Genomic DNA, 55,084 nt, shown 5'->3' on the forward strand with positions numbered 1-55,084 from the left:
CGCTCCGGCGTCGGCCTGAGCCGGAACTGTCACATGATGAGCGGCCCGAGACGCTTCGCTGGCCGCTCAAGCCGCCACCTCCGCTGCGCTCCGGCGTCGGCCTGAGCCGGAACTGTCACATGATGAGCGGCCCGAGACGCTTCGCTGGCCGCTCAAGCCGCCACCTCCGCTGCGCTCCGGCGGCGGGCCCTTTAGACCGCCGCTCGTTCGCGGCCCGAGGGGAACCGGTCCAGGACGCCGGTCGTCGCCAGGGAACGCTGCAGCGCCCACGAGCCGGCGCCGGCGATCACCGCGCCGCTGACCATGACGATCGCCGCGTACAGGGCCTTGTCCGAGTTGCTGAACGCGCCGTAGTACACGTTGAGGTCCAGCAGTGCCGCGCCGCCGCCCGCGAGCGCTCCCGCGACGACGGCGTTGCCGAGCTTGAAGCTGCGGTAGCCGGTGAACGCGAAGCCGAACTCGCCGCCGACGCCCTGCACCAGGCCGGACAGCAGCACGCCGAGGCCCCAGGTCGAGCCGAACAGCGCCGAGACGAGGGCCGCGACGAACTCGGTGTAGAGCCCGGCGCCCGGCTTGCGGATGACCAGCGGGCCGAGCACGCCCGGGATCAGCCACACGCCGTAGATGAAGGCCCGCCACGGCAGCGCGACGCTGTCCATGGCGTTCCACAGGTTGTTCCACGCGTAGAACACGGCGGCGAACGCCACCGCGATGACCGACGCGACGATGATGTCGACGGTCCGCCAACGGGTTTCCATTTCGGTGCCTCCTGGTTCGGGGGTGAGCCAGAAGGAGACGCGACACCACGACCAGATCGCCTGGACGTGGTGTGTTGCGTGAGGTGACCGAGCTTCCTGCGCTGGCATTACCCAGATCAGGTTCAAGGGTCTGCGGCTTTCGGCCGCACTCTCAGCGCTGTGCGCTCCCCTGTCGGATGTGGAGTTGTTTCCCGACGGTAACAGTGAACGAACTTCACACGAAGGTTCAGGTCGCGAAAATCACGGCGCTTGATCCTTCCCGGCGAGGCATGGCCTTGGCTACTCGCGGGTAATAGCCTGGCTGGTACAGGACTTGACACCTGGGGGTGCCGCAATGACGCAGGTCGCTTCTGACTCGACCGCCACCAGCGCTCAGACTGCTCAAACCGCTCAGACCGCCCAGACCACTCAGACCGCCCACACGGAGAAGCAGGCGCGGAAGGTCATCGAGGCCAGCCGCGAGGCGGAATGGCGCAAGCCGAGCTTCGGCAAGGAGCTGTTCCTGGGCCGGTTCCGCCTCGACCTGATCGACCCTCCGCCCGCCGACAAGCACGCGGAGGCGGGCCGGGAGTTTCTCGCCAGGCTGCGCTCGTACATCAGCGGCGTCGACGGCCAGCAGATCGAACGCGACGCGAAGATCCCCGACGAGGTCCTCCGGGAGCTCGGCTCGCTCGGCGCGTTCGGGATGAAGATCGACCCCGACTACGGCGGCGTCGGCCTGTCCAACCTCGACTACTGCCGGGCGCTCGCCCTCGTCGGCTCCGTCAACCCGTCGATCGGCGCGCTGCTGTCCGCGCACCAGTCGATCGGCGTGCCGCAGCCGTTGAAGCTCGTCGGCACCGACGAGCAGAAGCGGAAGTTCCTGCCCCGGCTCGCCGGCGGTGAGGTGTCCGCGTTCCTGCTGACCGAGCCCGAGGTCGGCTCCTACCCGGCGAACCTGCGCACCTCCGCCGTGCCCACCGGGGACGGCGACTACCTGCTCAACGGCGTGAAGCTGTGGGCCACCAACGGCACCCTCGCCACCCTGTTCGTCGTCATGGCGCTGGTACCGAAGAGCGAAGGCCACCGCGGCGGCATCACCGCGTTCGTGGTCGAGGGCGACGCGCCCGGCGTGACGATCGAGCGGCGCAACGAGTTCATGGGCCTGCGCGGCCTGGAGAACAGCGTGACCCGCTTCCATGACGTACGGGTGCCGGCCGCCAACATCATCGGCGGCGAGGGCCAGGGCCTGCGGATCGCGCTGAGCACCCTGAACACCGGCCGGCTGTCGCTGCCCGCGATGTGCGTCGGCGCCGGCAAGTGGTGCCTCAACGTCGCCCGTGAATGGGCCGCCGAACGCGTCCAGATGGGCCGCCCGATCGGCACGTACGAGGCGATCGCCAAGAAGATCGCGTTCATCGCCGGCTCCACGTACGGGATGGAGGCGATGCTGGAGATCTCCTGCCGCCTCGCCGACGACGACCAGAACGACATCCGCATCGAGGCCGCCCTGGTCAAGCTGTACGCCAGCGAACTGGCGTGGAAGGTCGCCGACGAGCTCATCCAGATCCGCGGCGGCCGCGGCTACGAGACCGCCGACTCCCTCGCCGCCCGCGGCGAACGCCCGATCCCGGCCGAGCAGATCCTGCGTGACCTGCGCATCAACCGCATCTTCGAGGGCTCGACCGAGATCATGCACCTCGCGATCGCCCGGGAGGCCGTCGACGCCCACCTGTCCGTCGCCGGCGACATCATCGACCCCGACGCGGGCCTCGGCGCGAAAGCGAAGGCGGCCGGCAAGGCGGGCGGCTTCTACGCCAGGTGGCTGCCGACCCTGGTCGCCGGCAAGGGGCAGCTGCCGTCGGGCTTCAACGAGTTCGGGCCCCTCGCGCAGCACCTGCGCTACGTCGAGCGCGCCTCCCGCCGCCTGGCCCGCGAGACCTTCTACGGCATGGCCCGCTGGCAGGGCAAACTCGAACACAAGCAGGGCTTCCTCGGCCGGGTCGTCGACATCGGCGCGGAGCTGTTCGCGATGTCGGCCGCCTGCGTCAAGGCCCGCGGCGAGCGGTCCGACCGGCCCGAAGGGATCGAGCTCGCGGACCTCTTCTGCCGCCAGGCCACCCTGCGTGCCGAGGCCCTCTTCCGTGACCTGTGGGACAACGCCGACGCGATCGAGTCGGCCGCCGCGAAGCGGGTCATCGCCGGCCGATACCTGTCGCTCGAGGAGGGCATCATCCCGCCCGCCGCGTCGGGGCCGTGGCTGGCGACCTGGGAGCCCGGCGAATCGACTGCCGAGGACGTCCGCCGGCGCTTCTGACCCGCTGCCGGGAGACGCATCGCGGCCCGGCTGGGGTGGCGTTCCTCTTGCTTTTCCATCCTAGCGAGCGGATCCTAATTGATCTTCGAGTCCGCTACCGCCCGTAGTTTACGCTGACGGCGGTGGCCCCCGGCGGGGGCCACCGCCGTTTTCAGCGCAGGCCGAGGCTGCGCAGCTCCAGGCTGGCGAGGGCCTCGACCGCCTGCTTGTCGCCCTTGCGCCACAGCGCGGCGATCTCGGGGTCGATCCTCACCAGCTTGCCCAGCGGCTGGGTGGCCAGGGCCCGCAGGGCCAGCAGGTCACGCCCGGCGGTGGCGTTGCGCAGCCGGGCCGCCGACCCGGCCCGGCGCATCCACCGGATCCGCAGCGGCAGCCACAGCAGGACCAGCATCGCGACCGGCACCGCGACCACCAGCACCGACAGGATCCAGGCCAGGTCGTTGACGATGTCCTGCTGCTGGCGGCCGGCGTCGGCGAGGGAGCGGGCCGCGTTCGCCGCGTTGGTGAACGGTGCCGCCACCGAGTCGGGTACGCCCGGCACGCCGTTGATCTTGTCGCCGGCGCCCTGCAGGTTGTCGGCGAGACCGGTCCCGGCGCCTTCGAGCTTCTGCCCCGGCACCGCCAGCTTCTGAATGAGGTCGAACAGCATCATCCCCAGCCTGACCCAGACATAGACCCAAACGACCACGAACACGTCGGTGAGGAACTGCCGCAGGGCGGTGGGGGCACGGTCGGCATAGAGCTTCACCGCTCAAGCCTGACCTACCGGCGCTGTGGCCGCACTGTGTGCGCCGGCCCGCGCCGGGCGCCGCCGGGATCGCGGGACGTCAGTGGGAGTTCTCCCGCGCGTGGGAGACGGCGTCGGCGACGATGTGGGCGATGTGGTCGTCGGTCAGGGCGTACGCGATCTCGCGGCCGCGGCGCGAGCCCCGCACGACGCCCGCCCCGCGCAGGACGCGCAGGTGCTGCGACACGAGCGGCTGCGGCGCGCCGAGCGTGTCGACGAGCTCGTGGACGCAGCGGGGACCGCCGGCGAGTTCGGTGACGATGCGGATGCGCAGGGGGGCGGCGAGGGCACGCAACAGCTCGCCGGCCGCCTCGTAACCCTCAATGCTCGACATGTGCGCAACGGTAACCGTTGTCGTTAACCATGGTCCACACGGTCGAGCACCACCTCGGGTCGGGTGCGTTCCTCGGTCGCGGGTCTTGCGCCGGTACGGCGCCGCACCGCCCGCACCGCCGCGGCGCCGACGGTGACGGTGAAGAAGCCGGCGATGGCGAGCAGGACGACCGTGGCGCCCGGACCGGTGTCGGCGGCGGTGGAGACCCAGATGCCGCCGCCGGACACGACGAGGCCGAGGACCACCGCGACGAGCATCGTCGCCCTGAAACCGCGGGTGATCTGCTGCGCGGTCGCCACCGGCACCACCATCAGGGCGCTGACCAGCAGCAGGCCGACGGCGCGCATGGCGACGGTGACGGTGACGGCCGTCGTCACGGCGAGGACGAGGTTGAGGGCGCGCACCGGCAGGCCGGAGACCCGCGCGTACTCCTCGTCGTGGCAGACCGCGAACAGCCACGGGCGGAGCAGGACGGCCACCGCGAGGACCGCGCAGCCGAGGATGAGCATCACCGCCAGGTCCTGCCGGCTGGTCGTCAGCGGCGAACCGAACAGGTACGTGACGAGGCTGCGGCTGCTCTGCTCGTCCGACAGGTTGACCAGCACGACGCCGCCGGAGATGCCGCCGTAGAACAGCATGGCCAGGGCGACGTCGCCGGAGGTCTTGCCGCGTTCGCGGACCAGCTCGATGACGACGGCGCCGAGCGCCGCGGCGATCACGGCCATGAGCACGGGGGACTGGTGCAGCAGCAGGCCGAACCCGACACCGGTGAGCGCCACGTGGCCGAGGCCGTCGCCGATCAGCGACAGCCGCCGCTGCACGAGATAGATCCCGATGGCGGGCGCGGCGGCACCCGTGATCAGGGCGCCGACCAGGGCGCGGATCATGAAGTCGTACTGAAGGATGCTCATGCCGATCCCAGCAGGCCAGGCGCCTCGACGGCGGCGTGCGGGTGGACGTGGTCGTGGCCGGGCTCGGCGTGGTGGTCCGCGGGCTCCGGGGGCGTGCCGTCGTGGATGATCTCGCCGTGGTGCACGACGACCGCGCGGGTGATCAGCGGTCGCAGCGGGCCGAGCTCGTGCGCCACGAAGACCACGGTGCCGCCCTGGTCGACGAAGCGGTGCAGGCACGCGGCGAACGCCTCCTGGCTGGCCGCGTCCACGCCGGCCGTCGGCTCGTCGAGGACCAGCAGCTCGGGTGCGCCGGCGAGGGCCCGGGCGATGAGGACCCGCTGCTGCTGACCGCCGGACAGCACGGACACGGGCTCGCGGGCGCGGTCGGCGAGACCGACGGCGGTGAGCGCCTCCTCGACGGCCCGCCGGTCGGCACGCGACGGTGGGCGCAGGAACCCGCGCCGGGCCAGGCGGCCCTCGGCGACGACCTCGCCCACCGTGGCGGGGACGCCGCTGCCGGCGCCGACGCGCTGCGGGACATACCCGAGCCGGTGCCACGCCCGGAAGCGCTTCAGCGCGGTGCCGAACAGGCGGACCTCGCCGCTCGCCAGGGGTACCAGACCCAGGGCCGACTTCACCAGGGTCGACTTGCCGGAACCGTTGGCCCCGAGGATCGCCACGACCTCGGCGGGGGCGACGCTCAGCGACACCCCGTCGAGCACAGGTCGGCCGTCATACGCGACGACGGCCCGGTCCACCTCAAGTACCACGCCGCCGAGCGTGCCTGATAATGGGAATCGTTGTCAACTTCAGGTGAGCTTCGCGACGGCGATGAACACGATCAGCCCCAGGATCATCACCCGCATCACCCGCGCCCGCGGCTGGTGCAGCGACCACGTCTGGGCGAGCAGCCACCCGGCGCCGGCCGCCAGGGCGAGCAGCAGCACGGCACCCACCGCGCCCGGCAGGACCAGGGCGACGAACACGAGCACGCCGACGCCGAGGAACGCCGCGGTCGGTTTGATCCGGCCCAGCCGGGTCAGCACTCGCTGGGTCATCTCGGGCAGGCTCCTCATGTCCGGCCGCGGGCGTCCGTATGCTCGCGGCATGCTGGTGGTGACAAGATTCGTGCTGGACGGCGACGACGAAGGCTTCGTCGAGCGTGCCCACACCGCGCTCGGCGCCCTCGCGGCCTGCCCAGGGTATCTCCGCGGGCGCCTGGCCCGCGCGTTCGACGACCCGGCGCACTGGAGCATCGTCACCGAGTGGCAGTCCGTCGGCGCCTACCGGCGGGCACTGTCGGCCTTCGACGTGAAGATGTACGCCACACCGCTGCTCGCCCAGTCCCTCGACGAGCCGTCGGCGTACGAGGAACTCGCCGAGGTCGCTCCCGGCGGTGCGCTCACGGTCACCGCGAGCGACCGCGCGTAGCCTTCCGCGGAGTTGGCTAATGTTGGGGGCATGATGCCCCCGCCGACCGAGGTGCCGGCACCGCCACCCGGCCCAGGCGTGGTGACGCCGTTCGCGTCGCCGCCCCGCGACCGGGACATGCGCGGCCTGTGGATCGGCCTCGGCGTCGGCGGGCTCGTCCTCGTGCTGTGCTGCGTCGGCGGGGTCCTCGGCGGCGGGTTCCTGTTCACCGGGCTCGAAGGCGTCGCCCGCTCCCAGATGGCCAGCGTCGTCAACGACTACCTGACCGCGGTGCGGGCCACGGACTACGAGACCGCCCGCGGGCAGCTGTGCCCCGAGCAGCAGCGCACCCACCCCGTCACGTGGTATGAGGCCGAGTATGAGCGCTCGGAGGTCACCGCCTTCACCGTCCACGAGGACGACGTCGACGTGAACCTCCTGCAGGTCCCGGCGACCGTGCAGCGCCGCGGCCAGGGCGAGACGCTCATGACCTTCACCATGCTGCAGCAGACGACCCGGTGGGTGATCTGCGGAGGGGTCGACTGATCCCGTCCCGCGGCACTGCGGTTAATCTGGTGCGGCCCGCCCGGGCGTAACCGTACCGTCGATGTGGACGTTGACGGTTTGCCCGTCCTGACCGACATTTCAGCACCGCCTTGCCGACAGCCAGTCGCCGCAAGGCCGAGGAGGAACCATGGCCGCCGATCGCATCGATTCCGTCGTCAGCCTCGCGAAGCGCCGCGGCTTTGTCTTCCCGTCCAGCGAGATCTACGGGGGCACCCGCTCCGCCTGGGACTACGGTCCCCTCGGCGTCGAGCTCAAGGACAACGTCCGCCGGCAGTGGTGGCGCACCATGGTCCAGCAGCGCGACGACATCGTCGGCCTGGACTCCGCGGTCATCCTCTCCCGCGACGTGTGGGTCGCCTCCGGCCACGTCGACGCGTTCGTCGACCCGCTGACCGAGTGCGCGTCGTGCCACAAGCGGTTCCGCGCCGACCACCTCGAAGAGGCGTTCGTCGAGAAGCACGGCGCCGACAAGCCCTTCGCCCTCGGCGAGATCAACTGCCCCAACTGCGGCAACAAGGGCACGTTCAGCGAGCCGCGCATGTTCAACGGCCTGATGAAGACTTACCTCGGCGCGGTCGAGAACGACGAGGGCCTGCACTACCTGCGGCCCGAGACCGCCCAGGGCATCTTCATCAACTACAAGAACATCGAGGGCGCCGCCCGTAAGAAGCCGCCGTTCGGCATCGCGCAGGTCGGCAAGAGCTTCCGCAACGAGATCACCCCCGGCAACTTCATCTTCCGCACGCGCGAGTTCGAGCAGATGGAGATGGAGTACTTCGTCGAGCCCGGCAAGGACGAGGAGGCCCACGAGTACTGGCTCCAGGAGCGCTGGAACTGGTATCTCGACCTCGGCCTCTCCGCCGACAACCTGCGCTTCTACGAGCACCCGAAGGAGAAGCTGTCGCACTACTCGAAGCGCACCGTCGACATCGAGTACCGCTTCCGCTTCGGCGGCCAGGAGTTCTCCGAGCTCGAAGGCATCGCCAACCGCACCGACTTCGACCTGACGACGCACTCCAAGCACTCCGGTGTCGACCTGTCCTACTTCGACCAGGAGAAGAAGGAGCGCTGGGTCCCCTACGTCATCGAGCCCGCCGCCGGCCTCACCCGCGCGGTCCTCGCGTTCCTGCTCGAGGCGTATGACGAGGACGAGGCGCCGAACACCAGCGGCAGCGTCGACAAGCGCACGGTCATGCGCTTCGACAAGCGGCTCGCCCCGGTCAAGGCCGCCGTCCTGCCGCTGTCGCGCAACGCGGACCTGTCGCCGAAGGCCCGTGACCTGGCCAAGCAGCTGCGCAAGCGGTGGACCGTCGACTTCGACGACGCGCAGGGCATCGGCCGGCGGTACCGTCGCCAGGACGAGATCGGCACGCCGTACTGCCTCACGGTCGACTTCGAGACGCTCAACGACAACGCCGTCACGGTCCGCGACCGGGACACGATGACGCAGGAGCGGGTGTCCCTCGACCAGGTCGAGACCTACCTGATCGAGCGGCTGCCGGGCTGCTAGAAGACGGTTCCGCCCGGTCGGCCGTTGCGGTCGGCGACGAGGCCGGCGAGGGTCGCGAGCGCGATCTCCGCCGGCGTCCTCGAGCCGATGTTCAGGCCGATCGGGCGGTGCACCCTGGCGATCTCCCCGTCCGGGACACCGAGGTCGCGCAGCGCCCGCACGTGCGGGCCCTCGTGTCGCGGGTTGCCCATGACCCCGATCCAGCGGGCCGGTGTGGCGAGGGCGTCCCTCAGCACGGCACCCAGCTCCGGACGGTCGTGATCGGTGACGACGATGTCGGTGCCGCCGTCGATGTCCGTGCCCGCGAGGTCCGGGTCCGCCAGGGCGACCCGGAAGCCCAGCGTCGTCGCGAAGTCGAGCAGGTGCGCGGCGACCGGCGTGTCGAACACGGCGACGATCGCCTTTTCAGGGCCTGTGCTCATGCGCTTCGTCTTTGCGTCATACCTGGACGGTAGCCTCCATGCGTGACTGTCACTCAGCAGACTTCCCCGGCGTCCGGCACTGACCGGCCGCGGCGGCGGATCGGCTCGGTCGAGGTGCTCGCCGCGCTGCTCGTCGTGGTGGTGCTGTTCCGCGGGCCGCTCACGAAGTCGCTGTCGGCGCCCGCGCTGCAGACCTGGCTGACCGTGTTCGTGTCGGTCATGACCCAGGCGATCCCGTTCCTGGTGTTCGGGGTCGTGCTGTCGGGGATCATCGCGGTCTTCGTGCCGCCGTCGTTCTTCGCCAAGGCCCTGCCGAAGCACCCCGCGCTCGCCGTGCCGACCGCGAGCGTCGCCGGTGTCGTCCTGCCCGGCTGCGAATGCGCGTCCGTGCCCGTCGCCGGCGCCCTCGTCCGCCGCGGCGTGACCCCCGCCGCCGCGTTCGCGTTCCTGCTCGCCTCGCCGGCGGTCAACCCGATCGTCCTCGTCTCGACCGCGGTCGCGTTCCCCGGCCAGCCCCGCGTCGTCGTCGCCCGCGCCCTCGCCAGCCTCGTCGTCGCGTGCGCGATGGGCTGGCTGTGGCAGTCGTTCGGCAAGGGCAGCTGGCTGCGCATGCCGTCCCGTGCCCACCTCGACGGCATGGACAAGTGGCCGGCGTTCTGGGCCAGCATCCGGCACGACGTGCTGCACGCCGGCGGGTTCCTCGTCATCGGCGCCGCGTCGGCGGCCGTCATCGCCGTCGTCGTGCCCAAGTCCTGGCTCGCGCACCTCGCCGCCGACCCGTTCGTCGCGATCCTCGTGCTGGGCCTGCTCGCCGTCCTGCTGTCCATCTGCTCGGAGGCCGACGCGTTCGTCGCCGCCTCCCTGACCCAGTTCTCCATGACCGCCCGCCTGGCGTTCATGGTCGTCGGCCCGATGATCGACCTGAAGCTCTTCGCCATGCAGGCGGGCATCTTCGGCCGCGCCTTCGCCCTGCGCTTCGCCCCGGCGACGTTCGTGCTGGCCATCGCGGTCTCCGCGGTCGTGGGGACGATCCTGCTGTGACCCACCGCCCCGATCTCACCTCTGGCCGTGCCGCTCCGCCCGGGCGCGCGGCCGTCGCCCCTGGCGCGGGCGCGCGGTGTGGCTTGGTGCTGGTCGGTCGCGGTGTCGGCTGTTGTGGGGACGATCCTGGCGTGGCTCGCCGACCCGACCCTGCTCCCGGCCGTGCCGCTTCGACCGGGCGATCAGCCGTCGCTCCTGGCGCTGGTGCGGGTGCGCGGCGCGGCTCAATGCGGGGCGGTCATGGTCTCGGCCGTCGTGGGGACGATCCTGGCGTGGCTCGCCGACCCGACCCTGCTCCCGGCCGTGCCGCTTCGACCGGGCGATCAGCCATTGCTCCTGGCGCTGGCGCTGGCGCTGGCGCTGGTGTGGGTGTGCGGTTCGGCTCGGTTCGGCTCGGTCGTGGTCTCGGCCGGCGTCGGGACGGTCCTGTCTCGGCTCACCGACCTGGTCCCACCTCTGGTCGTGGCGTTTCGGCGGGGCGCGCGGCCGTCGTTCCTGGCGCGGGCGCGCGGTGTGGCTTGGTGCGGGCCGGTCGCGGTGTCGGCCGTCGTGGGGACGATCCTGTCGTGGCTCGCCGACCCGACCCTGCCCCTTCGACCGGGCCAGCGGCCGCCGCTCCTGGGGGCGTCGGTTGTGCCTCGGCCCGGGGCGGTTCGGGTTGTGGCGGGCGTCGCCGTGGCGGTGGTGTCGTGAACGGTCGGCTGAGTGGTGCCGGGTGCGGGTCGCGGGTGCGCCTTTCGTCGGTGCGGGGTGCGGCTCGGCTTGGGGTGCTTCGGGTCGGAGCGGGAGTCGTCGTAGCGGTGGTGGTGCCGTGAACGGGCCGGTGATCGGTGCAGGGTGCGGGTCGCCGGGCGGTGGTGTGCCGGTGGTGGGTGTGAGTGCGGTCGGAATGTCCACGGCAGGTGGGATGGTGTCGATGTGAACAGGCAGGCGCAGGCCGTCATTCTGCTGCTGATCGGGGGTGCGGTGCTGCGGGCCAGCCTCACCGACCAGTACCTGAACTACGTCAAGCCCGGGCTTCAGCCGTATCTGGTCCTGTCCGGGGTGATCCTGGTGGTCGCCGGGGTCTTCTCGCTCTGGTATGAGCTGCGCCCCGCCCGGGCCGTCGCCACCGCCGGGCCCGTTGCCGGCAGCGGCGAGCACGACCAAGACCAAGAGCACGGGCACGGACACGGCGACGGGCACTCGGATGACGACGGGCACGGGCACGGGGCGGGCGGGCCGAAGGTGGCCTGGCTGCTGCTGGCGCCGGTGTTCGGGCTGCTGCTGGTCGCGCCGCCGGCGCTCGGGTCGTATGCGGCGAACCGGTCCGGGTCGGCGCTGGTGGAGAAGTCCGACTTCGCGCCGCTGCCCGCCGGTGACCCGGTCAAGCTGACGATGCTCGACTACGCGTCCAGGGCGGTGTTCGACAAGGGGGTGTCGCTCGGGGAGCGGCGGGTCGAGCTGACCGGGTTCGCGATGCGCGGGCCGGAGGGCACCTGGCTGCTGGCGCGGATGATGGTCAGCTGCTGCGCCGCCGACGCCCGGCCGGTGAAGGTGGCGCTGGCGGGGGAGCTGCCCGGCGGGCTCGGCGAGGAGCAGTGGCTGCGGGTGACCGGCAGGTACACGGGCCGGCAGGTGAAGGACACCGTCAACGGGGAGACGATCCCGTTCATCGAGGTGGCGGAGGTCACGTTGATCGCGGCGCCCGCTGAGCAGTACGAGTCGTAGATGGAGTTCAGACGTCCGACCCTGCTGGTGCTCGTCCGGCACGCCGAGTCGGCCCGCAACCAGGCGAAAAAGGGCAGCGTGTATTTCGCCGACGCCGCGGCGCGGCAGGTGGTGCGCGGCGTGCCCGACCATCTCATCGATCTGACGGCCGACGGGCACAAGCAGGCGGCGCAGACCGGGCACGCGATCCGGGACCGGTTCGGGGTGTTCGACTACGTGTACACGAGCGGCTATGCGAGGACGGTGCAGACCGCCGAGGGGATTCTCGGTGCGTACACGGCGCAGGAGCGCGACCGGATGCGGGTGCGCACCAACCTCTTCATCCGTGAGCGCGACCCCGGCTTCGCCTACGACATGACGACCGCCGAGGCGGAAGCGGCGTTCCCGTGGCTGAACGAGTACTGGCAGACGTTCGGCGGGTTCATGGCGCGCCCGCCGGGCGGGGAGAGCCTCGCTGACGTGACGGGGCGGGTCCACACGTTCCTGGACACGCTGTTCCGCGACCGGGCCGGCCAGAAGATCATGGTCGTGACGCACGGCGGGACGTTGCGGTGTTTCAGGTTCCTGCTGGAGCGGTGGGACTACCAGCGGGCCCAGCGCTGGCCCGACGGGGAGAGCCCCGCCAACTGCGGCGTGACGACGTATCGGCTCGCCGGGTCGGGCGAGCAGCTGGAGCTGGAGGACTACAACCGCGTGTACTGGACGGTGGGCTCGGCGACCGACGGCATCTGACACCCGCCCGGATCGGGACGGCCGGCCGGCCGTCCTGAGTCCATGGGTCGAAAAGCCGTCGAGCGAGACGGCGGGCGAGCGGGTCCGGGGAAGGGGCGACCGTGCCCCATCGGGCCGATCAAGCGGGTGTACGGTGTGCGCGTCGATGGGGGAGAGCGATGCACATCAGCTTCACGGTCGAGCCGGATCAGGCCCGGGCTCGTCGTGCGATCCAGACCACCATGGGTGGGAAGCTGATGCGGATGTACGTGTTCGGCGGGGTGCTCGCCGTGGCCGGGATCGCGATGTTCGTCAACGACATCCCGTCCGGGGCGGCGCCGACGGTGCTCGGGGCGGGGCTGCTGTGCTTCCCGTGGCTGGTGTCGCGGGCGGCGGCGCAGGCGAGGACCGGCCTGCTCGGCGAGACGGTGACGTACGAGCTGACGGACACCGACATCCAGGCGCACACCAAGAGCCTCAACATGGGGTATCGCTGGGAGTCGGTGCAGACGGTCCGGGAGACGCCCGAGTTCTGGGTCGTGACGGTCGCCGGGATCAACCCGCTCGTGCTGCCGTGGACGAAGCTGCCGCCCGCCGACGCGGCGACGGTGCGGGCGTTCCTGGTGTCGCGCGGGCTGCTCGGGCACAAGCACGCCACGACCTGAAAGCAGGCCGCGACGTGACGGCTCAGGCGCGGCGGTCGGCGAGCGCCAGGAAACGGGACTCGCCGTCGTCGTAGGTGGTGAGGTGCCAGCCCGCCGCGGCGGCCGCCGCGGTCAGCGGGACCTCGGCGAGCGGGTCGTCGGGGCGCAGGACCCGGCCGTGGCGGGCGGCGAGCGCGGCCCGGCCCGTCGGGTGGAAGAGGACGAGACGCCCGCCGGGTTTCGTGACGCGGGCGAGCTCGCGCAGGCCGTCGACCGGGTCCGGCAGGTGCATGACGAGGCCCGCGGCGAAGACGGCGTCGACGCTGCCCGAGGCGAACGGCAGCCGCCCCGCGTCGGCGAGGACCAGCCCGCCGTTGCCCTTCCCGCGGGCCACGGCCAGCATCTGCGGGGTGTGGTCGAGACCGACGGCGAGTCCGGCGGGGCCGACCGCGGCGCGCAGCGCGGGCAGGGCGCGGCCGGTGCCGCAGCCGGCGTCGACGACGATCCCGCCCGGCGGCAGCGCGGCGGCGGCGACCGCGGCGGCGTAGGCGGGCAGGTCGTCGCCGAACTTCGCGTCCCACGTGCCCGCGCGGACACCGAAGAAGGCACGGGACTCCACGAGGTACCAGCGGCGCCGGTCGAGCAGGCGCGCGGCGACGTGCCGGATCACCGGCCAGCCGGGGTCGTGCAGGTCGACGACGACGTCGGCGGTGTCGCCCCTGGCGCCGTCGGCGGTGTGCTCCCGGCGCGACGTGCGCAGCCACACCACGACGTCCCAGCCGCCGTCCGGCGGGCAGCCCCGCGCCGCGGCGCCGTCGGCCAGGCGCACGGACCCGGCGGGAGCGGCGGACGGCAGGCGGGTGCAGGGACGGCCGGCGGCCAGCAACGCCGCGGCGAGCCGGTCGGCCGTGGGGCCCGTGGCGGCGTCGGTGCCGTCGACGACCACCGAGACGCCGCCCGCCGGCACCGCCTCGACGAGCAGGGCCATGACCTCGTCCCACCGGTCCTGTGTCATGGGTCCATCATGCAGAACGGGCCGCCTGACATCATGGGCCGGTGCGAAAGGTACTGATCATCGGAATCGGCGCGGGCGACCCGGACCACGTCACCGTGCAGGCGGTCAACGCCATGAACGCCGTCGACGTGTTCTTCGTGCTCGACAAGGGTGACACGACCGCGGACCTGACCGGGGCGCGGCGGGAGATCTGCGACCGGTTCGCCACGGAGCGGCCGTTCCGGACGGTGGTCATCGCCGACCCGCCCCGCGACAGGGTCGCCGCCGACTACGAGGGCGCGGTGCGGGACTGGCGCGACGAGCGGGCGCGGCTGATCGAGGAGGCGCTGCTGACCCACCTCGGGGACGGCGCCGTCGGCGGCATCCTCGCCTGGGGGGACCCGGCGTTGTACGACGGCACGATCCGCATCCTCGACACGATCGCCGCGCGGGGCAACGTCGCCGTCGACTACGAGGTCATCCCCGGTATCACCAGCGTGCAGGCGCTGACCGCCCGGCACCGGATCATGCTGAACCGGGTCGCCGGACCCGTCCACATCACCACGGGCCGCCGGCTCGCCGCGGGCTGGCCCGAGGGCTGCGACGACGTCGTCGTCATGCTCGACGCCGACCTCGCCTGCCGCCGGTACCGCGACGAGGACGTCGACATCTACTGGGGCGCGTACCTCGGCACCCCGGACGAGCTGCTGGTCGCCGGGCGGCTCGGCAAGGTCCTCGACGAGATCGAGACGGTCCGCCGGGAGGCCCGCGCCCGCAAGGGCTGGATCATGGACACCTACCTGCTCCGCCGGGTCTAGGCGGCCCGCTCGGCGACCGCCGCGGCCGAGGCGTGGCCCTGGACGGCGTGGCCCTGGATGACGGCGTGGCCCTGGATGAGGCGCAGCCGCGCGGGGGCCGGCGGCGCGTCGGGGACGGCGTCGAGGCCCGGCGGCCGCCCGAACCGGCGCGGCGGGCGCCGCCGGTCGGCGGGTGGCCCGCCCGGGTCGAGCGCCGGCCGGGACAGCGCCACGACGATCGCGTACCCGGCGAGGACGAACCCGTGGCTGACCAGCCGCGCCGTCTCCACCGCCCCGGCCAGGAGGTCGTTGGCGGACAGCAGCGCGAGCAGGGCCACGAACGCGGTCAGCATCGGCAGCGCGCCCGAGGGCGTCGCCCGCCGGGTCGCGATCCAGGCGAACCCGGCGCCGATCGCCACGTTCCAGGCCGCCGACTCGTGGAACACGTGCCCGGCCTGGTGCACGTGCGCGGTCGCCGCGTTCGCCGCCTGGGCGATCCCCAGCACGAACTGCGCCGCGCCGAAGACCCCGAGCAGGACGCGCAGCCCGTACCCCAGCCGCCGCCGCGACCGCGAAGGAGCCGGGGAGAACCCGGCCAGCAGGCGTTCCGCCGGGGCCGGCACGGCGGGCAGGGGGCGCAGCCGGGCGAGCCGCGTCGCCGCGAACGCGTCCTGCTGCCACTGCCGGCACGCACCGCACTGCGCCAGGTGCGCGTCGACCAGCGCCGGCGCGACCGGCTCGTCCTCGCCGTCCATCCGCGCGGACAGCGCCTCCCGGAACCGCATGCACGTCACGGACAGGTAGTCGCCGTCACAGGCGGAGAAGTTCCCCGCGTGGCTAACATTGCCCCCGGAATCGACGAAGATCACGGGGGTTGGGATGCGGTACCGCACATTCGGGCACACCGGGCTGCGCGTCTCGGAGCTGTTCCTGGGCGCGATGACGTTCGGTGAGCAGGGCGGCGTCGGCGCGCCGATCGAGGAGTGCCGCAAGATCCTCGACGCGTACGCCGACGCGGGCGGCAACGTCGTCGACACCGCCATCAACTACCGCGGCGGCGCCAGCGAGGAGTTCCTCGGCGAGCTCCTCGACGGCCGCCGGGACCGGTTCGTGCTGGCCACGAAGTACAGCGTCACCCGCGACGCGGCCGACCCCAACGGCGGCGGCAACCACCGCAAGAACCTGCGCCTGTCGCTGGAGACGAGCCTGCGCCGGCTGCGCACCGACCACGTCGACGTCTACTGGGTGCACATGTGGGACCGGCACACGCCGGTCGAGGAGACGATGCGCGCCCTCGACGACGCCGTACGCGCCGGGAAGGTCCTGCACGTCGGCATCTCCGACGCGCCCGCCTGGGTCGTCGCGCGGGCCAACACGCTCGCGCAGTGGCGCGGCTGGACCCCGTTCGCCGGCCTCCAGGTGCCGTACAGCCTGCTGAACCGCGACATCGAGCGGGAGCTGCTGCCGATGGCGGAGTCGTTCGGGATGACCGTCGCCGCGTGGAGCCCGCTCGGCGGCGGGGTGCTCAGCGGCAAGTACACCGGCGGCAGCTCCCCGACGAAGCGCCTCGACCCGGACTCGATCTCCGCGCACGACCTGGGCGTCGCGCGGGCCGTGCAGGCCGCGGCGGACGAGCTCGGCGTCACCCCGTCGCAGGTCGCGCTCGCCTGGACCCGGGTACGCTCGCGGGCCGTGCACCCGATCGTCGGCGCCCGGTCCCTCGAGCAGCTCACCGACAACCTCGGCGCCCTGGACGTCGAGCTGCCGCCCGAGGTCGTCGCCGGGCTCGAAACGGCGACGGGGTTCAGGCCCGGCTTCCCCACGGACTTCATCGAGCAGAACACCCGGTGGGTGTTCGGGGCGGCCGCGGTCGTCGATCAGCCGGCGGATCCGATCGGCTAGCCTGGCATCGTCGTTCGTGAACGCGAGGGGAGTCGGCCGTGGCCGGACAGGACCGCATCGACACGTCGGTGCCGCACCCGGCCCGCCGGTACAACTACTGGCTCGGCGGCAAGGACCACTTCGCCGCCGACCGGGCCTCCGGCGACGAGATCGCCGCCGCGTTCCCGACCGTCCGCACGGCGGTGCTCGCCAACCGGGCGTTCCTGCGTTCCTCCGTGCGGTTCCTGGCGGAGGAGGCGGGCGTCCGGCAGTTCCTCGACATCGGCACCGGCCTGCCGGTCCCCGACAACACGCACGAGCTCGCGCAGCGCGCCGACCCGACGTCCCGCGTCGTCTACGTCGACAACGACCCGATCGTGCTGACCCACGCGCGGGCGCTGCTCACCGGGACACCGGAAGGCCGCACCGCATACCTGGAAGCGGACCTGCGCGACCCGGACGCGATCCTCTCGCACCCGGACCTGCGGGCGACCCTCGACCTGGACCGGCCGGTCGGCCTGCTGCTCGTGGCGATCCTGCACTTCATCCACACCGACGAGGTGGCCCTGCCGATCGTGCGGACCCTGCTGGACGCGCTGCCGTCCGGCAGCTACCTGGCCGCCACGAACGCGACCGTCGACTTCGCCGACGAGGCGGGCGCCGCGGCGTACCGGGCGATGTTCGCCGCCGGGCGCACCGACGGGTACGCGCGCACGGCGGAGCAGTTCGGCGCCTTCTTCGAGGGCCTGGACCTGGTCTCGCCGGGCATCGTCCCCGTCTGCGACTGGCGCGGCGCCTACCCGGACGCCACCCCCGCCGACGTCGCCATCTACGCCGCGGTGGGCCGCAAACCCTGACAAAGGGTTTCCCGGCGCGGGGTGACCGGGTAGAGGTCCGGTCATGAAGGCGAACCCGGTCCCGCCCGTCCTTGCCGCCGCTGCCGCATTGACCCTGCTCACCGCGTGCGGCTCGACGGATCCGTCCACAACGCCGTCCGCCGCCGGCTCCACCGCCGCTTCCGCCACCGGTTCGGCCGCCGCTTCCGCTTCCGCGGCGGCTTCCGGTGTACCGGCGCCGAGCGGGACCGACCCGGTCCTGGCCGGGCGGCGGAAGGTCGTCATCGTGCCGGTCGGGTCGTTCGAGTCGATCCTCGCCGTCGACGCCACGGGCCGGCTGACGCTCACCGACGGCGACACCGACAAGGGCCTGTTCGTGCTGACCCCGGACGGCACCGGCAAGCACCGGATCACGACGCCGGCCCCGCCGTCCTGCATGGGCGTCAAGAACAACGGCGCCGCCCCGCTGACGGTCGTCGCGGCCACCTGCGACCCCGCGGCGACGGGGCAGCTGTTCGCCCTCGAACAGCGCAAGGAGAAGGACGGTCAGGGCCGTCCCACGTACGCGATCAGCTCCGCCGGCGGCGTCTACCTGCGCACCGGCCGCGACGGGCTGATCGCCGAGGAGCTCGGCGACGCGGGCCCGCCGACCACGTTCGCGTTCGTCGACAACGGCCCGGCCACGTAGTCGCGGACCGTGGTGGGCGGCCGGCCGAGGAGCTGCTCGACGTCGTGGGTGAGCCGGTCGTACCGGCCCTCGCGATGCAACCGGACCATCGTGAGCAGGTGGTCGCGCAGGTGCTCCGGCAGGTGCAGCGGCGTCAGCACCTCGTCGACCCACTCCTGGAGCGGGACGTCGACGTAGGTGATCGTCCGCCCCAGCGCGGCCGAACACTCCGCCGCCATCGCCGTCATGTCCTCCGAGCGCGCGCCGGTCAGCTCGTACACCTTCCCGATGTGCGGCCCGGGCGCCGTGAGGACCGCGGCGACGACCCCGGCGACGTCCCGCGCCGCGACCGGCGACGTGCGCGCCGCCCCGAACGGCAGCCGCAGCTCGCCGCCCCTGAGCCCGGCGAAGATCGGGTTCTCCAGGAAGACGGTCGGCCGCACGTGCACGACCGGCAGCCCCGACCAGTCCAGGACCCGCTCACCGAGCCACTGCAACCGGTGCTGCGCCGACTCCCCGGTGCTGGTCAGCGTCATCTCCGACACCGTCATCTGCGACATGTTCACCAGCGCCACGAGGTCCTGCCGCCGCTCACCCGCCGCCGCGGCGACGGTGACGGTGGCCCTCAGGTAGCTCGCCGCCACACTCATGCCGAAGTACACCCGCCCGCACCCGTCCAGCGCCCGCACGACGTCACCCGCGTCGGTGAGATCCCCGGCGACGACCTCGGCCCCGGTCGCCCGCAACGCCTCGGCCCGCTCGTCCTCCCGGTGCACGAACGCCCGCACCGGCACGTCCCGCTCGCGCAGCAGCTCCACGACGGTCCGGCCGACCGACCCCACCCCGCCGGCCGCCCCGGTGACGAGCACCATGTCCATGCCCCCATGCTCGGCGGCCGCCGCCCGTGCGGCACCACCCCGCGGGGTCAATGCCGGCCCTGCACCTCGCGTGCCCCGGCGGGGGTCTCGCGTGCCCCGGCGGGGGTCTCGCGCGCCCCGGCACGGGTCTCGCGTGCCCCGGCACGGATGACGAGCAGGTTGAGCAGTCCGATGACCAGGAACAACCCGACCGGTCCGACCACCCCGACGCCGTTGCCCAGCACCGCCAGCACCACGATCGTGGCGAGGGCGGCGACGGTCTCGCCGTACGCGAGGGCGACGCTGACGGTCGTGAGCTTCCGGCTCCACGCCCGGTGCCGCCCGAACGCGGCCACGCCGAGACCCAGGTAGACGACCCCGAGGACCGCGGCGAGGACCGGCATCATGACGAGCGCCCGGTCCCCGGTCTCCGCGGCGAAGACCCCCACGACCCAGGTGAACGGAATCATCAGCAGCCCGGCCGCCACCAGCGCCGCCGGGCCGAACGCCCCTGCCTGCCCACGCCCAGTCATCGAATCCCCCTGATCGGTGCCCGACACGGTACTGCCCGATCCGCGCCGGTACGTGGATGTGTCGCCGATCGGTCGGCCCGCTGTTCGGCCGACCACGGATGTCTGGTCGGCCAACTGGGCGCTCTATGCGGTTGTCAGGTTGAACGCGAAGTATGAGTACTTTTGTCTGCTTCAAGCCGGAAATTTACCTACCGTAGTCGCATCGTCACAAACAAGGGGGATCGTGATGCGCAACATGCAGCGAATGACGGCGATGGCCGGGATGGTGCTGGCCGCCGGCGCGGTGATCGGGATGGGCGCCTCAGCGGCGTCGGCCGCCACCGTCCAGGACGGTAAGAGCACGGTCGCGCAGCCCCGCCCGGGCGGCAACGACCACCCGGGCGACGGGCGCGGCGGCGACGGCCGGGGCGGCGACGGCCGGGGCGGCGACGGCCGGGGCGGCGACGGCCGCTGGCACGGCAGCTGGGACGGCCACCGCCACGGCGGCTGGGTCCAGTCCTGGACCGTGCGCACGTTCCAGAACAAGCGCGCGTGCAACTTCGCCGGCTGGATCGGCGAGCAGCGCGGCCTCTGGGACGACTCCGACTGCTACCGGGTCGGCCGGGGCAACAAGTACATCCTCGTCGCCCACGAGTACGGCGGCCGTCGGCACCGCTGACCCGCCCCACCGGGCGCCGTGAGGGCCCGGGCCGCGCGGTCGAGGCCCGTCGACGGGTGCGGCAACCACAGGCGGCCGGGATGCGACTTCCGCATCCCGGCCGCTGCCGTTTCCGGCCGGCGTGCCCCGGCGAGCCGAACTTTGCGATCTGGCGACTACTGATCGTAGTATCTGGTCGATACAACACTCATGACATATGATGTCAGGGACATGTTCGGAGGCGCGACGTGGCGTGGACGATCGTGGTGGTCGAGCCAGTGCGCTCATGGCTTCATGATCTGCGACATTCCGATCGGCGGACCTTGACGCTGATCAGCGCGGCGGTCGATGCGCTCGCGGTGGAAGGTCCCGCGTTGGGTCGGCCGCTGGTGGACACGGTTCGAGGCTCCAGGCTTGCGAACTTGAAGGAGTTGCGACCCGGTTCGGCCGGCGCGAGCGAGGTCCGGTTGTTGTTCGTCTTTGATCCGGTACGGCAGGCAGTGCTGCTCGTCGGTGGGGACAAGGCGGGCAACTGGCAGGGTTGGTACAGAACAGCGATACCGATTGCCGAAGCGGCGTAAGCCGAGCATCTGCAGCGGTTGCACGAGAAAGACGGTGAGCAGTGATGGACCACCTCAAGGATCCGCAGGCCATCTCCTGGGACGACATGAAGGCCGAGCTCGGCTTCACCGAGGCTGAGCGCGAGGAGATCCAAGCTGGCGCTCAAGAGCTGATCGCGCAGGCGCGCGCCTACCGGCTGGCCGAGGTCCGCCGCCGGCAGCACGCGACACAGACGGACATCGCGAAGGTGATGGGCGTGACGCAGGCCCGGGTGTCCCGGATCGAGAAGGGCGAGATCTCGCGCAGCGAGGTCGACACGCTCGCCGCCTACGTCCAGGCCCTCGGCGGCAAGTTGAAGATAATCGCCGATTTCGGCGACGAGTCGTACGTGCTCGGCTGAGACCTGCCTGACGTTCTGGACCGTCGGAGTCGGTACTGCCCTTCAAGGCGGGAGGCTGCTGCCGAAGCGTCAGCCGCCGCTGTCGTCGAGTTCTGCGCCCTCGGGGATGGTCTCGTCGTCGCGGTCGGCCAGCCAGTCCTGGGGGAGGACCACCTTTGCCGGGGTGCCGGTGCGGCCCCTGGGCTGGCCGAGGATCTCGCGGGGGAACGGCACGTCCGGGTCGAGTTGTGCCAGCAGGGCGCCGAGTTCGGCCAGGGACGACGAGGTGGCCATGGCGGCGCGGAGTTCGCCGCCGGCGGGGAAGCCCTTCAGGTACCAGGCGACGTGCTTGCGGAAGTCGGTCACGCCTTCCTTCTCCCGGCCCCACCATTCGACGAGCAGCGTCGCGTGGCGGAGCATCAAGGCGGCGACCTCGCCCTGGGTGGGGAAGGCGCGGTCGGTGCGGCCGGCGAAGGCGGCGGCGAGGTCGGCGAAGAGCCAGGGGCGGCCGAGGCAGCCGCGGCCGATCACGACGCCGTCGCAACCCGTCCGGGACATCATCTCCAGCGCGTCTGACGCCTCCCAGATGTCGCCGTTGCCGAGGACGGGGATGTCCAAAGTGGACTTCAACGCGGCGATGGCGTCCCAGTTGGCCGTACCTGAGTAGCGCTGGGCGGCGGTGCGGGCGTGCAGGGCGACCCACGCGACACCGGCGTCCTGGGCGATGCGGCCCGCGTCGAGCATCGTGACGTGGTCGTCGTCGATGCCGATGCGCATCTTGACGGTGACCGGGACGTCGCCCGCGGCGGCGACGGCGGAGCGGACGATGTCGCCGAACAGCTTGCGTTTCCAGGGGAGGGCGGAGCCGCCGCCGCGGCGGGTGACCTTCGGGACGGAGCAGCCGAAGTTCATGTCGATGTGGTCGGCCAGGTCCTGCTCGACGACCATCTCGACGGCCTTGCGGATGGTGGCGGGGTCCACGCCGTACAGCTGGAGGCTCCGCGGCTTCTCGGCCGCGCCGAACTGGATCATGCTCATGGTCTTGGGGTTGCGTTCGACCAGAGCGCGGGTGGTGATCATCTCGCAGACGTAGAGGCCGGCGCCCTGTTCGCGGCACAGTTGCCGGAAGGCCACGTTGGTGATGCCCGCCATCGGGGCGAGGACCACCGGCGGGTCGATGACATAGGGACCGAGCTTCAGCGTCACGTGTCCGAGCATGCCATGCCGCGCCGCTCGACGGTGTGCTGGCCGCGCGCAGGAACGATGCTCGGTCGTGCGCGAAAACGGGCCGCATGTAGCAGCAGTACGCATCTCGACGTGCGGCAACGCGGAAAGCCGTAAACCGGACATGACCATGAACGATGCGCGAAGCTGCTTGATGGAGCGCTCCCAGATGCACCCGTAAGAGGCACTTGTGCCGTTCCTTGTGCGACTTGTCTCAAGGCGATGCCAAAGCTCCGGAGGCCGCTTTACGGTGTCCGGCACATGGGAACCCTAACGATGGCTCAGTGCTCACCATGGAGGCTTCAGTGGAGAAGTTCGTCTATGACTTCGAAGAGGGTAACCGCGATCTCAAGGACCTGCTCGGCGGCAAAGGGGCGAACCTCGCCGAGATGACCAACCTCGGCCTGCCCGTGCCGCCGGGGTTCACCATCACCACCGACGCCTGCCGCGCGTACCTCAGGACGGGTGACCTGCCCGAGGGGATGGACCGGCAGGTCGGTGAGCACCTGGCCGCGCTCGAGGCGAAGATGGGCCGCAAGCTCGGCGACCGGCACGACCCGCTGCTCGTCTCGGTGCGCTCGGGCGCGAAGTTCTCGATGCCCGGCATGATGGAGACGGTGCTCAACGTCGGGCTCACCGACAGCAGCGTCGACGGGCTCGCCGCGCAGGCCGGCGGCGACGAGCGCTTCGCCTGGGACTCCTACCGGCGACTGATCCAGATGTTCGGCAAGACCGTGTGCGAGGTGCCCGGCGAGGAGTTCGAGCACGCCCTCGACGACGCGAAGCACGCCGCGAGGACGAAGGACGACCTGGGCCTCGACGCCGCCGCGCTGAAGACGCTCGTCGAGAAGTACAAGGAGATCTTCCGCGCGCACACCGGCCGCGACTTCCCGCAGGACCCGCGTGAGCAGCTCGACCTCGCCGTCGGCGCCGTCTTCGGCTCGTGGAACGCCGACCGCGCCGTGCTGTACCGGCGGCAGGAGCGGATCCCGACCGACCTCGGCACGGCCGTCAACGTCGTCGCGATGGTCTTCGGCAACCTGGGCGCCGACTCCGGCACCGGCGTCGCCTTCACCCGTGACCCCGCGACCGGTGAACCCGGCGTCTACGGCGACTACCTCGCCAACGCCCAGGGCGAGGACGTCGTCGCCGGCATCCGCAACACCACGCCGCTGGAAGGCCTCGCGACGAAGAACAAGCAGGCCTACGACGAGCTGATGGCCATCATGGCGAAGCTCGAGGAGCACTACCGGGACCTGTGCGACATCGAGTTCACGATCGAGCGCGGCAAGCTGTGGATGCTGCAGACCCGGGTCGGCAAGCGGACCGCGGCGGCGGCGTTCGTCATCGCCACGCACCTCGTCGACGAGGGTGTCATCGACATGGACGAGGCGCTGCGCCGGGTCAACGGCGCCCAGCTCGCGCAGCTGATGTTCCCGACGTTCGACCTGTCACAAGAGCCGGCGCAGCTCACCCGGGGCGTCGGCGCGTCACCGGGCGCGGCCGTCGGCAAGGCCGTGTTCGACGCCAAGCACGCCGTCGCCATGGCCAAGGAGGGGGAGCAGGTCATCCTGGTGCGCCGGGAGACCAACCCCGACGACCTGCCCGGCATGATCGCCGCCCAGGGCATCCTGACCAGCCGCGGCGGCAAGACCTCGCACGCCGCCGTGGTCGCCCGCGGCATGGGCAAGACGTGCGTATGCGGCGCCGACGACCTCGACGTCAACCTCCACAAGGGACAGTTCACGGTGGACGGTCACGTCGTCTCCGAGGGCGACGTCATCTCCGTCGACGGCACCACCGGCCGGGTCTACCTAGGCGAGGTGCCCGTCCAGCCGTCGCCGGTCGTGCAGTACTTCGAAGGCACCCTCGACGCGGAGGCCGACCCCCTGGTCAGCGCGGTGCACCGGATCCTCACCCACGCCGACGGCAGCCGGCGGCTGAAGGTGCGCACCAACGCCGACACCGGCGAGGACGCGGCGCGGGCCCGCCGCTTCGGCGCGCAGGGCGTCGGGCTGTGCCGCACCGAGCACATGTTCCTCGGCGAGCGCCGCGCCCTCGTCGAGCGGCTGATCCTGGCCCGCGACCCGCAGGCGCGCGACGCGGCCCTGGCCGAGCTGCTGCCGCTGCAACGGGACGACTTCGTCGAGCTGTTCCGGGAGATGAAGGACCTGCCGGTCACCGTGCGGCTGATCGACCCGCCGCTGCACGAGTTCCTGCCGCCCCTGGAAGACCTGGCCGTCAAGGTCGCCGTCGCCGAGGAGCGCGGGCAGGATCCCGGCCACGACAAGGACCTCCTGGACGCCGTACGCCGGATGCACGAGGAGAACCCGATGCTGGGGCTGCGCGGCGTGCGCCTCGGCCTGGTCATCCCCGGGCTGTTCGCGATGCAGGTCCGGGCGATCGTCGAGGCCGCCGCGCAGGTCGACGGCGCCCGCCCGGAGATCATGGTGCCGCTCGTCGGTGCCGTGCAGGAGCTGGAGACGATCCGCGCCGAGGCGGAGAAGATCATCGGCGAGCACGACGTCGAGGTGAAGATCGGCACGATGATCGAGGTGCCGAGGGCCGCGCTGACCGCGGGCGACATCGCCCAGGCCGCCGACTTCTTCTCGTTCGGGACCAACGACCTGACCCAGATGGGCTGGGGCTTCTCCCGCGACGACGTCGAGGGCGCGTTCTTCTGGCGGTACCTCGAGCTCGGCATCTTCGGGGTGTCGCCGTTCGAGTCCATCGACCGCGACGGCGTCGGGCGGCTCGTGCGCATCGCCGTCGACGAGGGCCGGGCGGCCCGGCCGGAGCTGCACTTCGGGGTCTGCGGCGAGCACGGCGGCGACCCCGAGTCGGTGCACTTCTTCCACGAGGTCGGCCTCGACTACGTGTCGTGCTCACCGTTCCGGGTGCCCGTGGCACGGTTGGAGGCCGGCCGCGCGGCCGTGACCGAGCAGTCGACCTCCGACACCCGTTGACAGCGGACGATCAGACGTCGAGCTCCTCTTCGATGCGGGCGAGGTGGTGCCGGGCCAGCGCGAGGTTGGCCCGGGACCGCAGCAGGGCGAGGTAGAGGAACAGCCCCTTGCCCGAGCGGCCGGTGACCGGCCTGATCAGGTGGTACTGGTTGTTCAGCGTGATCAGGATGTCCTCGATGCCGTCCTTGAGGTTGAGCATCTCGATGGTGCGCATCTTGGCCCGGACCACGTCGGTGTTGCCGGCCGCCGCCACGGTCAGGTCCAGGTCCTTCGAACCGCCGAGCACGCCGAGCGCCATGCCGCTGTTGTAGTCCACCAGGGCGACGCCGACAGCGCCGTCGATGGTCATGAGTTCCTTGAGCGCAGTTTCCATGTCCGCCATGGCTACCTCCGTGAGCTTGGTGGTGGGGGGAGTGTCGCTTGGTATGGGGTTCTGTTCGTTCGTTCGTCTCGGTCGCCGGTGGACCCCGCCGCCGCGGCCTACCATCGGGCCGGCTCCGGGATCGCCTGGGCGAAGCTGAGCGCGGCGGTGGCCACCACGTGCGACACCACGCCGATCGACCGCCGTGCCTCGTGGTGCAGCCGCCCGACGTTCGCGTCGGCGTCGGCGAGCAGGACCAGCACGGCGCCGTGACCGGCCATGTACATGGCGACGTGCCCGCCCATGCTGCTGATCAGTACCTCCTGGAAGTTGTCGTGGCCGGCGCTGTCGGCGATGCGCTGGCTGACGCCGAGGCACGCCGCCGCGAGCGCGGCGACCCCCTCGGCGACCACCGTCTCGGCCTCGTCGACGATGAGCAGGCCGTCGGTGCTGGCGACCAGGCATCCGGTGAGCTCCGGCACGGCCCGGCGCAGCCGGCCCAGCTCCGCGAGGAGCTCGCCGCGCAGTTCCGTATCGGTGGTCATTGTCGTTGCACCTCCGTGCTCGATCGCGTCATCGCAGGGACTGCAGGGCCGATCGGATGCGTTTGAGCAGCGTGTCGTCCGGGGGCTTGTCGATCGCCCCGGGCAGGACCGCCAGGGCGCTGACCCCGGCCGGAAGGTGCCGGCGGGTGCTGGCCGGCGGGTCCTCGAACGTGAACGTCCCGGGGACCCGCTGCGGCAGGAACTCGTCGTCCTCGGCGACGGCCGGTGCGACGGCAGCCGCCCGCACCGGCTTCGCCGATCCAGTGACTTTCGGCGCCGGTGGCTGCTGCTCGATCGCGGGCCGCTCCTCGATCGCCGGTGGCGGCTCCTCTGCCGACGGCGGCGGCTCCTGTACGAGGCCCGCCGCGGCGAGCCGGCGCACGTCCAGCGTCACCGCGTAGGCGGACCGTCCGAGGAGCCCGGCCAGCTCCTGCGGGGTCCGCTCACCGTCGGCGTGCAGGACGATCTCCCACTGGAGGCCGGACAGCAGCACCCGGTCGAGGCCGGGTCGCAGGACCGGCCTGACGGCTGCGGTGTCAGTGACGTCTGAGGGGTGCACCTCGTCAAGGATGCGCCGCTGCCGGGTGACGTGGTCGCACAACTGGTCCGCCGTCACGGTGCCCTCCGCACCGAGCCAGTGCTCGATGTCCGGGGCGAAGCGGAGCTCGGCCCGCCCGGTCGACAGGACGAAGAACGCGGCGTCGTACAGGGCGTTGATCGCACACAGCTCGATCTCCGCGGCGGTGACGTGCCCGCCCTCCACCAGGGCCCGGGCCGGCCGGGACGGGATCGTCTCCCACACCCGCTCGTCGACCACCCCGGCGGCGGTGAGCAGCCGGTCGACGCTCGGCGCGGCCGGCGACTCGACGCCGTTGACCAGGCCGTCGCGCAGGAAGATGACGCCACCTGGCTCTCCGACGACGGTCAGCGCGCCGGTCGCGCCGAGGGAGGCGAGCTGCGTGAGGGCCTTCAGCGGGGTGACGCCCTTGCCGAGTTTCGGCTGCCTGCCGTCCTTCGCCGGGCCGCCGCTCCTGCCGCTCACGCTGCCACCTCCGTCGTGCGGGGACACGCGCTCATGCGAGGTCTTCGGCGAGGGAGCGGATGCGGCGGCGGGCGATGGCCAGGTTGCCCTCGGCGCGGTCGAGCCAGACGTACAGCACCAGCCGCGAGTCGAAGTTCGTCCGCACCGGCCTGATCAGGTGATACGCGGCGGAGGTGCTGATGATGACGTCCTCGACCGAGTCGCCGGGCACCGCCGGCGCGTACGCGGCGGTCTGCATCGCCGCGTGGATGACGCTGGCCGTGCCCAGCGCCGCGGCCGTCGGGTCCGCATGCGGCGCGACCGCCTCCTGCCCGCCCTGCATGCCCAGCGACTGCCCGGTGGTGTAGTCGATGAGGCTCGCCCCGATGGCGCCGCGGATCGTCATGGCGCGGCGCAGGCAGTCATCGATAGCAGACACTGGGTCTCCCGTTCGCGGCGGCAGATTGGCACGTGGAAGCGGCACACGACGGCGACAAGGGGGGAGCGGCCGTTAACGATGCGCTTCCGGCAAATTACCCCGGGCCACTGGATCGGCAACTCCGTGCGTTCGGTTGGTACCGGAAACCCGATCGGTCATTGCTTTTTGCAATATGCACGTTTACGCGACGCCGCCATTGGAAAGCCGCTAGGGTGGCGTGCCCTCGTGCGGCTGCACGGCTGCGACGCCGGTCGGCGCGGCGTATGGTGAGTCCCCACGCCGACCACGGAGGTACGCATGGGGAGCCGGTGGGATGCCTTGATCGTCGATGCGCTCGACCCTGAGCGGCTCGGCCGGTGGTGGGCCGAAGTGCTCGACCACCGGGTCGAGAGCGTCTCGGCGCGGGAGGTCGTGGTCGGCCCCGGGATCGACGGCCATCCACGGCTGATCTTCCTGCGGCACCCCGACCCCAGGCACGCCAAGAACCGGCTCCACCTCGACCTGCGCCCCGACGACCTGGACGCCGAGATCGAGCGCCTGGTCAACATGGGCGCCCGGCACGTCGACGTCGGCCAGTCGGAGGAGACCGAGTGGCTGGTCCTGGCCGACCCCGAGGGCAACGAGTTCTGCATCCTTCGCACCCGCGAGTGACCCCCCGATGAGTGAATTCGGGAAGGCGTACCGGTGGGCGGTCGCGTCCGGGCTCGGGCTGCTGACCGTGGCCGCCGGCGCGTTCGCGCTGTACAACGTCCGGCAGATCCTCGTGCAGGTCGTCATCGCCGTGTTCGTCGCCGTGAGCCTCGACCCGGCCGTGCGGCTGCTCATCCGCCGTGGGGTGCGCCGCTCGGTCGCGGTCGCCGTCATCGTGGTGCTCGCCCTGGCGATCCTCGTCGGGTTCGTCTGGTCGATGGTCCCGCCCCTGGTCGGGCAGGGCGGCGACCTGCTGCGCAACATCCCGCAGTATCTGCAGGAGCTGCCCGAGCGGTCGCAGGCGTATCGCGAGGTGGCCGACCGCTACGGGCTGACGGCGAAGCTCACCGAATACGCCAAGACACTGCCGGGCAAGATCGGCGGCGGCGCGCTCGGCGTCATCACCGGGATCTTCAGCGCGATCCTCAACGTCCTGCTGGTCACCGTGCTCACCGTCTACTTCATGGCCGACCTGCCCCGGATCCGCCGCGGCATCGTGCGGCTGGTGCCCCGGCAGGGCCGCCCCCGCGCCGCGCAGGCGATCAACGTCGTCGTCGACAAGGTCGGCGGCTATATGATCGGCAACCTGATCATCTCGCTGTTCGCCGGCGTGTCCTCGTTCGCCTGCCTGTTCCTGATGGACGTGCCGTTCGCACTGCCCCTCGCCTTCTTCGTCGCGATCACCGACCTGATCCCGCTCATCGGCGCCACCGTCGGCGCCGTCGGGTGCACGGTCGTCGCGCTGGTCACCGGCGACCTCTGGCCCGGCGCGATCGTCGTCGCCACGTTCTTCCTGCTGTACCAGCAGCTGGAGAACTACCTGATCGCGCCGCGGGTCCTGCGCAACACCGTGGACCTGTCCTCGATCGCCGTGCTGCTCGCGGCGCTGGTCGGCGGCGCGATCCTCGGCGTCGTCGGCGCGCTCATGGCGATCCCCGTCGTCGCCGCGATCAAGGTCCTGATGACACCCGTCGTCGAGGCGCTCAACGAGCCGCCCGCCGGCCGCGACCCACCCGCGCCGCCACCCGTGCCCGTCCCGTCGCCGCCCGCCGCGTCCCAGGCGCAGGACTCCGCGCCGGTCCAGGCGCCACTTCCCGCGCCGCGAGATCGGGAAGCCGAGGAAAGCTCTAAGCTCGACTCGTGAACGCGCCCCGGGATCAGCACGCCGGGCAGGCCCGTGCCCGGCACGTGGACCCCGACGCGGAACGCTTCGTGCTCGAGCCGCAGAAGGACCGCGCGACGACCTCGGCGGACAACGGCCGCACCCCGTTCCAGCGGGACCGGGCCAGGGTCCTGCACTCCGCCGGGTTCCGCCGGCTCGCCGCCAAGACCCAGGTGCACACCGCGGGCGCCGACGCGTTCCTGCGCACCCGGCTCACCCACTCCCTGGAGGTCGCGCAGATCGCCCGGGAGATGGGCGCCCGCCTCGGCTGCGACCCCGACGTCGTGGACACCGCCGGGCTCGCCCACGACCTCGGCCACCCCCCGTTCGGGCACAACGGCGAGGACGCGCTCGACGCCGTCGCCGGGCCGTGCGGCGGGTTCGAGGGCAACGCGCAGACCCTGCGGGTCCTCACCCGGCTGGAGGCCAAGGTCCTCGCCCCGGACGGCGCCTCCGCCGGGCTCAACCTCACCCGGGCCTCGCTCGACGCCGTGTCGAAATACCCGTGGCCGCGCCGCGACGGCTACCGCAAGTTCGGGGTGTACTCCGACGACGAGGCCGTCTTCGCCTGGCTGCGCGACGGTCGTTCCGGCCCGGACCGGTGCCTCGAGGCGCAGGTCATGGACTGGGCCGACGACGTCGCCTACTCGGTGCACGACGTCGAGGACGGCATCCACGGCGGCTACGTCCACCTGGCCACCCTGCGCGCCGACGCCGGCGAACGCGCCGCGCTGTGCGAGGACGTCGCCGCCGCGTACTCCTCCGAGACGGCCGCGGACCTGGAGACCGTGCTGCTGGACCTGCTCGCCGACCCGGTCCTCGCGCCGCTGGACCACTACGACGGCAGCCACGCCGCACAGGTCGCCCTGAAGCGGATGACCAGCGTGCTCACCGGCCGGTTCGCCGCGGCCGCCGTGTCCGCGACCAGGTCCGCCCACGGCGACGCGCCGGTCCGCCGCTACGCGGCCGGGCTCGTCGTGCCGCCGGCCGTGCGGGCGCAGTGCGCGCTGCTGAAGGGCATCGCGCTGCGGTACGTGATGCGCCGCCCCGGCTCGAGACAGCGCTACGCGCAGGAGGTCACCATCCTCACCGAGCTCGTGGCCGCCCTCGCCGACCGGGCCCCGGACGGCCTCGACGCGGTGTTCGCCCCGATGTGGCGGGCCGCGCCCGACGACGCCGCCCGGCTCCGGGTCGTCATCGACCAGGTCGCCAGCCTCACCGACCTGTCCGCGACCGCCTGGCACGAGCGGCTGAGCACCTGACCCGAGCGCCTGACCCGAGCGCCTGACCCGAGCGTCCGGTCCAAGCGCCCGGCGGTGTCCCGTGGCGGATCGCGCGGCGGTAGGGAAGGCTGGGACGTATGGCTGACGAGCGGACATTTGTGATCGTGGGCGCGAGCCTCGCCGGGGCGAAGGCGGCGGAGACGCTGCGCGCCGAGGGCTTCACCGGCCGGATCGTGCTGATCGGCGAGGAGACGGAGCGCCCCTACGAGCGCCCCCCGCTGTCCAAGGGCTACCTGCAGGGCAAGGAGGACGCCCGCGAGAAGGCGTTCGTCCACCCCGCGGCGTGGTACACCGACAACGACGTCGACCTGCGCCTCGCCACCCGCGTCACCCGGCTCGACCCCGCCGCGCACACCGTCACCCTCGACGGCGTCGACGAGCTGCGCTACGACAAGCTGCTGCTCACCACCGGCTCCCGGGTCCGCACCCTGGACGTGCCCGGCGCCGGGCTCACCGGCGTGCGGTACCTGCGCACCGTCGACGAGTCCGACGCGCTGCTGGCCCACCTGCGCGACGCCGGCCGCGTGGTCGTCGTCGGCGCCGGCTGGATCGGCCTGGAGACCGCGGCCGCCGCCCGCAAGCACGGCGCGTCCGTCACCGTCGTCGAGCAGGCCGGCCTGCCCCTGCAGCGGGTCCTCGGCGACGAGGTCGCCACGATCTTCGCCGACCTGCACCGCGCCAACGGCGTCGAGTTCCGCTTCGGCTCGGGCGTCGCCTCCTTCGAGGGCGCCGACGGGGTCCTCACCGGCGTGACGCTCACCGACGGCACGCACCTGCCCGCGGACGTCGCCGTCGTCGGCGTCGGCATCCAGCCCAACACCGAGCTCGCCGTCGACGCCGGCCTCGAGGTCGACAACGGCATCCTCGTCGACGCCGCCCTGCGCACCTCCGACCCCGACGTCTACGCCGCCGGCGACGTGGTCAACCTCGACCACCCCGGCCTGCGCCGCCGGATCCGGGTCGAGCACTGGGCCAACGCCCTCAACGGCGGCAAGGTCGCCGCGAAGTCCCTGCTCGGCGACGCCGTCTACGACCGGGTGCCGTACTTCTTCTCCGACCAGTTCGACCTCGGCATGGAGTACTCCGGCTTCGCCGTCCCCGGCGAGTACGACCGCGTGGTCTTCCGCGGCGGGACCTCGGTCGCCGACGGGTTCGTCGCCTTCTGGGTCAAGGACGGCCGCGTCCTCGCCGGCATGAACGTCAACGTCTGGGACGTCACCGACGACATCCAGGCCCTCGTCCGTGCCGGCTGGGCCGGCACCGCCGTCGACCTCGACCGCCTGGAGGACCCCAAGGTCCCCCTCGGCGAGCTGCTCTGACCCGTGGCCGGTCCGCCGCGCCGCCCCCGGACCTTCCCCGGGGCGGCGCGGGTAGGCCGCGGCGCTGACCCGGGTCAGCGCGGCGGCTGACGACGGGCGGCGGCGGCCCGGCCTACGGTTCCGGCTCGACACGTCACGTTCGAGCCGAGAGGTCGCCATGCCACACCACCTTCGACGTCTGACGGCCGGGGCCTGCCTCGTCGCCGCGCCGCTGTTCTACATCGCGGGCCTGGTCGCCGATCCCGCCCTGCGCGCCGGTGACCAGGCCGACGGGGCCTACGGCCGGCACCTGGGGCAGGTGTCGGTGAGCGCCGCGCTGCTGCACTGGAGCTGGGTGCTGCTCGTGCCCGGCATCATCGGCATGATCCACCTCGTGCGCCGGCGCGCGGTCCTCCTCGGGCACGTCGCCGGGTGCGTCGCCCTCCTCGGCGTCGTCAACTTCTCCGCGCTGATGCTCGGCGACTTCTTCTACGCGCGGCTCGAGGCGGACCTCGGCACCGCGGAGGGCGACCGGCTCGCCGACGCCGCGTTCGCCGCCGGTGGCGCGCTCTGGGGATTCCAGGTGCCGGGGTTCCTCGGGCTGCTCGGGGTGCTGCTGCTCGGCCTGACGCTCGCGTACGACAAGCGGGCGCCGTGGTGGGCGCCGCCGGCGATGGTGATCGGCATGCTGGCCGGGCCGGTGTACCCGGTCGGCATGATCGCCGGGAGCCTGCTGTACGTCGCCGGCGCGGGCGTGATCGGGCTGCGGATGCTGCGGATGAGCGACGCCGAGTGGGCCGCCGACCCGGCCCCGGCTCAGCCGCCGGCCAGCGGGAACGTCGCGGCGACCGTGTAGCCGCCGCCGGGCCGGGCCCCGGCGCGCAGGGTGCCGCCGTGCAGCGCGGCCCGCTCCCGCATACCGGCGAGCCCGTGCCCGGCCGGCGCGTCGCCGTCGCCGGGCGCCGCTGCGGGTGCCTCGGCGGACCGGCCGTCGTCGCTGATCTCGACCGTGACCGCGTCGCCGGTGTAGCCGACGGTCACGTCGACGGTCGCCGCCCCGGCGTGCTTGAGCGCGTTGGTCAGCGCCTCCTGGACGATCCGGTACGCCGACAGCCCCAGCGCCGGCGGCAGCGGCAGCGGCGTGCCGGTCGTGGCCACCCGGACGTCGAGCCCGGCGGCGCGCAGCGGCCCGGCCAGGTCGTCGAGGCGGTCCAGGCCGGCCGGTGGCTGCCCGTTGCGCAGGACACCGAGCAGCATCCGCAGCTCCTCCACCGTGTCCTGGCCGGCCCGCTCGACGCCCCGCAGCAGGTCCCGCTCCTTGTCGCGGGCCGGATCGGCGGACAGCAGCAGCCGTACGCCACCGGTCTGCAACGTCATCAGGCTGACGTTGTGGGAGATGACGTCGTGCAGCTCACGGGCGATGCGGGTGCGCTCCTCGGCGGCCGCGACCGCCGCCCGCTGTGCCATCCGGACCGTGCGCAGCGTCTGCCGGCGCAGCAGGATGCCGCTGCCGTACGCGACCCCCATGAACATGGCGCCGATGAGGCTCTCCGCGACGTCCTGCCCCGGCAGGGTCTGCAGCAGGGCGTACGCGGCGAGCACGGTCACGACGCCGGCGGCCCGCACGCGCGGTCCCGCCGGCTCGCTGCCGACCGTGTGCACCAGGATCAGGTTCGAGTAGAACTGCCACGCCGCGAGCGGGTAGTCGTCGTCCATGACCGCGACCCGGAACAGGGCCGACAGCAGGGTCAGCGCGGCGAGCGTGCCGACGGGGGAGCGGCGGCGCAGCACCAGCAGCACCCCGGCGGCGAGCGCACCCGTGGCGACGAGCCCCGGCCGGTGCACCTGGCCCGGTCCGGCGCCGGCGCGCCCGTACGCCTCGACGACCCCGGCACCGGCGACGGCGAGCGCCAGCAGGGCATCGAGCCACGACGGCCGCCAGGCGGGCACGCTCACCCGCCCGGCCGGACGATGCCCGCCTCGTAGCCGTAGACGACGGCCTGGACCCGGTCGCGCAGGCGCAGCTTCTGGAAGACCCGGCCGACGTGGGTCCGCACGGTCGCCTCGCCCACCAGCAGCCGCTCGCCGATCTCCGCGTTGGACAGCCCGCGTGCCAGCAGCTCCAGCACCTCACGTTCCCGGCCTGTCAGCGTGTCGAGCTCCGGCGCCGGGTCCGGCTCGGGACGCGCGGCGAACGACGCGATGACCCGCGTGGTCACCGCCGGGTCGATGAGCGCGTCACCGGCCGCCGCGACCCTGACCGCGTCGACGAGCTGCTCCGGCGGCGACACCTTGAGCAGGAACCCGCTGACCCCGAGCCGCAGCGCCGCGTGCAGGTGCTCGTCGGTGTCGAACATGGTCAGGAGCACGATCTTCGGCGGTCGCGGGTCGGCGAGCAGCTGCCGGGCCGCGGACAGCCCGTCCAGCCGCGGCATGGCGATGTCCATGACGAGCACGTCCGGGCGCAGCCGCCGCGCCGCCGCGACCGCCTCGGCGCCGTCCGCAGCCTCGCCGACCACGGTGATCGTCGCCGCGGCGGCCGTCTCCACCACCAGCCGCAGGCCCGCCCGGATCATCGCCTGGTCGTCGGCGATCACGAGTCTGACCTGCTCCGACATGTGTGCAGGATAGCCAGCGCCGGCACCGGCCCGGCGTGCGCCTCGGCCGGGTGGACCCTGCACGGATCGCGCGATTCTGCTTAGGATCCGCGGTGTTGCGTCGATGTGAGGGTGCAGAGTCGGCCGGATCGGGGTAGGCGAGCCGTGGATCGTGATCGGGACATGGCGATGGCCGCGATCCGTTCCGTCTACACGATCACCGGGCGGATCAACACCGGCGACACCGTCGTGGAGACGCTGCACCGCATCGCGGAGGCCGTCGTCGAGGGCGTCGGGTTCGGCGCCGCCGTGGTCAACTACCTGCATCCCGAGGGTGAGTACGAGGCGGTCGCCATCGCCGGGCCCGAGGAGGCGAGGGCCGAGCTGCTCGGCGTGCGGTACCCGGCGGCCGAGTTCGACGCGCACCTCGCCGCCGCCGACGCGTGGGGGCAGCTGCGCTACCTGCCGCACGAGCGGCACAACGACGGCATCCAGTCCTGGGTCCCGTCCCCGGCCGGCGGTGCGGAGGACATCCCCGACGAGGAGCGCTGGCACCCCCTCGACGCCCTGTTCGCGCCGCTGTGCGCGCCCGACGGGTCGATGGTCGGCGTGCTCAGCGTCGACCTGCCCGCGGACGGCAGACGGCCCGGCGCGTTCCAGCGGGAGCTGCTGGAGATGCTCGCCGCGCAGGCCGGCATCGCGATCAACAACGCCAACCTCGTCGAGGCGCTGCGCCGGGAGCGCCAGCACCTGGAGGCCAGCGAGGCCGCGTTCCGGCTCGCGTTCAACGGCGCCGGCACCGGCATGTGCATGATCGGCCTGGAGGGCGCCGACATGACCCGGCTGATCCGGGTCAACCCCGCCCTGTGCGAGCTGTTCGGCCGCGACGAGGACGTGCTCGTCTCGATGCGCTTCGGCGACCTCATCCACCCCGAGGACCTCGACCGCAGCAGGGCGGTCTTCGCCGGCCGTTCCGGGTCCATCCGCGACTACGAGGTCCGCTGCGTGCGCGGTGACGGCGAGACGATCTGGGTCTCCGCGACGATGTCGGTCGTCGGCGGGTCGCCGGCGTTCGCGATCACGCAGGTGCAGGACATCACCGACCGCAAGGCGACCGAGGCCGACCTGGTGCGGCGGGCGTCCCGCGACCCGCTGACCGGCCTGGTCAACCGCGACGCCTTCGCCGAGCCGCTCGCGGCCGCGATCCGGCGGGCCCGCACCGAGCGGGTGATCAGTGCGCTGCTCTTCTGCGACCTCGACGACTTCAAGGTCGTCAACGACACCCTCGGCCACGACGCTGGCGACGCGGTCCTCGTCGCCGTCGCGCAGCGCCTCGTCTCGCTGGTACGGCCCACCGACACCGTCGCCCGGCTCGGCGGCGACGAGTTCGTGGTGCTCACCGGCAACGTCGCCGCCGCCGACCTCGGCGCGCTCGTCGACCGCCTGGAGCGCTCCGTCGCCGCACCCGTCACGCACCAGGGGCACATCATGCGGGTCCGGGTCAGCGTCGGCGTGGCCGTGATCGATGACACGGTCGAGGACCCGGGCGCCGCGCTGCGCGCCGCCGACCGGGCGATGTACCTGGTCAAGGGCGGCCGTCACGCCGGGGAGGTGACCGGCCGGGTGACAGCGTTCGGTGATCGTTCGGGTGCGCCGGGTGGATTGCCGTTGCTGCGGTTGGCCCGGCCGGAAGCGGCCCAGTAGGGTCGGATGGTCCGCTCCGGTCGACCTGCACCCCATCGGGTGCTGCCGGGCGGGCGCCGTCGAGTCGCGAGACGTTCGCGAGCCGGGGACCCACGTAGTCCTCTGGGGTGTATCCGTGGCCGAGCCACGGTAGGGCGATGCTTCCCGCCCGAACCCGTCAGCTAACCCGGTAGGCGGCCACGGAAGGAGTCTGCGCCGATGCTTGTCGCCCGCATGACCTTGTAACGCCGCACCGCTGATCCCCCCTTCCTGCGCGCCGCCCTCCTGGCGGCGTGCCGATGCTGCCTGCCACGAAGAGGAAATATCAGTAGTGAAGCCATTGCCACGCCAGTTCAATCCGCGACATCGCCGGCCCGCGTTCAACGCCCTGCTCGGCGCCAAGGCCGGCACCGTCTCGGTCGCCGTGCTGTCCGCCACGATCCTGGCCGGGGTGCCGGCCGAGTCACCGCCGTTCACCGGCTCCGCGTATGCCGAGCCGGGCGCCGTCGCCACGTCCTCGCCGTCCGCTTCCGCGTCGCCGTCCGGGTCCGCTTCGCCGTCCGTTTCGGCGCCGGCCGGCGGGCCGCTCGCCGTCGCGGTGCCCGCCGTGCCGCCGGTGCCGCCCGCGCCGCCCGCGCCGCCCGCGCCGCCCGTCGTCCGGCCGGTCGCCGGCCTCGATCAGCGGCAGATGGACAACGCCGCGATCATCGTCAAGCAGGGCCGGGCGCAGGGCATGCCCGACCAGGCCCTCGTCGTGGCGGTCGCGACCGCGATGCAGGAGAGCGACCTGTACAACGTCGCCAGCTCCGCCGTCCCGTCCAGCCTGGGGCTGCCGCACGAGGGGGTCTCGTCCGACCACGACTCGGTCGGGCTGTTCCAGCAACGGGCCAGCCAGGGCTGGGGCACCGTGGCCGAGCTGATGGACCCGGCGCACTCCGCGATGCTCTTCTACTCCGCGCTGTCCCGCGTGCAGGGCTGGCAGCGGATGAGCGTGACCGCGGCCGCGCAGGCGGTGCAGCGCTCGGCGTTCCCCGGTGCGTATCAGAAGCACGCGACCCGCGCGACGCAGGTCGTCGGCGCCCTCACCTGAGGCCCGTGACCGCACCGCACCGGCTCGGTCCGGTGCGGTGCGGTGCGGTTTCAGGCGGGGTGGCGGGTGGCCCAGCGGGCCAGGGCGACGAGTTCGGCGACCGCGGCCGGCTCCGGGATCGCCAGGTCGAGGGCGAGCAGCGCCTGCGCCAGGAGATCCTCGGCCTGCTGGACGCACCAGGTGCGGGCACCGGCCCGCTCGATGACCTTCGCGGCGCGTTCGAGGTCGGCGTCGCTGAGGCGGCGCTCGCGGTGCAGCAGGTCGTCGAGCTCTTCGGCGCCCGCGGCGAGGGCCGCGGCGACCGGCAGTGACCGCCGGCCCCGGCGCAGGTCCGGGAAGGTCGGGCGGCCCGTCACGGCGGGGTCGCCCCAGATGCCCTGCACGTCCTCGGTGAACTGCACGGCCAGGCCCAGCCGCACGCCGAACAGCCGCAGCTGCTCCACCCTGGCGTGGTCGCCGCCGCCGGCGATCGCGCCGAGCGCGCACGCGCAGCCGAGGAGGGCGCCGCTGCGCTGCTCGACCGCGGTGATGCAGTCCCGGAGCAGGTCGCTGCCGGACCGGCGGGCGGTGGTGGTGCCGAGCTCGGTGTGCCGGCCCTGCAGGAGCTGCTGGACGGTGTCGCCGAGGACGCGCACGCCCGCTCGGTCGACGGGCGCCGGCGGCCGCCGGCCGGCGTCGGCGCACGGGTCGGGGACCCGGTCGGCGGTCACGCCGTCGCGGGGTTCGCCGTCGGTGCCGGCCGGGGGCCGTCCCGCCCGAGGCGCTTCGGCCGGTGCCCGGTCCGCCCCGGTTCGTGCGGGGGACGGCGTTGCCGGTACATCGGCATCGGCGGAAACGGAGAACGGTGCGGCACGGGTGGCCTGGCGCAGCGGGCGCGGGACCCGTCGCGTGGGGTCGCCCGTCGCGGCCACGTCGAACGCGAGGGCCAGCATCGCCTCCCCGCCCAGCGTGGCCGGGTGCGGGCCGACGACGCTCCAGGCGGTCGGCCGGTGCCGGCGGGTCAGGTCGCCGTCGAACAGGTCCCGCTGCAGCACCGACCACTGGTGCACCAGCTCCACCGCCACCGCGCCCGGCACCGCGTCGTGCGGGTCACCGCCGACGGCGCCGGCGCTCACGAGGGTCAGCGCCGCGCGGGTACGAGCGACCACCGGCTCCTCGTCGACGGCCCCCAGCTGCAGCTCGGCCACCTCACGCGAGGGCGCCGGGAGCCGGCCGACGGCCGTGCGCAGCGGCGGCTCGACCAGCAGCCCCGCCCAGGCGAGGACGTCGTCGACGGAGCGCAGCACGGTGACCATCAGCCGGACACCGCCGGGCGGAGGACAAGCACCGGTCACGCACCACCCTTGTCGGATCCGGACATGGACGTGCGCCGATCAATGCCGGCGCCGTGGACCGATCAAGTATGCCGCCGGAGCCGGCCTGACACGCCCAAAACCACGATGGTGGGCGCGTCAGCGCATCGCCTCCCGCAGGGACGGATCCGGTGCCGACACGACCGCCGCCTGGCGGTGCCGCAACGCCTCCCACGCCGCTTTCGGCCCGGCCGCGACGTCCCTGGCCGTGTTGTACAGGATCGTCACCCGCTGGCAGCCCTCGCACAGGGCGGGCACGCCGTACGCGTCGACCCCGAGCCGCCGGCAGAGCGTCACCGCGCGGTGCAGGTGCAGCTCCTGGCTGACGAGGAGGGCCTTGGTCACGCCGTACACGTCATGGGCGCGGCGGCACGTGTCATAGGTGTCCAGTCCGTGCGGGTCGACGACCATCCTGGCCGGGTCGACGCCCTGCGCCGCCAGGTAGTCGCGCATGACGCGGACCTCGTCGCCGGAGCCGCCCTGGGCGTCGCCGGAGATGAGCAGCGCCCGGACCTTGCCGGTGGTGAGCAGCTTCGCGGCGACGTCGAGCCGGCCCTTGAGGAACGGCATCGGCTCCTGCCCGCCGGGCGCGACCTGGGCGCCGAAGACGATCGCGACCCCGGCGTCCGGCGCCTCCGCGGCGGGGCCCACGCGGCCGATGGACGCGGCCCGCACCCACACGGTCGGCGCCAGGACGAGCGCGGCGACGACACCGCCGGTGAGGACGACCCTGAGCAGGATCCGCCGCCGGCGCTCCAGCGGGGTCTCCCGCCCCTGCGGCAGCCGCTCGCGCCAGCGGGCCGCGCGCCTGGCCCGCTCGACCTCGAAGAGGAACCACGGCGGCACCGTCCGGCCGGCCCGCAGCCTCGCCCGGTCGTCGTCGCCGAGATACCCGGTGACGTGGTCGACCGCCACCGAATACGCCGCCATCCGCGCCGCGCCGCCGCCCCGGGACCGCAGCAGCATCCACGCGCCCAGCGTGACGAACGTCGCCAGCCAGCCCAGGGGCCCCGGGCGGCGGCTGCGACGGCGCAGCCGCTCCTGCACGGCCAGCCAGGCCACCCGCTCGTCACGCAGTTTCGGCATGGCGGCAGCATCGCACGGGGTTGTGTGGTGGCGGTGCCCGTGTGGTGTTCGACGTGTGGAGTCGTAAATTGTCGTACGCGCGAGGCAGGATGTATCCCTCGGGTTGGGGAGGTGGCGTCGGGTGGCCGGCAAGATCAAGGACGAGGACATCGCCCTGGTTCGGGAGCGCACCGCGATCGCGGATGTGATCTCCGAGCATGTGACGCTGAAGTCGGCGGGTGGCGGCAACCTCAAGGGGCTCTGCCCGTTCCACGACGAGAAGACCGCCTCGTTCAACGTGTCGCCCGCCCGCAACGTGTATTTCTGTCACGGCTGCGGCGCCGGCGGCGACGCCATCAAGTTCCTGATGGACCACGACCACCTGACGTTCGTCGAGTCGGTCGAGCGCCTCGCCGGCCGCGCCGGCCTGCAGCTGCAGTATGTGGAGGCGGGCAGCGCGCCGGTCCGCCAGACGGGGCAGAAGCAGCGCCTCATCGCCGCCCACGCCGAGGCGGCCCGCTTCTATGCCGAGCAGCTCGGCTCGCCCGGCGCCCGGCTCGCCCGCGAGTTCCTCGCCCAGCGCGGCTTCGGCCGCGAGGAGGCCGAGCGCTATGGCTGCGGCTTCGCCCCCGAGGGCTGGGATCCGCTGAGCAAGCACCTGCGCCTCAAGGGCTACACGGCCCAGGAGCTGATCACCGCCGGGCTGTCCAAGGAGGCGCGCTCCGGCAGCCTCATCGACCGGTTCCGCCGCCGGCTGCTCTGGCCGATCAAGGACATCTCCGGCGACGTGATCGGCTTCGGGGCGCGCAAGCTCTTCGACGACGACGACGGCCCGAAATACCTCAACACGCCCGAGAGCCCCCTCTACAAGAAGTCGCACGTGTTGTATGGGGTCGACCAGGCCAAACGCGAGATCGCCAAGCAGAGCAAGGTGGTCATCGTCGAGGGATACACGGACGTGATGGCCTGCCACCTGTCCGACGTGCCGGTGGCCGTCGCGACCTGCGGCACCGCCTTCGGCGCCGACCACATCGCCGTCCTGCGCCGCCTCCTGCTCGACGCCGACGGCTACGGCGGCGAGATCATCTTCACCTTCGACGGCGACGCCGCCGGGCAGAAGGCGGCCCTGCGCGCCTTCGAGGACGACCAGCGCTTCGTGGCACAGACCTTCATCGCCGTCGGCCCCAACGGCATGGACCCGTGCGAGCTGCGCATGGCCAAGGGCCCCGTCGCGGTCCGCGACCTCGTCGCCGACCGGCAGCCACTGCTCGACTTCGCCCTGCGCTCCGTCATCCAGCGCTTCGACCTCGACACCGCCGAGGGCCGCGTCGGCGCCCTCAAGGCCACCGCGCCCCTGGTCGCGAAGATCAAGGACCGCACGCTGCGCCCCGAGTATGCCCGCAAGCTCGCCGGCGACCTCGGCATGGAGCTCGAGACCGTCCAGCGCTCCGTCGGCGCCGCCGCCAAGGGCCTCGTCGAGGCGCCCGCCACCCCGGCCCGCAAGATCCTGGCCCCGGACAGCGCCGAGGCCCTCGTCGAGCGCGAGGCCCTCAAGCTCGCCCTGCAGCAGCCCGCCCTGGCCGGCCCGATGTTCGACGTCATCGGCGCCGACATCTACGCCCACCCCACTTACACCCTCCTGCGCGCCGCGATCACCGAGGCCGGCGGCGCCTCCTCCGCGACCGGCGGTGCCGTCTGGATCGAGCGGGTCCGCGAGGCCTGCACCGAGCCCGCGGCGGCCGCCCTGGTCAGCGAGCTGGCCGTCGAGCCCCTGCGCCTCGACGGCGAGCCAGACCCGCGCTATGTCGAGGCCACGATCGTCCGGCTGCAGCTGCCCGCCCTCAACCGCCGTATCGCCGACCTCAAGTCCAAGCAGCAGCGCATCAACCCGGTCACCAACGCCGACGAGTATCTGCGCCTGTTCAGCGAGCTGGTGTCGTTGGAGCAGCACGCCAGGGCCCTCCGCGACCGCGGCGCCAGCCGCTGGTGACCGCTCCGCCCGGCGGCTGGGGTTGGTGGCTGGGGTTGATGGCTCGGGTTGATGGCTCGGGTTGATGGCTCGGCCGGCTTTGCGGCTTTGCGGCTTCGGCGGTGGCTCGGCCGGATCGGCTTCCCCGGCGATGGCTCGGCGGTCTTGGCGGCCCAGTGACCCCCGCCCGGCTTGGGGCCGGGCTGGCTTCGGGCCGGGTTGGCTTGGCGTCGGGTTGGCTTCGGGCCGGGTTGGCTTGGCGTCGGATTGGCTTGGCGTCGGACTGGTGGCTCGGCGCGGACCGGTCGTCCGGCGCGGTGGGGTGCGCAGTGCGGCGTCATCGCGAGCCCGCGCGTCGCGTCGCGCGTCACCATCGGGGCCGCGTGCCATGACCGGTTCGCGTGCTGGCACCTCGCTGTGGACGCCGTTTCGCAGTGGCCGCCACCGCGCCGCGGGGTGCCGTCGCGGCGGGTGACGTCACTCGCAGTGCGTGGGCGGGATGTGGAGGACTTCCTCGCCGTGTACGGCATCCAGGTGTCCGTGCTCGGGCGGTGGCCGGGAGCGGGCCAGGAGCAGCGGCCCGGTTGTCCAGTGCCTGGCGACGGGGCGTGGTCCGCTGCCGCGGGGTGCCGAGCCGGTGTGAGTCGATGCGCGTGCCGCGGTGCCTGTGCGGTGCCGGGGCGGTGCGGGGCAGGGCCGGGCGGTGCGGGGCAGGGCCGGGCGGGGCGGTGCGGGGCGGGGCGGTGCGGGGCAGGGCGGTGCGGGGCGGGGCGGGGCAGGGCGGGGCAGGGCGGGTTTGAAGCGGTGTGGGTGTGGGGCGGTGTGGCGGCCGGGTGGCGGTGTGCGGGCGGTTGGCGGGGTGTGGTTCGGTGGTGGTGGGTGGTCCGGTCGCGGTGGGTGCGGCCGTTCGACAGAAGGAGAGCGTCGTGTTCGGCTTCCTGAAGAAGCGCCGCCTGCCGGCAGGTCAGCAGCCCGCCCTCGCCGCCGACGAGCGGGTGCTGTCCTGGGCGGGTGCGGCCGGTGACAACGTCGTGGTGGTCACCAACCTCGGGCTGTGGCTGCCGGGCGCGGGGGAGCGGCTCGGCTGGCACGAGATCCACAAGGCGACGTGGTCGGGGCGGCAGCTGGCGCTGATCGCCGCCCGGGAGCAGCCGGTCGACGGCCCCGGCGGGTATGTCGTCATGGAGGACCTGCCGCCGCTGGTCATCACGCTGCTCGACCCGGACAGGGTGCCGGAGCAGGTGCGGACCCGGGTCAACAAGTCGATCGCGCACACCTCGCACCACCCGCTCGCCGCGGGCTTCGGTGTCAGGGTCGTCGCCCGGCGGGTCAGCGGTGTGGACGGGCTGCGCTGGACCGTCCGGTACGACGAAGGCGTCGACCCGGCCGCCCCGGGCGTCGCCGAGCAGACCGCGGTGCTGGTCGGGCAGGCCCGCGACGCGATCGGCACCCCGGCCTGAGCCCTCCGGTCAGGGACGGTCGGTGGTGGGCTCGCCGGCGGGAGCGGGCGCCGGTGCCGCCGGTGCCGCCGGTGCCGCGGGGCGCCCGCGGCGGCGGAGCAGGTGGACGACGGCGGCCGTGACGAGGGCGACGTCGAGGAACGCGCCGGGCACCTTCGTCTTCGTGGCCAGGCCGAGACTGTCGGGCAGCGTGAGCAGCGGCAGGCCCGCCGCCGCGACCAGGACCACGGTGCGCAGCCGTCCGGTGAGCGTGGTGCCGGCCAGGAGGGCGATGCCGGCGATCGCGTACCAGGCGTAGAACACCGGGCCGAGCACCGCCGCGGCGAGCATGCCGCACCCCGCCGCGGTGAGCACCACGTCCTGCCCGCGCAGGCCGGCCGGGGTGAGCGTCACGTCCTGCCCGTGCCGGTCCGTCGCGGCGGCCGGTTCCTGACCGGCGGCGGCGCCCGGCCGGCCTTCGCCGGCCCGCAGGCCGGTGCGGCGCAGGGCGGCGAGGGTCGTCGCGGTCCGCCACCACAGCACCACCAGGCCCGTCGCCAACGCCAGCAGCCCTGCGGCCCGCGCGATCGCCACCGCCGTCGCGAACGACTCGGGGTGGCCGGCTATGCGCAGTACGTAACCGGCGGTCATGCCCACGCCGGTCGGGATCGACAGCCACTGGACCATCGTGCTGGTGGAGCCGAGAGCGGCGAGGAAGCCGAGGCCGTGGCCGGTGAGCAGGGCCAGGAGCGCGTAGGCGGCACCGATCGACGTGACGAAGGCGGCGGTGCCGGTCCAGCGGGCTCTGGTCGTACCGGCGGAAAAGACCAACAGGAGTGCGAAAGGGACGGCGGCCAGCGCGGTGACCTTGACGGCGACGGCGAGGCCGAAGGCGAGCCCGGCCGCTGCCGCAGGCGCGGCACCCGGACGGCGGGCGGCGACGAACCCGGCGAGGAGCAGGCCGGCGAGGACGACGTCGTTGTGGGCGCCGGACACGACGTGGACGAGGACGAGGGGGCTGGCGGCCAGCAGCGCGTTGCCGCGGGAGAGGCGGTGCACGGCGGCGACGCACAGGACCAGGCCGAGCACGGCGGCGAGGCGCAGCAGCAGTACGACGGCGGGAAGGCTGCCGTGCGAGAGCCAGGCCGCGGCGCCCTCGACGGCGATCCACAGTGGACCGTAGGGCGTGGGGGTCTCCCGCCACAGCTCGGGCACGTCGGAGAGCCACGTGCAGGGCAGCGCCGCGGGGCCGACCTGGTAGAGGTCGAGGCCGGCGTTGAAGAGCTGGCCCTGGCAGGCGTACGCATACACGTCGTGGCTGCCCAGCGGCGGCGCGAACAGCAGCGGGACGCTCCAGAGCGCGGCGGTGACCAGGACGCTTCGCTGGTCGGTCTCCTCGCGCAGCGTCCACCACGCGCGGATCAGCATCGCGAGCGCGACGAACCAGACGACGACGCCGAGCACCCACGCGCCGTCGTGCGGCACGGGCTTGCCGGCCAGGAAACCGCTGGCGGCGAGCAGGACGGTGGCGGCCAGCCCGAGCCAGCGCGGGTTGACGCTCACCGGGCCATGGTAATCGTCCCCGTTTTTGTCAGACCCCTGGGTTAGTGTCGCCGCGTGGCTGGAAACGAGGCGTTGATCGCGGCGACCGGGCTGGTCAAGCAGTTCGGTGAGTTCACTGCGGTCGACGGGATCGACGTGCGGGTGCGGGCCGGGGAGGCGTTCGGGTTCCTCGGGCCCAACGGTGCCGGCAAGTCCTCGACGATGCGGATGATCGGCTGTGTGTCCCGACCGACCGGCGGCTCGCTGCGGATCCTGGGCATGGACACGGCACGGGACGGGGCGAAGATTCGGGCGCGGCTCGGGGTCTGCCCCCAGCAGGACTCGCTCGACCTCGAGCTGACCGTGCTGGAGAATCTGACCGTCTATGCGCGCTATTTCAACATCCCGCGCAAGGTCGCCCGGGCGCGTGCCATGGAGCTGCTCGACTTCGTGCAGCTCGCGGACCGGGCCGGCGACAAGGTGGAGCCGCTGTCCGGCGGGATGAAGCGCCGGCTGACGATCGCCAGGGCCCTGGTCAACGAGCCGGAGATCGTGCTGCTCGACGAGCCGACCACCGGCCTCGACCCGCAGGCCCGGCACCTGGTGTGGGAGCGGCTGTTCCGGCTCAAGCAGCGCGGCGTGACGCTCGTGCTCACCACGCACTACATGGACGAGGCCGAGCAGCTGTGCGATCGCCTGGTCGTCATGGACGCGGGCCGGATCGTCGCGGAGGGTTCGCCGCGCGAGCTCATCGACCGGCACTCGACGCGGGAGGTCCTGGAGGTGCGGTTCGGCAACGATCCGCTCGACAGGTTCGCGGACAAGCTCGACGGCATCGGCGAGCGCACCGAGGTGCTGCCCGACCGCATCCTCGTCTACACCGGCGACGGTGACGCGGCCGCGGCGCAGGTGCACGCCCGCGGGCTGACACCGTCGAGCGTGCTGGTGCGGCGCGGCTCGCTCGAAGACGTGTTCCTGCAGCTCACCGGCCGGACGCTGGTCGACTGATGGCGCATCCGACGGCACTGGCGCTCGAATACCACCTGGTGTCCTACAAGCGCACGTGGCGGGCGAGCGTGTTCAGCTCGTTCGCGCTGCCGGCGATGTTCCTGGTCGCCATGGGGATCACCGTCGGGCACTACATCGACGAGCGGTCCACCTCGATCGGTGTGCCCTATCTGGACTATCTCGGCCCCGGGCTGCTGGCCTCGACCGCGCTGCAGGTCGCGGTGGCCGACTCGACATGGCCGGTGTTCGGCGGGTTCCAATGGACCCGGGTCTATCACGCGATGCGGGCGTCGCCGCTCACCGTGGGTGACGTGCTGCGGGGGCACCTGGCGTTCGTCATGCTGCGCGTCGCGCTGTCGAGCGTCGGCTTCCTGGTGGTCCTGTCGCTGTTCGGCGCGCTGCACTCGTGGTGGGCGCTGGCCACGCCGCTGGTCTCCGTCCTGCTCGGCCTGGCGTGCGCGGCGCCGTGCTTCGGGTTCGCGGCGCGGGTCGACTCGGACGGGGCGTTCGCGGTGCTGTTCCGGGTCGCGGTGGTGCCCATGACGCTCTTCGCCGGCGTGTTCTTCCCGGTGGAGAGCCTGCCGGCGGCGGCCCGTCTGCTGGCGTACGTGTCACCGCTGTGGCACGGCGTCGAGCTGTCCCGGGCCGCGACCCTCGGCACGGCGACCGCCTGGGGCGTGCCCGCGCACGTGGCCGTGCTCGCCGTGTGGTGCGCGGCCGGCTATGTGCTGGCGCTGCGCTCGTTCACCAGGAAGCTGGGCGACTGATGGTCACCACCCTCATCTTCCCGCGGGCGATGGCCCGCCTCGACCACCGCACCTCCGGGGCGCTGTCCGTCACCGCGCGTAACCTCGCCGCGGCCAGGCACGCCGCCTACTGGTGGGTGCTGCTGTCCGGGTTCGTCGAGCCGCTGCTGTATCTGCTGTCGATCGGTGTCGGGGTCGGGCGGCTCGTCGGGGACATCGCGCTGCCCGACGGGCGGCTCGTGACCTATGCCCAGTTCGTCGCGCCGGCGATGCTGGCCGCCTCCGCGATGAACGGGGCGCTGGCCGAGACCACCATGAATTTCTACGGCAAGCTCAAGTTCATGCGCATCTATGATGCGACGCTCGCCACCCCGATCACGCCCATGCAGGTCTCCGTCGGCGAGCTCGTCTGGGCGATGTGCCGCGGCGGCGTGTATTCCGCCGTCTTCCTCGTGGTCATGGCGGCGCTCGACCTCACCACGTGGGGCTGGGCGCTGGTCGCGCTGCCGGTGACGCTGCTGGTGGGGTTCGCGTTCGGGGCGCTCGGGATGGGCCTGTCGACGCTGCTGCGGTCGTGGCAGGACTTCGACTACATCAATGTGACCCAGTTCGGGCTGTTTCTGTTCAGCGGCACGTTCTCCCCGCCGTCGGACTTCCCAGTGCCGCTGCAGGTACTGATCGAGGCGACGCCGCTGTATCACGGCGTCGCCCTCCTCCGGGCGATCACGACCGGCTCGCCGGACTGGACGCTGCTGTGGCATGTGGCGTATCTGGTCGCGCTGGCGGCGGTAGGCCTGACGATGGCCAGCCGCCGCATGGGCACCTTGCTGCTGAAGTAGCCGACGCCCACCACACCGTCCTCACCGCCGCGGCGGCCCGGCGGTGCGGCGGCCCAGTGGTTCCGGCGGGCCGGTGGTGCGGCGGCTCGGTGGTTCGGCGGCTCGGTTGGGGCGGCGGGCCGGTGGCGCGATGCCCGCAGGCCACCGGGGTCGGAGTGGCCCGGGGTGCGGTGAGCTGGGGTGCGGTGGACCTGAGTGCGACAGGCCGGAGCGCGGTGAGCTGGGGTGCGGCGGACGCGAGTGCGACAAGCCGGAGTGCGACAAGCCGGAGTGCGATGGGCCTGAGCGCGGCAGACCGGAGTCCGATGGGCGGGGTGCGGTCGACCCGTGCGATGAGCCGGAGTGCGATAAGTCTGAATGCAGTAAGCCGGAGTGCAGTAGGTCGGGGTGCGCGGGTGTCCTAGCAGCGCAGCGGGCCGGCGCCGGAGCGGGCCAGCGATGGGGCGGGGCTCCGTGGGTTTGCCCGTCAGGGGTGCCCGGTGGTGGGGTGGGGGCGGGCCGGTAGTGGGGCGGTGTCTGCGGGGGGCAGAGGGCGCAGGAGCCGGGGTGGTCGTGGCGCGCGTCCGCGTCCCCTGGATGCCAGGTTTCATGATCCGATGACTGGCCGCGGCACGGACTCGCGGTGGCGCGCGTCGCGGGGACATGCCGTGCTGTGATCTGCCCGTGTAATCCGCCGCACGTGCCGCTGTGCGGGGGCAGGAACTGGCGGGGTGCGGCGTGCGTTCACCCGCCCTGGACGCTCGGGTGTGAGGCGCGCGTCCGGCCGCTGCCTGGCCGTGCGGTGACGGCTCGCGCAAGGTGTCCTCGCTCGACGCGGCCCTGTTCCGTTCTGCGTCATCTCGTTCTGCGTCATGTCGCACCGCTTTGGTTCGCACCGCCTTGTTCTGGGCCATGTCGTGCCGGCCCGTCCCGTTCTGGCGCAGGGGCCGGAGGTGTTCACGACGTACGTTCATCTGCCCTGGCTGGCCCCCGTGATGCAGGATCCTGGCCGCGCGGGACCGACCCCACCCGGGCTGCCGCACGCAGCACCGTGCCCGTCCCGTGTGGGCTCCGCACCGGTCATACAGCGGCAGGTCGTGTCGCGCTGTGGCTCGCTGCATGATCTGGGAGGGCTGGGTGTGATCCTGCGGCGGGCATGTCCAGATGTGCCCACTATCGAGTGGATCGCCGGGGTCGGGGGAGCGGCGACTCACCGGGTCGCGGGGAGGTTCTGCCGCCGCGGCGACGCCTCGACAGGAGCCGGGTCCGGACGTCACCGCGAGCGAATGTCCACCGCATCGCCCGGGAATCGGTCCGAGCGCTGACGCCCCCGGTGAAGGGATGATTTGTCCACAAAGGCGATAGACGCATACGCCTTGAACAGGGGAAACCGGGAAACGTTCGGAAGTGGGCCAACTTCCGTTGGATTCAGCAAAAGTTTGGTAACGGGAGATAGAAGACCTAGACGCGGCGCTTCGCAGGGCCTAAAGTCTCGACGCAACACGGGTGTAACGCACGGCACACGACCCGGCAACCAGCACCTCAAGCGAGGTGTGGTGGTGTAGCCGCGTGTCGCGGACGCCTGCCTGCGACCAGATGAGGAGGTGCCCTTGTGAACACGGTCAGTGCGGTAGACGGCCCGGTTCAGTCGCGCCTGCTCCGCTTGTTGCGGGACACCGGTGCGTTGTCGCGTGCGGAGCTGGCGGATCGCCTGGAGGTGCCGCGGCCGCGGCTGCTCGCGGACCTGGACGCGCTCGTCGCGACCGGGCTGATCCGTGAGGCCGGCCCGGCGGCCAGCCGGGGCGGTCGCAGGTCGACGCTCGTGGAGCTCAACCCCGATCTGCGGTTCGCCGCGGTCGACCTGGGGGCGAGCTCGATCGACGTGGAGATCACCGACGGGAGACTGGAGCCGGTCACGGCATACGGTGAGCCCGCCGACATCAGGTCGGGACCGAAGGTGATACTGCAACGGGTCAACGAGATTCTGCACAAGTTCAAGGCAGAGGGCTCGTTCGAGCGGTTGCACGCCATCGGCATCGGTGTGCCGGGGCCGGTCAGCTTCCGGGACGGTGTCCCGGTCTCGCCGCCGATCATGCCGGGCTGGGACAGGTTCCCGGTCCGGGAGGTGCTCGGCCGCGAGTTCAACTGCCCGGTCGTCGTCGACAACGACGTGAACATCATGAGCATCGGCGAGCGCTACGGCGGCGTCGCGCACTCGGTGGACAACCTGCTCTTCCTCAAGGTGGGGACCGGCATCGGGTGCGGCATCTACCTCAACGGCGAGGTCTACCGGGGCACCGACGGGTGCGCCGGCGACATCGGGCACATCCAGGTCGACAGTCACGGGCCGGTGTGCTCGTGCGGCAACGTCGGCTGCCTGGAGGCCCTGTTCGGCGGTGGCGCCCTCGCGCGTGACGCGACGGCGGCGGCCCGCAGTGGTGCCTCGCCGGCACTCGCGGACCGTTTGAACGCCAACGGCATCGTGACCGCCAAGGACGTCGCCGACGGCGCCGCCGAGGGTGACGTCACGTGCATCCGACTGATCCGTGACGGTGGGCGCCGGGTGGGTGGGGTGCTGGCCGGTCTGGTCAGCTTCATCAACCCGTCGATGATCGTGATCGGCGGCGGTCTCGCCGGCCTCGGTCACATCCTGCTGGCGGAGATCCGCAGCGTCGTCTACCGGCGTTCGCTTCCCCTCGCGACCGGCAACCTGCCGGTCGTCCTGTCCGAGCTCGGCCCCCGCGCCGGCGTTGTTGGCGCCGCGGTGCTGGCCAGCGAACTCGCATATGGACGGCCATCATGACAATTCCGGACGACATCGTCCTGAGACTTACTGATGTAGTGAAGACCTTCCCCGGTGTCCGGGCGCTCGACGGTGTGCAGCTGGAGGTGCGGGCCGGGGAGGTGCACTGCCTCCTCGGGCAGAACGGCGCCGGCAAGTCCACGCTGATCAAGGTGCTCTCCGGCGCGCACACCCCTGACTCGGGCGAGATCACGTGGCTGGGTCAGCCGGCCGCGTTCAACAGCCCGCAGACGGCCATGAAGGCCGGCATCGCCACCATCTACCAGGAGCTCGACCTCGTCGACGGCCTCAGCGTCGCCGAGAACATGTACCTCGGTCACGAGCCGCACAGCGGCGGGTTCGTCGCCCGGCGCACCATGCGCAAGGGCGCGGAGGAGATCCTCACGCGGCTCGGCCACGCGGAGATCCCCGCCGGCCGGGAGGTCGGCAAGCTGCCGGCCGCCGCGAAGCAGATCGTGAGCATGGGCCGGGCGCTGTCCCGCGAGGCCCGGCTGCTCATCATGGACGAGCCGAGCGCCGTGCTCGCCCATGACGAGGTGCAGAACCTGTTCCGCATGGTCCGCGCGCTGACGGCGCAGGGCATCGCGGTCATCTACATCTCCCACCGCATGGAGGAGATCCGCGAGATCGGCGACCGCGTGACGGTGCTCAAGGACGGCCGCACGACCGCGGCCAACCTCGACGCGAAGACGACGCCGACCCGCGAGCTGGTGAGCCGCATGACCGGCCGCACCATCGAGTACGTCTTCCCGGACAAGACGGACAGCGCCGCGAAGGACAAGCCCCTGCTGCAGGTCGACGGCCTCAGCCTGGAAGGGCGCTTCAGCGACATCTCGCTGAACGTCCACGCCGGGGAGATCGTCGGGATCACGGGCCTCGTCGGCTCCGGGCGGTCCGAGGTGCTGGAGACCATCTTCGGCGCCCGCCGCGCGACCGCCGGCACGGTGACGATCGACGGCAAGACCCTGCGCCGCGGCAGCGTCAACGCCGCGGTGAAGGCCGGCATCGGCATGGCGCCGGAGGAGCGCAAGAGTCAGGCGCTCCTGCTCGGCGAGCCGATCTACCGCAACGTCACCCTGGCCGGCTTCACCCGCTTCGCGCGGGTCGGCTTCACCGACTCGGGACGCGAGCGCGCCGAGGCCGAGAAGATCACCCAAGGCCTCGACCTGCGCCCGAACGACGTCCGGCGCCCGGTGCGCACTCTGTCCGGCGGTAACCAGCAGAAGGTCGTCGTCGGCCGCTGGCTGCTGGGCGGCACCCGCCTGCTGCTGCTCGACGAGCCCACCCGGGGCGTCGACGTGGGTGCCCGTGCCGAGCTGTACCAGGTGATCCGCAGACTCGCCGACGAGGGTGTCGGCGTGCTGCTCGTGTCCAGCGAGGTGCCCGAGGTGCTGGGCCTGTCCGACCGCGTGCTCGTCATGCGTGAGGGACGGCTCGTGCGCGAGGCGCCCGCCGACGAACTCGACGAAGACACCGTGCTCGACCTCGTGATGGCCGGCTCCCTGCTCGACGGGGCCGACCTGGCGAGCACCGCCCCTGAAGGGACCGCAGCATGAGCACCGCGACCACACCGTCCGCCGACCCGGTGGAGCTGAGCAAGGGCCACCCCGGCCCGGCGGCCCGGCAGGGCTGGTGGCAGCGGGACGGCGCCGACTCCGCCAAGCGCAACCTCGCCCTCATCGGGGTGCTGGTCCTGCTGCTGGTCATCGGTGCCATCACCCGGCCCGACATCTTCCTCGACATCGACCGGCTGTGGTCCAACGAGCTGACCGTGCTGACCCAGGCGTCCAGCATCGGCGTGATCGTGGTCGGCATGACCTTCGTGATGATCAGCGGCGGCATCGACCTGTCGGTCGGCGCGCTGCTCGCACTGGCCAGCGTCTGGTGTACGACCGTGGCGACCCAGGACATGGGCCCGGCCGCGATGGTCTTCACCGCACTCGCGGTCGGTGCGGTCGCCGGCCTCGTCAACGGCGGCCTGATCGCCTACGGCAAGCTGGTGCCGTTCATCGCCACGCTCGCCATGATGCTGTCGGCCCGGGGCCTGGCCCAGAACATCTCCGGGTCGCGCACCCAGATCACCTCGGACCCGTTCATCAAGAGCCTCGCCGGCGACCGGTTGCTCGGCGTGCCGTACATGGTGATCATCTTCGTGGGGGTCACCGCGCTCGGCTGGGTCCTGCTCAACCGCACCACCTTCGGCCGGCGCACCATCGCGATCGGCGGCAACGCCGAGGCCGCCCGCCTGGCCGGCATCAACGTCCGGATGCAGACGATGCTGCTGTACGTGCTGTCCGGCGTCTGCTGCGGCATCGCCGCGCTGATGATCGTGTCGCAGACGACGTCCGGCAGCAACACGCACGGCGACCTGTACGAGCTCAACGCGATCGCCGCGGCGATCATCGGCGGCACCGCCCTCACCGGCGGCCGCGGCACCATCGTCGGCTCGCTGCTCGGCGTGCTGATCTTCACGCAGATCACGAACCTGTTCATCGTCAACAACCTGCAGCTGGACGTCCAGCGGATCATCAACGGCGGCATCATCGTCGCCGCCGTCCTGATCCAGCAGTTCCGGGTCGGCTCGTTCTTCCGGACGCGCTTCAAGAAACGACCCGCCTGAAGATAGGCACCACGGCCCCAACCCGATAGGCCAGATCACCGCCGAACACCTTCACCGCCGTCCAGCCGCGACGGCAGTGCTGATCAACACGCCCAAAAACGCACCAAAAAAGTACACACCCCCCATCCCACAGACGACCAGGAGGTCGTGATGAGCGCATCCTCGGGTGACATGTCCCGCCGCAGGCTTCTCCTCGGCGGGGCGGCGCTCGGCGCCGGCGCACTGCTCGCCGGTTGCACGTCCAACGACACCAAGGACACGGACACCGGCACCAACACCAAGGAGAACACCGCCGCCACCGAGGCGCCGGGCAAGGCCGTCACCATCGGCTTCTCCGCCCCGGCCGCCGACCACGGCTGGATCGGTGCCATCACCGCCAACGCCAAGGCGCAGGCGGCCAAGTTCTCCGACGTGACCCTGAAGGTCGTCGACGCCGGTAAGGACGCTCCCGCGCAGATCGCCGCGCTGGACACCCTGATCGGCTCGAAGCCCGACGCGATCGTGCTGCTGCCGCAGGACGGCGCGCAGCTGACGGAGATCGGCAAGAAGGCCACCGCGGCCGGCATCATCGTCATCAACCTCGACCGCGAGTTCTCCGACTCGGCCGCCTCGTTCTCGCTGATCAAGGGCGACAACTACGGCATGGGCATCGCCGCCGGCAAGTTCATCGGCGAGAAGCTCAAGGGCAAGACCGACGCGGTCATCGGCGAGATCCCCGGCATCGACGAGCTCCAGCTGACCAAGGACCGGTCGAAGGGCTTCGCCGACGCGCTCAAGACCTACGGCCTCACGGTCAAGCACCGCGTCGCCGCGGGCTTCACCGTCGAGTCCGGCCAGAAGTCCATGGCCAACCTGCTGCAGGCCGCGCCGAAGCTCGACGCCGTGTGGAACCACGACGACGACCAGGGCGTCGGCGTGCTCGCCGCGATCCAGCAGGCGGGCCGCAAGGAGTTCTTCATGGTCGGTGGCGCGGGCTCCCGCGACGCGATGGACCACATCAAGGCCGGCGACACGGTGCTGACCGCGACGGTCACCTACCCGCCGTCGATGGCGTCCTCGGCGATCATCCTGGCCCGGCTCGCCGCCCAGGGCAAGGGCATGGGCGACCTGGTCGAGCTGCAGGTGCCGAAGCTGATCGTCCTGCAGTCCGAGACGATCACCAAGGACAACGTCGACAAGTACCTGCCGCTCGGCTTCAAGTCCTAGCAGGTCGTCAGGTAGAGCCAACCACCAGAAAGGAACCGCCAAGTGTCCACTCAGGGCAGCAGCGGGGAGCTGCGCGTCGGCATGGTCGGATACGCGTTCATGGGCGCCGCGCACTCACAGGCGTGGCGCACCGTGAACCGGGTCTTCGACCTTCCGGCGCGGGCGACCATGGTCGCCGTCTGCGGCCGCGATGGGGCGAAGGTGGCGGACGCCGCGAGCCGGCTCGGGTGGGCCGAAGCGGTGACCGACTGGCGCGAGCTGATCGCCCGGGACGACATCGACGTCATCGACGTCTGTACCCCGGGCGACAGCCACGCCGAGATCGCCATCGCCGCGCTGGAAGCGGGCAAGCACGTGCTGTGCGAGAAGCCTCTCGCCAACACGGTCGAGGAGGCGCGCGCGATGGTCGCGGCGGCGGTCAAGGCCCGGGCGCTCGGCGTCCGGTCCGCCTGCGGGTTCAACTACCGCCGGGTCCCCGCCGTCTCGCTGATGCGCAACCTCATCGCCGACGGCCGGCTCGGCGCGATCCGGCACGTCAGAGCCGTCTATCTGCAGGACTGGATCACCGATCCGAACTTCCCGCTCGTCTGGCGGCTCCAGAAGGACAAGGCCGGCTCGGGCGCGCTCGGCGACATCGGCGCGCACATCATCGACCTGACCCAGTTCGTCACCGGCCAGCAGATCACCGGTGTCACGGGCATCACGGAGACGTTCATCAAGGAGCGCCCGCTCCCTGAGGCGTCGAGCGGGCTGTCCGCGAGCGCCGGCGCGACGACGGGGGAGGTGACCGTCGACGACGCGGCGGTCTTCGTCGCGCGGCTCTCCGGCGGCGGCCTGGCCACCTACGAGGCGACCCGCTTCGCGACCGGCCGCAAGAACGGGCTCAAGGTCGAGATCAACGGCGAGCTCGGCTCGCTGGTGTTCGACCTGGA

55 protein-coding genes and 2 riboswitches (1 of these 57 only partly in view) are annotated in these 55,084 nt (G+C 72.2%); of the genes, 34 read left to right on the forward strand and 21 right to left on the reverse strand.

The features are described from left to right. Window positions 1-191: 191 nt before the first annotated feature. A complete protein-coding gene (locus tag ACZ6TV_RS47720; protein ID WP_465306977.1) occupies window positions 192-758 on the reverse strand; it encodes an ECF transporter S component in 567 nt (188 codons plus the stop codon). 75 nt (window positions 759-833) lie between these two features. Next, window positions 834-939, reverse strand: a riboswitch (TPP riboswitch). A 153-nt stretch (window positions 940-1,092) separates the two neighbouring features. Between ACZ6TV_RS47720 and ACZ6TV_RS47725 the strand changes: the two genes are divergently transcribed. After that, window positions 1,093-3,054: an acyl-CoA dehydrogenase family protein gene (locus ACZ6TV_RS47725; RefSeq protein ID WP_465306979.1), complete on the forward strand. Its 1,962-nt coding sequence runs from the start codon at window positions 1,093-1,095 to the stop codon at window positions 3,052-3,054. Between the two features lie 151 nt (window positions 3,055-3,205). Here the strand turns inward: ACZ6TV_RS47725 and ACZ6TV_RS47730 are convergent, their stop codons facing one another. The 5 genes from ACZ6TV_RS47730 to ACZ6TV_RS47750 form a co-directional block, all read right to left on the reverse strand. Further along, on the reverse strand, window positions 3,206-3,802 hold the full coding sequence (locus tag ACZ6TV_RS47730; protein ID WP_465306981.1) for a hypothetical protein: 597 nt from the start codon (window positions 3,800-3,802) through the stop codon (window positions 3,206-3,208). Between the two features lie 79 nt (window positions 3,803-3,881). Further along, a complete protein-coding gene (locus tag ACZ6TV_RS47735) occupies window positions 3,882-4,175 on the reverse strand; it encodes an ArsR/SmtB family transcription factor (protein WP_354781990.1) in 294 nt (97 codons plus the stop codon). A gap of 23 nt (window positions 4,176-4,198) precedes the next feature. Further along, a complete protein-coding gene (locus ACZ6TV_RS47740; RefSeq protein WP_465306983.1) occupies window positions 4,199-5,086 on the reverse strand; it encodes a metal ABC transporter permease in 888 nt (295 codons plus the stop codon). Continuing rightward, entirely contained in the window at window positions 5,083-5,838 is a 756-nt protein-coding gene (locus tag ACZ6TV_RS47745; RefSeq protein WP_465306985.1) for a metal ABC transporter ATP-binding protein, read from the reverse strand. The genes ACZ6TV_RS47740 and ACZ6TV_RS47745 overlap by 4 nt, the downstream gene beginning before the upstream one ends. 39 nt (window positions 5,839-5,877) lie before the next feature. Further along, entirely contained in the window at window positions 5,878-6,126 is a 249-nt protein-coding gene (locus ACZ6TV_RS47750) for a DUF6703 family protein (protein ID WP_465306987.1), read from the reverse strand. A gap of 49 nt (window positions 6,127-6,175) precedes the next feature. Between ACZ6TV_RS47750 and ACZ6TV_RS47755 the strand changes: the two genes are divergently transcribed. The 3 genes from ACZ6TV_RS47755 to ACZ6TV_RS47765 all read left to right on the forward strand — a co-directional run bounded on the left by ACZ6TV_RS47755 (window position 6,176) and on the right by ACZ6TV_RS47765 (window position 8,555). Then, window positions 6,176-6,499 (forward strand): antibiotic biosynthesis monooxygenase family protein, encoded by a 324-nt coding sequence (locus tag ACZ6TV_RS47755; protein WP_354781982.1) that lies wholly within the window; start codon window positions 6,176-6,178, stop codon window positions 6,497-6,499. A 30-nt stretch (window positions 6,500-6,529) separates the two neighbouring features. Beyond that, window positions 6,530-7,024, forward strand: coding sequence for an Rv0361 family membrane protein (locus tag ACZ6TV_RS47760; RefSeq protein ID WP_465306989.1), 495 nt, complete (start codon window positions 6,530-6,532; stop codon window positions 7,022-7,024). 148 nt (window positions 7,025-7,172) lie between these two features. Continuing rightward, the gene (locus ACZ6TV_RS47765) at window positions 7,173-8,555 is read left to right on the forward strand and encodes a glycine--tRNA ligase (RefSeq protein ID WP_465306991.1); all 1,383 of its coding nucleotides are present in this window, start codon (window positions 7,173-7,175) and stop codon (window positions 8,553-8,555) included. On the opposite strand, the gene ACZ6TV_RS47770 is transcribed toward ACZ6TV_RS47765, so the two are convergent. Next, window positions 8,552-8,977 carry an XdhC family protein gene (locus tag ACZ6TV_RS47770; protein ID WP_465306993.1) on the reverse strand — a complete coding sequence of 142 codons (426 nt, stop codon included), beginning with the start codon at window positions 8,975-8,977 and terminating at the stop codon, window positions 8,552-8,554. The two genes, ACZ6TV_RS47765 and ACZ6TV_RS47770, sit on opposite strands and share 4 nt — an antisense overlap. Before the next feature lie 42 nt (window positions 8,978-9,019). Here ACZ6TV_RS47770 and ACZ6TV_RS47775 point away from each other — a divergent pair, with 42 nt between their 5' ends. The 5 genes from ACZ6TV_RS47775 to ACZ6TV_RS47795 all read left to right on the forward strand — a co-directional run bounded on the left by ACZ6TV_RS47775 (window position 9,020) and on the right by ACZ6TV_RS47795 (window position 13,104). Further along, entirely contained in the window at window positions 9,020-10,018 is a 999-nt protein-coding gene (locus ACZ6TV_RS47775; protein WP_465306995.1) for a permease, read from the forward strand. Window positions 10,019-10,132: 114 nt separating this feature from the next. Next, window positions 10,133-10,711 carry a hypothetical protein gene (locus ACZ6TV_RS47780; RefSeq protein ID WP_465306997.1) on the forward strand — a complete coding sequence of 193 codons (579 nt, stop codon included), beginning with the start codon at window positions 10,133-10,135 and terminating at the stop codon, window positions 10,709-10,711. A 225-nt stretch (window positions 10,712-10,936) separates the two neighbouring features. Continuing rightward, window positions 10,937-11,728 (forward strand): TIGR03943 family putative permease subunit, encoded by a 792-nt coding sequence (locus tag ACZ6TV_RS47785; RefSeq protein ID WP_465306999.1) that lies wholly within the window; start codon window positions 10,937-10,939, stop codon window positions 11,726-11,728. Continuing rightward, on the forward strand, window positions 11,729-12,460 hold the full coding sequence (locus tag ACZ6TV_RS47790) for a histidine phosphatase family protein (RefSeq protein WP_465307001.1): 732 nt from the start codon (window positions 11,729-11,731) through the stop codon (window positions 12,458-12,460). It begins immediately after the preceding gene. A gap of 158 nt (window positions 12,461-12,618) precedes the next feature. Then, complete coding sequence (locus ACZ6TV_RS47795) at window positions 12,619-13,104, forward strand: YcxB family protein (protein WP_465307003.1); 486 nt, start codon at window positions 12,619-12,621, stop codon at window positions 13,102-13,104. A gap of 22 nt (window positions 13,105-13,126) precedes the next feature. On the opposite strand, the gene ACZ6TV_RS47800 is transcribed toward ACZ6TV_RS47795, so the two are convergent. Then, on the reverse strand, window positions 13,127-14,098 hold the full coding sequence (locus ACZ6TV_RS47800; RefSeq protein WP_465307005.1) for a class I SAM-dependent methyltransferase: 972 nt from the start codon (window positions 14,096-14,098) through the stop codon (window positions 13,127-13,129). 41 nt (window positions 14,099-14,139) lie between these two features. Between ACZ6TV_RS47800 and cobF the strand changes: the two genes are divergently transcribed. Continuing rightward, the gene (cobF, locus tag ACZ6TV_RS47805; protein WP_465307007.1) at window positions 14,140-14,895 is read left to right on the forward strand and encodes a precorrin-6A synthase (deacetylating); all 756 of its coding nucleotides are present in this window, start codon (window positions 14,140-14,142) and stop codon (window positions 14,893-14,895) included. Here cobF and ACZ6TV_RS47810 read toward each other — a convergent pair. After that, entirely contained in the window at window positions 14,892-15,743 is an 852-nt protein-coding gene (locus ACZ6TV_RS47810; RefSeq protein ID WP_465307009.1) for a zf-HC2 domain-containing protein, read from the reverse strand. The genes cobF and ACZ6TV_RS47810 overlap by 4 nt on opposite strands. A gap of 10 nt (window positions 15,744-15,753) precedes the next feature. On the opposite strand from ACZ6TV_RS47810, the gene ACZ6TV_RS47815 reads away from it, so the two are divergent. From ACZ6TV_RS47815 to ACZ6TV_RS47825, 3 genes are read left to right on the forward strand one after another with little or no spacing between them, the layout of a single operon-like run. Further along, window positions 15,754-16,776: an aldo/keto reductase gene (locus ACZ6TV_RS47815; protein ID WP_465307011.1), complete on the forward strand. Its 1,023-nt coding sequence runs from the start codon at window positions 15,754-15,756 to the stop codon at window positions 16,774-16,776. A 38-nt stretch (window positions 16,777-16,814) separates the two neighbouring features. Then, window positions 16,815-17,612, forward strand: a complete 798-nt coding sequence (locus ACZ6TV_RS47820) for an SAM-dependent methyltransferase (protein ID WP_465307013.1) — start codon at window positions 16,815-16,817, stop codon at window positions 17,610-17,612. A 43-nt stretch (window positions 17,613-17,655) separates the two neighbouring features. Next, complete coding sequence (locus tag ACZ6TV_RS47825; RefSeq protein WP_465307015.1) at window positions 17,656-18,279, forward strand: hypothetical protein; 624 nt, start codon at window positions 17,656-17,658, stop codon at window positions 18,277-18,279. Here the strand turns inward: ACZ6TV_RS47825 and ACZ6TV_RS47830 are convergent. Together ACZ6TV_RS47830 and ACZ6TV_RS47835 are read right to left on the reverse strand one after the other, a co-directional pair. Continuing rightward, window positions 18,180-19,136: an NAD(P)H-binding protein gene (locus ACZ6TV_RS47830; RefSeq protein WP_465307017.1), complete on the reverse strand. Its 957-nt coding sequence runs from the start codon at window positions 19,134-19,136 to the stop codon at window positions 18,180-18,182. The two genes, ACZ6TV_RS47825 and ACZ6TV_RS47830, sit on opposite strands and share 100 nt — an antisense overlap. 47 nt (window positions 19,137-19,183) lie before the next feature. After that, the gene (locus ACZ6TV_RS47835) at window positions 19,184-19,648 is read right to left on the reverse strand and encodes a hypothetical protein (protein ID WP_465307019.1); all 465 of its coding nucleotides are present in this window, start codon (window positions 19,646-19,648) and stop codon (window positions 19,184-19,186) included. A gap of 235 nt (window positions 19,649-19,883) precedes the next feature. Between ACZ6TV_RS47835 and ACZ6TV_RS47840 the strand changes: the two genes are divergently transcribed. The 3 genes from ACZ6TV_RS47840 to ACZ6TV_RS47850 all read left to right on the forward strand — a co-directional run bounded on the left by ACZ6TV_RS47840 (window position 19,884) and on the right by ACZ6TV_RS47850 (window position 21,246). Further along, entirely contained in the window at window positions 19,884-20,306 is a 423-nt protein-coding gene (locus ACZ6TV_RS47840) for a hypothetical protein (RefSeq protein WP_465307021.1), read from the forward strand. Between the two features lie 227 nt (window positions 20,307-20,533). Next, window positions 20,534-20,866: a type II toxin-antitoxin system RelE/ParE family toxin gene (locus tag ACZ6TV_RS47845; RefSeq protein ID WP_465307023.1), complete on the forward strand. Its 333-nt coding sequence runs from the start codon at window positions 20,534-20,536 to the stop codon at window positions 20,864-20,866. 44 nt (window positions 20,867-20,910) lie between these two features. After that, window positions 20,911-21,246, forward strand: coding sequence for an XRE family transcriptional regulator (locus tag ACZ6TV_RS47850; protein ID WP_465307025.1), 336 nt, complete (start codon window positions 20,911-20,913; stop codon window positions 21,244-21,246). Window positions 21,247-21,315: 69 nt separating this feature from the next. Here ACZ6TV_RS47850 and dusB read toward each other — a convergent pair whose 3' ends face one another. Beyond that, window positions 21,316-22,443, reverse strand: a complete 1,128-nt coding sequence (gene dusB, locus ACZ6TV_RS47855) for a tRNA dihydrouridine synthase DusB (protein ID WP_465307027.1) — start codon at window positions 22,441-22,443, stop codon at window positions 21,316-21,318. A gap of 299 nt (window positions 22,444-22,742) precedes the next feature. Here dusB and ppdK point away from each other — a divergent pair, with 299 nt between their 5' ends. Continuing rightward, window positions 22,743-25,415: a pyruvate, phosphate dikinase gene (gene ppdK, locus ACZ6TV_RS47860; protein WP_465307029.1), complete on the forward strand. Its 2,673-nt coding sequence runs from the start codon at window positions 22,743-22,745 to the stop codon at window positions 25,413-25,415. 10 nt (window positions 25,416-25,425) lie between these two features. Here the strand turns inward: ppdK and ACZ6TV_RS47865 are convergent, their stop codons facing one another. From ACZ6TV_RS47865 to ACZ6TV_RS47880, 4 genes are all read right to left on the reverse strand, one after another. Next, complete coding sequence (locus ACZ6TV_RS47865) at window positions 25,426-25,797, reverse strand: roadblock/LC7 domain-containing protein (protein WP_465307031.1); 372 nt, start codon at window positions 25,795-25,797, stop codon at window positions 25,426-25,428. 98 nt (window positions 25,798-25,895) lie between these two features. Beyond that, complete coding sequence (locus tag ACZ6TV_RS47870) at window positions 25,896-26,321, reverse strand: roadblock/LC7 domain-containing protein (protein WP_465307033.1); 426 nt, start codon at window positions 26,319-26,321, stop codon at window positions 25,896-25,898. A gap of 28 nt (window positions 26,322-26,349) precedes the next feature. Continuing rightward, the gene (locus ACZ6TV_RS47875) at window positions 26,350-27,363 is read right to left on the reverse strand and encodes a hypothetical protein (RefSeq protein ID WP_465307035.1); all 1,014 of its coding nucleotides are present in this window, start codon (window positions 27,361-27,363) and stop codon (window positions 26,350-26,352) included. A gap of 31 nt (window positions 27,364-27,394) precedes the next feature. Next, entirely contained in the window at window positions 27,395-27,781 is a 387-nt protein-coding gene (locus tag ACZ6TV_RS47880) for a hypothetical protein (RefSeq protein ID WP_465307037.1), read from the reverse strand. 297 nt (window positions 27,782-28,078) lie between these two features. Between ACZ6TV_RS47880 and ACZ6TV_RS47885 the strand changes: the two genes are divergently transcribed. From ACZ6TV_RS47885 to ACZ6TV_RS47905, 5 genes are all read left to right on the forward strand, one after another. After that, on the forward strand, window positions 28,079-28,432 hold the full coding sequence (locus ACZ6TV_RS47885) for a VOC family protein (protein WP_465307039.1): 354 nt from the start codon (window positions 28,079-28,081) through the stop codon (window positions 28,430-28,432). A gap of 7 nt (window positions 28,433-28,439) precedes the next feature. Further along, window positions 28,440-29,615, forward strand: coding sequence for an AI-2E family transporter (locus tag ACZ6TV_RS47890; protein ID WP_465307041.1), 1,176 nt, complete (start codon window positions 28,440-28,442; stop codon window positions 29,613-29,615). A 44-nt stretch (window positions 29,616-29,659) separates the two neighbouring features. Further along, window positions 29,660-30,895, forward strand: coding sequence for a deoxyguanosinetriphosphate triphosphohydrolase (locus tag ACZ6TV_RS47895; protein WP_465307119.1), 1,236 nt, complete (start codon window positions 29,660-29,662; stop codon window positions 30,893-30,895). Window positions 30,896-30,993: 98 nt separating this feature from the next. Further along, entirely contained in the window at window positions 30,994-32,235 is a 1,242-nt protein-coding gene (locus tag ACZ6TV_RS47900; RefSeq protein ID WP_465307043.1) for an NAD(P)/FAD-dependent oxidoreductase, read from the forward strand. A gap of 157 nt (window positions 32,236-32,392) precedes the next feature. Beyond that, complete coding sequence (locus ACZ6TV_RS47905; protein WP_465307045.1) at window positions 32,393-33,070, forward strand: hypothetical protein; 678 nt, start codon at window positions 32,393-32,395, stop codon at window positions 33,068-33,070. On the opposite strand, the gene ACZ6TV_RS47910 is transcribed toward ACZ6TV_RS47905, so the two are convergent. Both ACZ6TV_RS47910 and ACZ6TV_RS47915 read right to left on the reverse strand, forming a co-directional pair. Further along, window positions 33,031-34,170, reverse strand: coding sequence for a sensor histidine kinase (locus ACZ6TV_RS47910; protein ID WP_465307047.1), 1,140 nt, complete (start codon window positions 34,168-34,170; stop codon window positions 33,031-33,033). The two genes, ACZ6TV_RS47905 and ACZ6TV_RS47910, sit on opposite strands and share 40 nt — an antisense overlap. Next, window positions 34,167-34,832 (reverse strand): response regulator, encoded by a 666-nt coding sequence (locus ACZ6TV_RS47915; RefSeq protein ID WP_465307049.1) that lies wholly within the window; start codon window positions 34,830-34,832, stop codon window positions 34,167-34,169. The genes ACZ6TV_RS47910 and ACZ6TV_RS47915 overlap by 4 nt, the downstream gene beginning before the upstream one ends. Window positions 34,833-34,976: 144 nt before the next feature. Between ACZ6TV_RS47915 and ACZ6TV_RS47920 the strand changes: the two genes are divergently transcribed. Both ACZ6TV_RS47920 and ACZ6TV_RS47925 read left to right on the forward strand, forming a co-directional pair. Next, window positions 34,977-36,515 carry a diguanylate cyclase domain-containing protein gene (locus ACZ6TV_RS47920; protein WP_465307051.1) on the forward strand — a complete coding sequence of 513 codons (1,539 nt, stop codon included), beginning with the start codon at window positions 34,977-34,979 and terminating at the stop codon, window positions 36,513-36,515. Window positions 36,516-36,562: 47 nt separating this feature from the next. Then, window positions 36,563-36,706, forward strand: a riboswitch (cyclic di-AMP (ydaO/yuaA leader). A gap of 119 nt (window positions 36,707-36,825) precedes the next feature. After that, entirely contained in the window at window positions 36,826-37,584 is a 759-nt protein-coding gene (locus ACZ6TV_RS47925) for a hypothetical protein (RefSeq protein WP_465307053.1), read from the forward strand. Between the two features lie 50 nt (window positions 37,585-37,634). Here ACZ6TV_RS47925 and ACZ6TV_RS47930 read toward each other — a convergent pair whose 3' ends face one another. Continuing rightward, window positions 37,635-38,879, reverse strand: a complete 1,245-nt coding sequence (locus tag ACZ6TV_RS47930; protein WP_465307055.1) for a polyprenyl synthetase family protein — start codon at window positions 38,877-38,879, stop codon at window positions 37,635-37,637. Between the two features lie 156 nt (window positions 38,880-39,035). Next, window positions 39,036-40,022: a SanA/YdcF family protein gene (locus ACZ6TV_RS47935; protein WP_465307057.1), complete on the reverse strand. Its 987-nt coding sequence runs from the start codon at window positions 40,020-40,022 to the stop codon at window positions 39,036-39,038. Between the two features lie 121 nt (window positions 40,023-40,143). On the opposite strand from ACZ6TV_RS47935, the gene dnaG reads away from it, so the two are divergent. Then, window positions 40,144-41,991: a DNA primase gene (gene dnaG, locus ACZ6TV_RS47940; protein WP_465307059.1), complete on the forward strand. Its 1,848-nt coding sequence runs from the start codon at window positions 40,144-40,146 to the stop codon at window positions 41,989-41,991. Between the two features lie 905 nt (window positions 41,992-42,896). Further along, window positions 42,897-43,430, forward strand: coding sequence for a hypothetical protein (locus ACZ6TV_RS47945; protein ID WP_465307060.1), 534 nt, complete (start codon window positions 42,897-42,899; stop codon window positions 43,428-43,430). Between the two features lie 9 nt (window positions 43,431-43,439). On the opposite strand, the gene mptB is transcribed toward ACZ6TV_RS47945, so the two are convergent. Further along, the gene (gene mptB / locus ACZ6TV_RS47950) at window positions 43,440-44,972 is read right to left on the reverse strand and encodes a polyprenol phosphomannose-dependent alpha 1,6 mannosyltransferase MptB (RefSeq protein ID WP_465307062.1); all 1,533 of its coding nucleotides are present in this window, start codon (window positions 44,970-44,972) and stop codon (window positions 43,440-43,442) included. Window positions 44,973-45,026: 54 nt separating this feature from the next. On the opposite strand from mptB, the gene ACZ6TV_RS47955 reads away from it, so the two are divergent. From ACZ6TV_RS47955 to ACZ6TV_RS47990, 8 genes are all read left to right on the forward strand, one after another. Continuing rightward, window positions 45,027-45,959 carry an ABC transporter ATP-binding protein gene (locus tag ACZ6TV_RS47955; RefSeq protein WP_465307064.1) on the forward strand — a complete coding sequence of 311 codons (933 nt, stop codon included), beginning with the start codon at window positions 45,027-45,029 and terminating at the stop codon, window positions 45,957-45,959. Next, the gene (locus ACZ6TV_RS47960) at window positions 45,959-46,726 is read left to right on the forward strand and encodes an ABC transporter permease (RefSeq protein WP_465307065.1); all 768 of its coding nucleotides are present in this window, start codon (window positions 45,959-45,961) and stop codon (window positions 46,724-46,726) included. The genes ACZ6TV_RS47955 and ACZ6TV_RS47960 overlap by 1 nt, the downstream gene beginning before the upstream one ends. Beyond that, entirely contained in the window at window positions 46,726-47,544 is an 819-nt protein-coding gene (locus ACZ6TV_RS47965) for an ABC transporter permease (RefSeq protein ID WP_465307066.1), read from the forward strand. Before ACZ6TV_RS47960 ends, ACZ6TV_RS47965 begins: the two co-directional genes overlap by 1 nt. A gap of 1,663 nt (window positions 47,545-49,207) precedes the next feature. Further along, complete coding sequence (locus tag ACZ6TV_RS47970) at window positions 49,208-50,326, forward strand: ROK family protein (protein ID WP_465307067.1); 1,119 nt, start codon at window positions 49,208-49,210, stop codon at window positions 50,324-50,326. Further along, entirely contained in the window at window positions 50,323-51,882 is a 1,560-nt protein-coding gene (locus ACZ6TV_RS47975; protein WP_465307068.1) for a sugar ABC transporter ATP-binding protein, read from the forward strand. Before ACZ6TV_RS47970 ends, ACZ6TV_RS47975 begins: the two co-directional genes overlap by 4 nt. Beyond that, window positions 51,879-52,946, forward strand: a complete 1,068-nt coding sequence (locus ACZ6TV_RS47980) for an ABC transporter permease (protein WP_465307069.1) — start codon at window positions 51,879-51,881, stop codon at window positions 52,944-52,946. The genes ACZ6TV_RS47975 and ACZ6TV_RS47980 overlap by 4 nt, the downstream gene beginning before the upstream one ends. Before the next feature lie 150 nt (window positions 52,947-53,096). Next, entirely contained in the window at window positions 53,097-54,152 is a 1,056-nt protein-coding gene (locus tag ACZ6TV_RS47985) for a substrate-binding domain-containing protein (RefSeq protein ID WP_465307071.1), read from the forward strand. An 81-nt stretch (window positions 54,153-54,233) separates the two neighbouring features. Then, window positions 54,234-55,084: the 5' portion of a Gfo/Idh/MocA family protein gene (locus tag ACZ6TV_RS47990; RefSeq protein ID WP_465307121.1), read on the forward strand. The gene runs 286 nt beyond the window's last position; only the first 851 of its 1,137 coding nucleotides appear in the window; the start codon lies at window positions 54,234-54,236; its stop codon lies off the right edge, out of view.

The sequence above is a fragment of the Dactylosporangium sp. NPDC051087 genome (assembly GCF_055586325.1).

Excerpts from the sequence above, each read along its gene's own strand:
- ACZ6TV_RS47720 (WP_465306977.1), bottom strand. The coding sequence starts at position 758 with ATGGAAACCCGTTGGCGGACCGTCGACATCATCGTCGCGTCGGTCATC.
- ACZ6TV_RS47725 (WP_465306979.1), top strand. The coding sequence starts at position 1,093 with ATGACGCAGGTCGCTTCTGACTCGACCGCCACCAGCGCTCAGACTGCT.
- ACZ6TV_RS47735 (WP_354781990.1), bottom strand. The coding sequence starts at position 4,175 with ATGTCGAGCATTGAGGGTTACGAGGCGGCCGGCGAGCTGTTGCGTGCC.
- ACZ6TV_RS47740 (WP_465306983.1), bottom strand. The coding sequence starts at position 5,086 with ATGAGCATCCTTCAGTACGACTTCATGATCCGCGCCCTGGTCGGCGCC.
- ACZ6TV_RS47750 (WP_465306987.1), bottom strand. The coding sequence starts at position 6,126 with ATGACCCAGCGAGTGCTGACCCGGCTGGGCCGGATCAAACCGACCGCG.
- ACZ6TV_RS47755 (WP_354781982.1), top strand. The coding sequence starts at position 6,176 with ATGCTGGTGGTGACAAGATTCGTGCTGGACGGCGACGACGAAGGCTTC.
- ACZ6TV_RS47760 (WP_465306989.1), top strand. The coding sequence starts at position 6,530 with ATGATGCCCCCGCCGACCGAGGTGCCGGCACCGCCACCCGGCCCAGGC.
- ACZ6TV_RS47765 (WP_465306991.1), top strand. The coding sequence starts at position 7,173 with ATGGCCGCCGATCGCATCGATTCCGTCGTCAGCCTCGCGAAGCGCCGC.
- ACZ6TV_RS47770 (WP_465306993.1), bottom strand. The coding sequence starts at position 8,977 with ATGAGCACAGGCCCTGAAAAGGCGATCGTCGCCGTGTTCGACACGCCG.
- ACZ6TV_RS47790 (WP_465307001.1), top strand. The coding sequence starts at position 11,729 with ATGGAGTTCAGACGTCCGACCCTGCTGGTGCTCGTCCGGCACGCCGAG.
- ACZ6TV_RS47795 (WP_465307003.1), top strand. The coding sequence starts at position 12,619 with ATGCACATCAGCTTCACGGTCGAGCCGGATCAGGCCCGGGCTCGTCGT.
- ACZ6TV_RS47800 (WP_465307005.1), bottom strand. The coding sequence starts at position 14,098 with ATGACACAGGACCGGTGGGACGAGGTCATGGCCCTGCTCGTCGAGGCG.
- ACZ6TV_RS47815 (WP_465307011.1), top strand. The coding sequence starts at position 15,754 with ATGCGGTACCGCACATTCGGGCACACCGGGCTGCGCGTCTCGGAGCTG.
- ACZ6TV_RS47825 (WP_465307015.1), top strand. The coding sequence starts at position 17,656 with ATGAAGGCGAACCCGGTCCCGCCCGTCCTTGCCGCCGCTGCCGCATTG.
- ACZ6TV_RS47830 (WP_465307017.1), bottom strand. The coding sequence starts at position 19,136 with ATGGACATGGTGCTCGTCACCGGGGCGGCCGGCGGGGTGGGGTCGGTC.
- ACZ6TV_RS47835 (WP_465307019.1), bottom strand. The coding sequence starts at position 19,648 with ATGACTGGGCGTGGGCAGGCAGGGGCGTTCGGCCCGGCGGCGCTGGTG.
- ACZ6TV_RS47840 (WP_465307021.1), top strand. The coding sequence starts at position 19,884 with ATGCAGCGAATGACGGCGATGGCCGGGATGGTGCTGGCCGCCGGCGCG.
- ACZ6TV_RS47850 (WP_465307025.1), top strand. The coding sequence starts at position 20,911 with ATGGACCACCTCAAGGATCCGCAGGCCATCTCCTGGGACGACATGAAG.
- dusB (WP_465307027.1), bottom strand. The coding sequence starts at position 22,443 with ATGCTCGGACACGTGACGCTGAAGCTCGGTCCCTATGTCATCGACCCG.
- ppdK (WP_465307029.1), top strand. The coding sequence starts at position 22,743 with ATGGAGGCTTCAGTGGAGAAGTTCGTCTATGACTTCGAAGAGGGTAAC.
- ACZ6TV_RS47865 (WP_465307031.1), bottom strand. The coding sequence starts at position 25,797 with ATGGCGGACATGGAAACTGCGCTCAAGGAACTCATGACCATCGACGGC.
- ACZ6TV_RS47870 (WP_465307033.1), bottom strand. The coding sequence starts at position 26,321 with ATGACCACCGATACGGAACTGCGCGGCGAGCTCCTCGCGGAGCTGGGC.
- ACZ6TV_RS47885 (WP_465307039.1), top strand. The coding sequence starts at position 28,079 with ATGGGGAGCCGGTGGGATGCCTTGATCGTCGATGCGCTCGACCCTGAG.
- ACZ6TV_RS47890 (WP_465307041.1), top strand. The coding sequence starts at position 28,440 with ATGAGTGAATTCGGGAAGGCGTACCGGTGGGCGGTCGCGTCCGGGCTC.
- ACZ6TV_RS47900 (WP_465307043.1), top strand. The coding sequence starts at position 30,994 with ATGGCTGACGAGCGGACATTTGTGATCGTGGGCGCGAGCCTCGCCGGG.
- ACZ6TV_RS47905 (WP_465307045.1), top strand. The coding sequence starts at position 32,393 with ATGCCACACCACCTTCGACGTCTGACGGCCGGGGCCTGCCTCGTCGCC.
- ACZ6TV_RS47915 (WP_465307049.1), bottom strand. The coding sequence starts at position 34,832 with ATGTCGGAGCAGGTCAGACTCGTGATCGCCGACGACCAGGCGATGATC.
- ACZ6TV_RS47930 (WP_465307055.1), bottom strand. The coding sequence starts at position 38,879 with ATGGTCACCGTGCTGCGCTCCGTCGACGACGTCCTCGCCTGGGCGGGG.
- ACZ6TV_RS47935 (WP_465307057.1), bottom strand. The coding sequence starts at position 40,022 with ATGCCGAAACTGCGTGACGAGCGGGTGGCCTGGCTGGCCGTGCAGGAG.
- ACZ6TV_RS47960 (WP_465307065.1), top strand. The coding sequence starts at position 45,959 with ATGGCGCATCCGACGGCACTGGCGCTCGAATACCACCTGGTGTCCTAC.
- ACZ6TV_RS47965 (WP_465307066.1), top strand. The coding sequence starts at position 46,726 with ATGGTCACCACCCTCATCTTCCCGCGGGCGATGGCCCGCCTCGACCAC.
- ACZ6TV_RS47975 (WP_465307068.1), top strand. The coding sequence starts at position 50,323 with ATGACAATTCCGGACGACATCGTCCTGAGACTTACTGATGTAGTGAAG.
- ACZ6TV_RS47980 (WP_465307069.1), top strand. The coding sequence starts at position 51,879 with ATGAGCACCGCGACCACACCGTCCGCCGACCCGGTGGAGCTGAGCAAG.
- ACZ6TV_RS47985 (WP_465307071.1), top strand. The coding sequence starts at position 53,097 with ATGAGCGCATCCTCGGGTGACATGTCCCGCCGCAGGCTTCTCCTCGGC.